The organism is Sulfurihydrogenibium sp. (genome assembly GCF_028276765.1).
In the GTDB taxonomy this organism is placed as follows: Bacteria; Aquificota; Aquificia; order Aquificales; family Hydrogenothermaceae; genus Sulfurihydrogenibium.
The window spans coordinates 1-49,887 of the sequence record NZ_JAPYVU010000006.1 but is presented as its reverse complement, the minus strand read 5'-3'; the positions used below and the strand labels follow the sequence as shown (position 1 = coordinate 49,887).

Below are 49,887 nucleotides of genomic sequence, written 5' to 3'. Positions count from 1 at the left end.
TGTAAAATAAAGATTAGAGTTTTGCATTTTTACCTCCTTGGTGGAATTTTTGCTATTACAATTTTAACTGCCACCAAGGAGTTTTTTTAGATGTTTTATTTATATTTGAATTTCTCACCCAAAGTATGATATAATTATAAGTTTTATTTTTAAATTTCACAAGGAGAAAAAATGTTATTAGAAGATAAAAAAGCACCAAAAGCAGTTAGGGAAGATATTAGGAATATTGCTATCATTGCCCACGTAGACCATGGAAAAACAACGCTTGTAGACGCACTGCTTAAACAAAGTGGTACTTTTAGAGAAAATGAAGAAGTAGCAGAAAGAGTTATGGATAATATTGACTTAGAAAGAGAGCGTGGCATCACAATTATGACAAAAAATACAGCTATAAGATATAAAAACTATAAAATCAACATCGTTGATACTCCAGGACACGCTGATTTTGGCGGAGAGGTAGAAAGAACATTAAAAATGGTTGATGGTGTAATACTTCTTGTTGATGCATCAGAAGGACCACTTCCACAGACAAGATTTGTTTTAAGAAAAGCGTTAGAATCTAATTTAACACCTATCGTTGTTATAAACAAAATAGATAGACCAGATGCAAGAATTCAAGAAGTGATAAATGAAGTTTATGATTTATTTATAGATTTAGACGCAACAGAAGAGCAGCTTGAATTTCCAATTCTTTACACAATAGCAAGAGACGGAATCGCAAAAGAAAACCTTGAAGATGGTTCAAAAGATTTAAAACCATTGTTTGATAAAATCATAGAGTATATACCGGCACCATCTTATGACCCGGACATGGGATTACAATTTTTGATTACATCCTTAGATTATGACAACTTTGTCGGAAGGTTGGCAATTGGAAGAATTTTTAACGGTTCTGTAAAAGTGAATCAACAAGTGTCAGTGGTAAAAAAAGATGGAACAATCATTAAAGGAACTGTAAGAGCATTATATACTTACGAAGGACTTAAAAGAGTAGAGACAAAAGAAGCAAAAGCAGGAGATATAGTAGCAATAGCAGGACTTGAAGATATAACCATCGGAGAAACTATAGCTGACGCTGAAAATCCTGTAGGACTTCCTCCAATAACAGTAGAAGAGCCTACAATATCAATGGTATTCTCAGTAAACGATTCTCCATTTGCAGGAAGAAGCGGAAAATTTTTAACATCAAGACATTTGAGAGATAGATTGTACAAAGAGACATTAACTAATGTTGCTATAAGAGTATCTGACACAGAAAATCCAGACTCATTCTTAGTAATGGGTAGAGGAGAATTACAGCTATCTATATTGGCTGAAATGATGAGAAGGGAAGGTTATGAGTTTCAAGTATCAAAACCGGAAGTTATAGTAAAAGAAGAAAATGGTAAAAAATTAGAGCCGGTAGAAAGGGTTTTAATAGATATTCCAGAAGAGTACGTAGGAACAGTTACGCAAAAGCTTGGTTCAAGAAAAGGCAAAATGATAAATATGATCAATCATGGATTTGGAAGGGTAAGGCTTGAATTTATCGTTCCATCAAGAGGACTGATTGGATACAGGTCAGAGTTTAAAACAGATACAAGAGGTGAAGGATTAATCAATACAATCTTTGAAGGCTGGGAAGAATGGCAGGGAGAGATTAAAACAAGACAAAACGGAGCATTAATAGCTGATAGAAAAGGTGTAGCAACACCATACGCAATCTTTGGATTACAAGATAGAGGAGTTTTCTTTATAGACCCAGGCACAGAAGTTTACGAAGGCATGATTGTAGGAGAACACAGTAGAGATAATGACCTTGATGTAAACGTAACAAGAGAAAAGAAATTAACTAACATGAGAGCTTCTGGCTCTGATGAAAACATTAAAATCATCCCTGCTAAAAAGATGGACTTTGAAAGAGCCATGGAATGGATTAATGAAGATGAGCTTATAGAAGTAACGCCGGATGCTATAAGAATAAGAAAGAAAATTTTAGAAGCAAACAAAAGAAAGTGAATCAAGAAATTCTAATAAAAGAAGATGAAGATATCTCACCTTTTATTAGAGGAAAGATAAGAATTATTCAAAAAAAGGAAGGCTATAGGTTTAATATTGATAGCCTTCTTCTTGTTGATTTTTTAAACATAAAATCATCCGGAAAAATCATAGACATAGGAACGGGAAGCGGTATCATACCAATTCTAATTAGTCTTAAATATAAAAATCTTAAACTTTATGCTTTAGAAGTTCAGGAAGATTTATTTGATATTGCCAAAAGAAATTTTCAAGCTAACAACGTTAATGTTCAAGTAGCACTTGGAAATGTTAAAGATGTAAAAAAGATTTATACTCATCAGTATTTTGATTATGTAGTAATTAATCCACCGTATTTTAAAGAGGGTAATTATAAAAATATTCAAGAAAAGATAGCAAGAAGCGAAGCTTTAGCTAAGCTGGAAGATTTTATCCATGGAAGCTGGTATCTTATTAAAAATAAAGGAAAGCTTTATCTAATAAACATTACAGAAAGATTTTCAGAAACCGTATCGCTTTTAAAAAAATATAATATTCAGCCAAAACGTTATAGATTTATTCATCCATCAATCAATGAAAAAGCTACTCATTTTTTAGTAGAAGCATCAAAGAACGCAAAAGAAGGCGGAGAAATTGTAGAAGCACCTTTAATTATCTATGAAAATCCTAAGGAAAAAAAATATACTGATTACGTTTGGAATTTATTAGAAAATGGATTTTAAAACAATAATAAATTGCAAAGATTAATGAAGAGTGTTCCAAAATTCTCGTAAGCTTACCTTTTCGTGTTGTCCTGAGGACTAAGTCCAAGTATCTCTTTTTTGATTTTTTGACTTGAAAAGAAAAATATGAGATTCTTCGCCGACTTCAGAATGTTCTATGTTAAATGTCAAGTACAAAAATTTTCATCAAATGGTTTTCTATTCTTTAATACACCATATGCCTGCCTTAGTAACTTATGTGCTACAGCCACTAATGCTAATTTTTTAGCTTTACCTTTACTTACTAATCTTTCGTATAATTCTCTACAGTATTTGTTAAACCTTATTGCTGATAATGCTGCCATGTATAGTATCTTTCTTGCATATGGATTTCCCATTTTCTTTATCTTGCCACTTTTCTTTACACATGCTGCACTTTCATATGGACTTGGATTAATTCCTATAAAACTCGATATATCTTTTACACTCTTAGGAAGTTAAAATAATGTTATGTCTAATAAAATTATAAGGAGGAATGATAATGGATAAGAAAGAATACTTTGAAAAAATATTAGACAGCTCTACCGAGAAATTAGTAAAAGAACTTTTCCCAAACGGTATAACAACCTTAACATAAATGTCCCAAGAGATGGAAAGGGTAGGTTTAGACCACAAATACTACCTGACCCCTACAAAAGAGTCAACAAAGATTACAGGAGTGTTCCAAAATTCTTGTAGGCTTACATTTCCGTCATCTGAGCGTTATGTTGTAACAGTCTCCTAAGGCTATACACTCTGTTATCTAATCATGATAAAATAAACTTTTTACAAATACCTCTTAAAACGGAGTAAAGTTGCAAAATTTAGAAGAAAATTTCTGGCAAAAGATACATCTTTATAAAAATATCTCAAAGGAGCAGTGGCAAGACTGGAAGTGGCAAATAGCCAATAGAATTACTTCATTAAATGAGTTAAAACAAATCATACCGATTAAAAATGAAGAAGATTTCTTGAAAATATCACAAATATTTCATTTTGGAACCACTCCTTATTATATATCGCTTATCAATCCAAAGGATGAGAACGACCCAATATTAAAGCAAATTCTACCGGACATAAAAGAAATAGATGAAAAATATCAAGAAGGAGCCTTTTTAGACCCATTTTTAGAAGATGTTAAATCTCCTGTACCCGGTTTAACCCATAGATACCCTGACAGAGTTTTATTTAGAGCTACAAACTTTTGTAGTGTTTACTGCAGACACTGTATGAGAAAAAGAATGTTCTTAGAAGATGAAAGAGCAAGGACAAAAGAAGAATATGATGCCATGTTTGAATACATAAGAAATAATAAATCTATAAAAGAAGTCTTGATATCTGGCGGTGACCCCCTAACCCTCCCAAATAAAAAGATAGAATATATTCTCAAAAATCTTTATGAGATATCACATATTGATATTATAAGAATAGGAAGCAGAGAGCTTGTTGTAAATCCTTATAGATTCTACGATGAAAAACTATTACAACTATTTGAAAAATACGATAAAGTTTGGCTTATTACACATTTTAACCATCCAAATGAAATAACATCAGAAACAAAGAAAGCTGTAAAAAACATTCTATCAACAGGAACACCTGTTTTAAATCAAACCGTTTTACTAAAAGGAATCAACGATAGTAAAGAAACAATAGAAAATCTTATGAGAGATTTACTTAAAGCAAAAATAAAACCATACTATCTTTTTCAATGCGACCCAACAAAAGGAGTGTATCATTTTAGAACTCCGTTAGAAGTTGGTTTAGAAATCATGGAATATTTAAGAGGAAGATTGTCAGGACTTGGAATACCAACCTTTGCCGTTGACCTTTTAGGTGGATTTGGTAAAGTTCCCGTCCTTCCAAATTACATAATTGAAAAAAATGAGGATTATATAGTTTTTAGAAACTATGAAAATAAAACTGTAAAAGTTAAAATTTGATTATACTAACCCGTACTTTTTTAATTTTCTCCATAAAGTAACCCTATCTATATTTAAAATTTTTGCAGCTTTACTTTTATTCCAGTTTACACTTTCTAATACTCTTAATATTTTTTGTTTTTCATCAATCTCTTCATCAAGATTATTTTGCGTTAAAATCTTCGTATTGTATACTACCTCATCCGGAAGTTCTGAAACTTCTATAAGCTTCCCTTTTGCTAAAATTACAGCCCGTTCTATGATATTTTCTAACTCTCTGATATTACCCGGATAGTCATAATCAAGAAGTAGCCTTACTGCTTCCGGAGATATACCTTTTATATGTTTATTGTACTGCTTTGAATATAAATCTATGAAGTAATTTATCAAAAACGGAATATCTTCCTTTCTTTCTCTTAGTGCTGGAACTTTTATTGAAATTACTTTCAGCCTGTAATACAGATCTTCTCTAAATTTACCTTCCTTCACAAGCTGGCTTAGGTCTTTGTTCGTTGCAGCAATGATTCTAACATCAACCTTTCTTGTTTTTGTGTCTCCAAGTCTTTCAAATTCTTTATCTTGAATTAGATGTAAAAGTTTTGATTGTAAATATATAGGCAACTCTCCTATTTCATCTAAAAATAAAGTCCCACCATCAGCAAGCTCTACTTTTCCAGGCTTGTCCTTTACTGCACCTGTAAAAGCACCTTTAACGTACCCAAAAAGTTCACTTTCTAATAGATTATCAGGTATTGCAGCACAGTTTATCTTTACAAAAGGCTTATCTCTTCTTGAAGACTGATTGTGAATATATTTCGCAAGAACATTTTTACCGGTTCCGGATTCTCCTTCCAATAGAACGTTTGCGGTTGTATCGGCAACAGTTTTAGCAATATCTAAAACATATGTCATTAAACTACTTTTAGTGATAAGTCTGGATTTATTACTTGCAGCTTCTTGCGACAGCATACAGTCTGGAACGACATAAAATGAGAATATGCTCCCCTCGCCACTTTTTAACCTTGTAAATATAGCTGAAACTTTTATCTTACCGTATGCAGGTGTTTCAATGACAATGTCTTCTCTTGAAGAAGGAAGCTCTTTTAAATCCTTTTTTATAAGCAAACTTAAATCCATTCCTTTAATATCTACTTCTCTGCATAGTAGATTTTTTGCGTTTTGATTGTAATTTATTATTTTCCCTTGATTATCAACAACGATAATAGCGTCAATTACAGAATCTAAGATTAAATGACTAAATTCTTTTTCTCTTTTTATGATTTCTATATACTGATTAACTTTTGTTGAATCTCTAATCTCTTCAATTATTCCAACAAACTCTCCATTTTCAAAAACAGGTTTAAAACTGTAACAAACTTTTTTAGAACAGCAGCTTAAAGTTATATTAAAATCTTCAAATTCTGGGAATGTTGAATGTTTATTATAATAATCTATTGGACATTTTTCACAGATATCAAACACTTTTAAGTTTTTACAAGACTGACCTTCTTTTATATTCAAAATATCTTTTGCAGTTTTGTTTACGTATTTTATTTCTTTATTTTTATCAACAAATATTACACCAGTTGATAAATTATCAAGCAGGTCTAAATCCATCATCACCACTCTGTAGGAACTCTACCCATCATTCTTAAGCTTTCTTCAAAAGGTCCCATGTATTTCATGGCTGTAATCATAGAGCCTTTAAATTTTAATTTTTTAGTAAGCATTGCAGCCTTTGGTCCCATTTCACCTTTGGCTAAAATTTTCCAGTTATCGTATGTTGCCCACATCTCAAAATCATATTTTTTATTATCAGCTTTTCCGGCAGATTTTGCAACTCCATTTTCAACTATAAGCTCAACAGCTTCATCTTCCTTTCCTTCTATAAAATACTTTATAGACGCAGTAAACCCTTTCAAATCATTAACAAGCTTATCATTTTTATTCCATTCATCTTTGTATAATTGTATCCATTCTTCAGATAAGAATTTTGCCATTTTTCTACTCCTTTGATTTTTTAGCCGGGAGAAACTCCCGGCATGGGTTAATTAATTACTTAGAAAGAAGGGCTTTAAAAACTTCCTTAAATGAAACTTCATCGTTTTTAACGAATACACCAACATTACCTGCAACACAAACTGAATATTTAGGACCTGTCAATGCCCAGCCATGTAATGGAGTCCATTCTTGGCCAGAAAATGCAGTGTATCCGTCTGTTTGCATTTTTGCCATTGCGTTGTTTGCTGCACACATTGCAGCTGCCATTGCTGCCTCTTCTTCAGTTATATCTCCTTCGTAAGCTACAAGTGTGCCATCTGGATTAAATTCGCCTGCTGCAAAAACACCTTTGATTGACATTAAATTTTTTAGGTCTGCCATTTTACCCACCTCCTAATTAAACGTACTTGCTTAAAACTTCAAAAGTTTTGTCAAAGTCAGCTTTTGAAAGCTCAACAAAAACTCCGACATTTCCCATGATGCATGCAGCATATTTTCCACCCGCTACTGCAAAACCTTGAACAGGATAAAATCCTTCTTTACCTGTATACGCGCTCCAACCTTTAGCTTGCATGTTTCCCATAGCTCTGTTAGCTGCAGCCATCAATGCAGCTATTTCTGCAGCCTTTTCTGAAATGTCCCCAGTGTAGGACAAAAGTCTTCCATCTTCAGAAAATTCTCCTGCTGCAACTGCTCCAGGCAACGACATTAACTCGTGCAACTTTGATAAAATTGCCATAACTAACACCTCCTAAAAAATATTCAAAATTATATATAGAAATTTTCATGCCAATCACATTAAGTATTTGATAAAATGATATTAATTATGAAATAAGCCTTGACTAAGATGTTGCAAAAACTGTTGCATGCTTTAAAAATGTTGCATAGTATGTTGCAATAGGTTGATAGGTGCAGATTATTTTGAATGATGCAAGCAGAATTAGAAATTCAATAAAAGTATGAGATTTTTACCGGCTTCAAATTGATAGATTTTTATTCTCATTGTCATCCAGCAAATAAAGTTAAGGAACTCCTTATTAAAATTCTATGAAAATTAACAGTTTCTCACTCAAGCTGTGTGTTTTGTGTTAATTAAAAATATTTAACGTTTTTATTTTAGGTAATTCATCAATTTATTCCACCTAAACATTTATACAAACTATCATCAATATTATCCCTAAGGTTATACCTAAATTCAAGCTCTTTTAGATAGTAAATAAAATTATCCTTACTTACACCATGAAATTTTAGTAGCCTCTTTCAGCAGATACATCCTTTACTATCTCAACTTTGACTTTTCCATTTCTTTCAAGAATTCTAAACACAGAAATTTTATTCTTTGCTCCTCTTCCTCTATAGCCTTTCCTTTTTCCTCCAAAATAGCTTTCATCCATTTCTACTTCTCCTGATAAAAGCTGCTCATCTTTTGAGACAAATTTGTATATACACTGTCTAAGTTTTATGTAGATTTTGTGCGTAGTATTGTAAGCTAAATCAAGCTCTTTATGTGCTTTATGAGCAGCAGCTTCAAGGATGAATAGTTTTACAGCCAATATAAATTTAGAGAATGGAGTTTTTAAATCTTTAAGAATACTGTCTTTTCTAACACTCCATTCTCTTAAAAATTCCTCTGCTTTTTCTTCTGATGATGCTACCTGTAGTAATTCTACTAAATTCATACGTCGGGTAAGAAATTCGTTAAAAACGTGAGATTCTTAGCCGGCTGTAGAATGACAAATAGGGTTGTCTCTGGTTCAATATACGATTATTAAGCTTTCTTCGATTAAGTTTTCTTCGTCATCTTGAGGACGAAATCCCAAGGATCTTTTTTTAAATTCTATAAAAACCGCTAATTTATCACCCGAGGTTTAAAGCTAAAATATAAAATATTTAAAAATGCATATTTTATCTTTACAGTTAGCAATTATTAACTTAAAATATTGTAGGAGGTTTTGAATATGAAAATTATCGGACTCTATCATAAAAATTGTACAGATGGAACTACGGCGGCGGCAGTGATACTAAAAAAATTTCCGGATGCAACCGTTATTCCAATAGAACATAACTTCAAAGATGAGGATTTTGAGCAAATACTTGGGCAGATAGATGAAGATACAATAGTCTATATTGTAGACTTTGCATTAAAACCAGAATATTTAAACAAAGTTTTAGAAAAAGCCACGAAAGTAATAAATTTAGACCATCATATTAGCATGAAAAACATATTAGAAGAGATAAAAGACCCAAAATTTGAATTTGTATTTGACAATGACAAATCAGGAGCATCTTTGACTTGGCATTATCTATTTAATACTGAGCCGCCAGAAATAATAAAATATGTAGAAGATAAAGATATATGGAAATGGCAGTATGGAGATACAACAAAATATGTTAATGATTATCTATTTCTATTTACCAACAAACCAGAAGAGGTAAAAGAGCTTTTAGATAAAGATATTACAGAAATTATAGAAAAAGGTAAAATAATAAATCAGTATACAACTTATTTAATCAACACCTTTGTAGAAAAAGCCAAAGACCTATTTATAAAAATAGGAAATTATAAAGTAAGAGCATACAACACTGGTTTATTTCAGTCTGAAATTGGAAATTTATTAGCTACTATGTATAATGAAGCTGTTTGTCTTTTTTCAATCAACGGCGATTATGTGAAATTAAGTTTTAGAAGTCTTGACAGTCATAATCCGTCGGCTTTAGACCTTGCAAAATTACTAAATGGTGGCGGTCATAGAAATGCTGCTGGTGCGTCTGTAAACATTAACGAATTTTGCAGCATGATTATGATGTAGGAGGAATTTTATGGTAGAAGAGTTATCTACAAGAGAAAAAATAATATTAGCAGGTGCTGAAATAATAATCCATGAAGGATTAAAACGCTTTACAGCAAAAAATATTGCCAATAAAATAGGTATTACCGATGCAGCCATCTATAAACATTTTCCTTCCTTAGACGCTATAGTAGTAGAAATTATCAACAGATATATATCTCGGTGTTCTCAAAGCGTTGACAGAGCAAAAGAATTAGGACTTTCTGTAGAAGAAACTTTAAAACAAGTAATGAGAGAACATATAAGAGTATTGGAAGAAACAAAAGGAGCTGTTCCTGTTTTATGCTTCGAATTTAGCAGGTCCGGAAATAAAAAGTTTTTTGATATACTTCATAAATTTGTTGAAGATTACAAAAAGAAGCTTTCTGAGGTTATTAAAAAAGGACAAGAAGAAGGATTTGTTAGAGAAGATATAGACCCATCTGAAACAGCAATGCTTTTTGTAGGACTAATACAGGCAAAAGTTTTTGCATATGTAATGGAAAGAAGAGAAGGACCAATAATCAAAGACCCAGATCAGTTAATCTCAGAATTATTCTATGGAATTATTAAAAAATGATTGCAGTAGTTCAAAGAGTTATAAAGTCAAGCGTTGAAGTAGACGGTAAGGTTGTAGGAGAGATAAGAAAAGGAGTTAATATACTTCTTGGGGTAGCCGAAGATGACACAGAAGAAGATGTAAATAAATTAGTTAATAAAATTGTTAATTTGAGAATGTTTGAAGATGAGAATAAAAAGATGAATTATTCCCTTCTTGATGTCAACGGAGAAGCTCTTATTATTTCTCAGTTTACGCTTCTTGCTAATTTAAGGAAAGGAAGAAGACCATCTTTTGAATATGCTGCCAAACCGGATAAAGCTAAGGCTTTATACGAAAAATTTGTAGAAGAGTTTTCTAAATATGTGAAAGTTCAAACAGGCGTTTTTGGTGCTGATATGAAAGTTTATATTTTAAACGATGGACCTGTAACATTTATTCTTGATTCAAAACAGTTATGAACCTATCTTCTAAACCAAGGTTTTTTCTCGCCTTTACTTTCTCTTGGTGGAAATACACTTCTATATAGATTCTTCCAAAAAACTTTTGCTCTCGTAGATTTATAACTCCAAATAGTTACAGCTACCGAAAGAATAATCCATAAAGGAATAAGAATTTTTATTAATACATTAGTGGCTTCTTTTTCCATTTGGCTAAATGCTGAAGGGTCAACCATCTTTATCTCCAATCTTTATTTAATGGTTCTTGCCAATAATAATAAGATAAATAGTAAGATTTTTCAAGTAGATACAGGGAGAGTATTCCAAAATTTTTACAAGTTTGCCCTTATCCGTCATCCTTATGACGTAAGTTTGAAGAATTTTATAATTTGATTTTTTGACTTGAAAAGAAAAATAGGAGATTCTTCGCTTCGCTCAGAATGACGATGTGGATTTTTGGAACAGCCTCAGTAGATATAGGAGACTGTTCCAAAATTATTTTCTCAGTTAAAATTAAATACACAAAATCAAAAAATGGAATGTTTACATGAGAAAAACAGGAATGTCTTTCAGGTAAATCTATAAGCTTACAAAAAGATTTTTTAAAATTTAGCTATATTTCTATATCAAACACTAAAACAATATTCTTATAGAGAAGTTCTTCAAGAACTTAAATATCTTGGCTTTAAAACTATTGCTGGAAAAAACAGGATAGTGCTACATAGCAAATGCTACAGGTTTTGTCTATGGAGATATTTGTAAACAAAGTAGATTTTATTAAAGAAATACTTTTTATAGCTGATGAAGGTTATGATTCAATAAGTGTAAAAAATCTTGGACATTGAACTTATCCCTACTATATAGATAAAGCAAACTCTTAGAATAAAAATAAAGCATTCAGTTTTGTTAAGTCTATAGCGATTTTCGCTCTTGTCTTTTATCTCTTAGCTTTTCATCTATCACTTTACTTGCCTATGTGACTCCATATTTCATTGTCAATATTATGCAGAACATACTCCGGAGCTTTTATTTTAACTACATATCTTCCGTCAACTACCAAGATATTACCATTTTTATCTTTTTCAAAAATAGCTTCTACAACTAAATGTTTTCCTTTGTAAATTTTGTACCCATTTTCTACTTCTTCGAATTTATCAAACCTAAGCATGTTTGACTGCTTTTTTAGAATATCTTTTATCATTTCTTTTGATGGAAATGATACTATTCTCTCTGATATTTGCTCGTTGTAATACTTATCGTTAAACCATACGAGAATAGAAAAAACAATAACTGTTATATCTATTAAACCAAACATAACAGCAAACTTTAGATTTCCATATAAATAAAAAAAGATAGTTAATGCTGTCAGAACTATAATTAAAGATATTGAGACTTTTTTAAGCATTGTAATCTCCTTAGTTGTTTAAAATCTTAACATTCTTTGGAAAGTTGAAATTTATATTTACCGGATTGGATAAATATTTAAATTTTTCAAACTCTATTTCAATAATGTTGTTGTCTGTATCCTGTGCTGAAAGTTTAGTTAATGATAGATTGGATTTATCTATTGTCAGTTCTAATTTTTTAACTTCTGTGTTGTTTTTTGGTTTTAAAGATATTTTGTATGTATCATTGGTTTCTTTGGTTTCTAACGCATTAAAGGTAGACTTGATAGGTTTGTTTTTGATAATCATTTCTAAAACTTCTGTTATTAAAACACTGTTATCTGTTGATGTTATAACAGCCTGATTTTCTTCTACAGAGTATAAAGCTACTTTGGTACCATTTAGATAAATAATCTGTTTATATGGCTTTATATACTCTATTTTGATTTTATCCGGTTTTACAGCTAATACTTTTCCATAAAAAATATCCGGGCTGGAAAACCCAGATTGATAAGTTTTTTGTGTAATGTCTGCCTGAAATCCTTTTATCTCACTAAATTTTTTCTGAAGTTCTTCTACTATGTCCTTTGCAAAAGAAAAATTAACAATAAAGAGTATCAAAAATAAAGCTATCTTTTTCATTAATATAGCCACATTGCAAGTTTTTTTCTGTACTCTTTTGTAAGTGGGTTAGATTCTCCAAGTAGTGTGAATATAGAAACCATAGCTTTTCTTGCACCATCGTTTTTATAATTTCTATCTTTCTTAACTATTTCTAAAAATAATTTTAATGCTTCTTCATAATTTTCTTCAACTGCATAGCATGATGCTTGGGCAAACATTTTATCAAGTTCTGTTTGTAAATTTGTATTTTCACATTCTTTTTTAAGTTCTATAAATTCCTTTAATGCTTGAGCTTGTGTAAAGTACTCTTTGTCATACTCTTTTATTTTGTTTAATAAATTTTCTGCATCTTCAAGCTTGTTTAGTTTAATAAAGAATTTTGCTGCTTCAAGGATTAACTTTTTGTTATCTGGATATTCAGAAATTGCTCTTTTGTATAAATCATACGCTCCTTCTCTGTTGCCTGCCAAAATAAGCATGTTTGCTTCTTCAATAACTTTATCTGCTGGTGATTTAACATATTTACTGATTATTTTTCTTACTTGACTCTCCGGCAATGCTCCAACGAATTTATCAACTACTTTTCCATCTTTTATTATTCTAACATCCGGTATTCCATGAACTCCAAACTCTTGTGCAATATCCGGATTTTCATCTGTATTAACTTTTGCTAAAATAAAGCCAAACTCTCCTGAAAGTTTTTCTAAGATTGGTTTTAAAGCTCTGCATGGACCACACCAAGGCGCCCAAAAGTCTATAACCACAACATTATCATAAGATTTTTCTAATATTTCTGAGAAATTTTCAGAGTTTACGTCTATTATCATCCTTCTAACCTCCTACATTTAGTTTAACTTACTAAAATTCATTTATATTATAAATTATAAATCTCTTTAACTTTTCTTTCAATACAATTTTGTTTTATCTTTTTACTACTATTTACAGAATATTGTATACTTCTGGGTGAGAAGTTCAGTAAAAGTATGAGATTCTTCGTTTCGCTCAGAATGACAAGCAAGCCTATCTTTTCTCTAATATTTATCAGCCAACCTTTATCTGTCATCGTCCTGAGGACGTAAGGTCGAAGGATCTCATTTTTAAATTTTATAAAAACCACTAATTTCTCACCCAAGGTATGAAGAATAATTTAAAGAAAAAACACTTTGGACAAAATTCATATTGTGAGACTGTTCCAAAAATTTATGCCGTCATTCTGAAGCCGGCAAACAGACTAAAATCCTCAAGATGACACGAAAAAGTAAGCTTTACAAGAATTTTGAAATACTCTAACATTCTCTTAAAACTTTCAATTTATGTATAATTTATTACTCAAAACAAAAATTTTAATAAGATAAAAAGAGGTGGAAAATAATGATAGCAAGCATTTTCAAAAAACTCTGTCCTAACTGTGGTGGAGATATTACATCAGAAAGATTATACAAAGGCTTACCTTGTGATAAATGTTTACCAGAAGAGCCAAAAGAAGATGTTTGTGATGTTTTAAAAAAAGGAAAATTCAAAATATTATGTGACATTGATGATGAAGTTAACAATTGGCAAAACTTTTTTAGCAAGCGTATAGGATCTCATCCATGGAGCTTACAGATAACTTGGGCTAAAAGATTTTTCTTAAATCGCTCTTTTGCACTTTTAGCACCTACCGGCATAGGTAAAACTTCTTTTGGTCTATCGGTTGCATCATATTTAGCACAAAAAAATAAAAAATCTTACATAATTCTTCCAACAAAGCTATTAGTCAATCAAACTGTAAAAAAACTTACCCAGATATTCAAGCTAAAAGAAGACCAAATCCTATTTTTTGGCGAGGAAAACAAAAAAGAAAAAGAAGCCAAATTAGAAAGACTTAAAGATGGAGATTTTTCTGTACTGATAACAACTTCTATGTTTCTATACAAAAATCATGACAAGATTCCAAAAGATTTTTCTCTTGTGTTTGTTGACGATGTAGACTCTTTCTTAAAAACCGCGAAAAACATAGACAAAGCACTTTATTTACTTGGCTTTGATGAAAATGATATAAACCTTGCGTTAGAAGTCATCAAACTAAAAGCAAAGCAGAATAAGACAGATGAAGATTGGAACAAAATAAACCAGCTTACAGAAAAGCTTAGAAAGATAGAAGCAAAGAGAAAAGGTGTGCTGATAGTTTCATCGGCAACTTCAAACCCGAAGTCAAACAGAATAAAGCTTTTTAGAGAACTTCTTGGCTTTGAAGTAGGAACTCCAACATTTTACTTGAGAAACATTGTAGATTCTTATGATGATATAGAAAATCACGAATTGTCAGAGCTTATAAAAAAACTTGGAAAAGGTGGGCTTGTATTTATACCTTCTGACAAAAAGAAAGAATATGCTGAAGAAGTTAAAGAATATCTAACAAAAAAAGGAGTTAAGGCTGCTACCTATGAAGAGATTGATGACGAAATCTTAAAGAAATACGAAAATGGAAAGATAGATGTTTTGATTGGTATCTCTTCCTACAGAAACCCATTGGCAAGAGGTATAGACCTTCCTCATTTAATCAGATATACAATTTTTTACGGCGTTCCAAAAATCGTACTATCATTAAAATTTGAAGCAAATCTAAGTCATCTACTTTGGGCGCTTAGTTCTATAAGAGCGTACATTTTGAAAAAATTTCCACAGTATGCAATCCAAATTGATAAATGGATAACTCAGTTAAAAAAATATCAGTATCTAACGGAAGAATTTTTACAAAACAATCCAAACCTAAAAGAAAAAGTAGACAATCTAAGATTGAAAGTAGGACAGTTTTTAAACTCAGAAGAGATAATAAATCTTTTAAAAGAATCTAACGAAGTTACCCTTAGAAAAGATGAAGATGGATATAAACTCGTCGTATCTGATGTGACAGGATACTTACAAGCAAGCGGAAGAACTTCCAGAATGTACAGCGGCGGTATCACGAAAGGATTATCTGTAATTTTAATAGACGATAAAAAAGCCTTTAATCATCTACAAAAGAGAGTCAAATGGTTTAGTGATGACATTGAATTTGTAGATTTTAAGTCAATCGAGTTAGACAAAATTCTTAAAGAGATAGACTCAGACAGAGAAAAGGTAAGAAAGATACTCAAAGGTGAGATTAAGTTTGAGAAAGTAGAAAGCATCTTAAAGCCAGTTTTAATAGTAGTAGAATCTCCAAACAAAGCAAGAACCATAGCAAACTTCTTTGGAAAATCTGTAAGAAGAAGAGTAAACGACCATGAAATCTTAGAGACATCAATAGATGATAGATACTTAATGATTACTGCATCCTTAGGTCATATTCTTGACCTTAATAAAGAGCTTGGATATTACGGAGTTTTTGTGAAAGACCATATTGAGCCAGTTTACGAAACGATTGAAGGAAAGGAAGAAATCATAGAAAGCATCAGGTCTGTAAGCTTTGAAAGTTTAGAAGTATACGTTGCAACAGACCCGGACACAGAAGGTGAAAAGATAGGGTGGGATGTTGAATTACTTTTAAAACCTTATGTTAAAAATATCCAAAGAATGGAATTTCATGAAGTAACAAAAAAAGCAATCATTAACGCAATTAAAAACCCAAGAGATTTTGATGAAAATTTAGTAAAAGCTCAAATAGTTAGAAGAGTGGCAGACAGATGGGTCGGGTTTGAATACTCTCAGCTACTTCAAAAAGCTTTTGGTAAAAATTGGCTTTCGGCAGGTAGAGTTCAAACACCTATACTTGGATGGATTATAGAAAGAGAAAAAGAGAGAAAGCAAAAAATTTACAGAATAACAATCACGCTTCAGCAAGACAGTAGAAAACTTGAATTGGACATAGACTATCAAAACAAGCAAGATGCAGAAAATATCTTTAATAATCTAAATAACATTGAAATTATTGTAAAGGAAGTAAAAGAAGAAGATAAAAACCCTCTTCCACCATACAGAACAGATACAATGCTAAAAGATGCAAGCGATAGATACAGATTTTCACTCCCAAAAACAATGGAATTAGCACAAGACCTATTTGAGCTTGGATATATTACATACCATAGAACAGATTCAACAAGAGTTTCTGATGTTGGCATAGCTTTAGCAAGAGAGTATATAGAAGAAGCATTTGGAAAGGATTATTTCCAGGCGAGAGTTTGGGGAGAAGGTGGAGCTCATGAATGTATAAGACCAACAAGAGCAATGGAAACAGAAGAGTTAAAATCTATGATTTTAAGCGGTCAGTACGAAGGCTTAACCTTTGACCATATAAAGCTTTATGACCTTATCTTTAAACGTTTCATAGCTTCTCAAATGAGAGCTGTTAAATTTAAAGCAAAAGATGTAATCATAAAAGGCTTTGGATTTGAATTAGAAAAAGTTTTACATACAGATATTATTCAAGATGGATGGAATAAAATATTACCGGCTGAACTTCATCCAGATTTAGAGGGAATAATTGATATAAGCAATAATAAACAATTTAAAACCATGCCAAAGGCATTTCCATTTACCCATGGGGAGCTTGTATTTAGAATGAAAGAAAGAGGCATCGGAAGACCATCTACATATGCAACAATCATTGCGAAACTTCTTGAAAGAAAATATGTAATAGAAAAGAAAGGTTTGCTATTTCCAACTTCTATGGGTATAAAAGTTTATCAGTATTTAAACAGCTTAAATCATGTAAGAGAGTTTTTATCAGAAGAGTTTACAAGAAAATTAGAAGAGCTTATGGATAAGGTAGAAATTGGCGAAAAAGATTACGAAGCTATACTTTTTGAATTGCTTGAAAAAATTAAAATAAGACACGATAACTGAGATGTTTATTCTTGGAATTCTTTACTCGACTACAGAACAAAGATAATGTTTTCCTGTTTGTCATACAGCAGCGAATTGAAGGGTCTTATACAAATAGTGTAAAATAGAGATTAGAGTTTTTGCATACCTTGGATGAGAAATTAGGGATTTTTATGGAATTTTAAAATAGGAGGTCCTTCGGACTTACGTCCTCAGGATGACAAGGAACAATCTAATTTCGTCATTCTGAGCGTAAGTGAAGAATCTTATACTTTTTTGAATTTCTCATCGAAATATGTTTGTAAGTCAAAGAAATATAACTATAATGGAGGCTAAAGTTGGCTGAAGAAAAAAGTAAATTAACGGGATTAGAAAAAGCAGCCATATTGTTATCTATTTTGCCAGAAGAAAAGAATGTAAAAATTTTTAAACATCTTAAACAAGCTGAACTTGAGAAGATTATCAAAGCATTACTCACATTAGAAGAGCCAACAAAAGAAAACATTAAAGCAGTTATTCAAGAAGCATATAAAAGCTTATCAGAGGCTGTACCTTTAAAACTTCTTCCTGATAATATTAAAAAAATATTAGAAAAAGCGCTACCTCCGGAAAAAGTTAAAGAATTGTTTGAAGGCTTGGTAATGGCTGAAGAAGGGAAAGCAGTTTTTCAGGAAATTGAAAAACTTCCTGCGAAGGTAGTGGCAAATATAATTAAAAATGAGCATCCTCAAGTTATTGCTTTAATATTAACACAGCTAAAACCACAAAAGGCAGCAGAAATAATCCAATATTTACCAAGAAGACAGGGTATTTCCAACATTCAAGAAGAAGTTATAAAAAGAATTGCATCCTTAGAAAAAGTTTCATCTAATATGATTAAAACTGTTGCTGATGCTTTAGAAGAAGAGCTCTATACGATAGGGGCCGGAAAAGAAGAGATGTTAAGTGGAATCGATGTTGCAGCTGAACTAGTAAATAATTTACCAAAAGATTTAGCTCAAGAAATACTTGATGAAATAAGAAAAGAAACACCTTCTCTTGCAGACAGTATAGAAGAGCGTATGTTTAAATTTGAGGATATTATTAAACTTGATAATAGAGCTATTATGGAAATCCTCAAAGCTGTTGATAAAAATGACCTGCTTATTGCTCTTAAAGGTGCCCCACAAGAAATTATTGATAAATTTACTGCTAACATGTCAAAAAGAGCTGCTCAGATGTTTTTGGAAGATATGGAAGTGCTTGGTCCTGTTAAAAAATCTGATGTTGAAAATGCAAGGAAAAAGATTATACAAACTATTAAAAACCTCATACAATCTGGCGTTATTGAATATGGAGCAGGTGGTGAAGAAATGTTATAATTAGAATTAAGTCAAAAGAGGTGATAAGGATGTCTGACTTTTTATCTCAAGATGAGATAGATGCATTAATAGGTGGGGGTAAATCTTCTGCAGCTGCAGAAGAAAAAATAAAAGAAAAGCCATTTGATTTTAATAGACTTGAGAAGATTCAAAAAGGTGGATTTCAAGGATTAGAAGTTTTATTTGAAAGATGGGTGAAAATCTTTAGAGAAGAAATTAGAGCTGAATTTCCTGTGGTAAACATGGTCTCCAAAGGTAAAATAGCAACAATGAGATTTGGAGACTTTATTGGAAAAATTCCGCTGCCAGCATCATATACAATTTTTAATATGAAGCCTTTGAAAGACCCATCACTTTTGATTATAGATTCTCGCGTTGTTTTTAACTTAGTAAGTGCTTTGTTTGGTGGAGGGGCAAGACCTTTTAAGATTGAAGGAAGAGAGTTTACAAAACTTGAAGTCAGGATAATTGAAAAATTAGTAGACATCGTTTTAGGAAGTTTTGAAAAGATATGGAAAGATGTATATCCTATAGAAATTGAAAGAAAGAGTATAGAGTTTAATCCAATTTTGGTAAGAATAGTATCTCATGCAGAAAAAGTTATTGTAGCAGAAATTATGATAGATATTGAGGGTTTAGAAGTTCCTTTAACATTTGCATTCCCGCAAATGCTGTTTTTGCCCATCAAAGATATTCTTTTTACTGATACATTTGGTTCTGAAGTACCGCCTGAATGGAGAAAAGAACTTATTAAAAAGTTATTAAAAGTAAACCTTAAACTAACATTAGAATTAGATAAATTTAGTGTTTTAGTGAAAGAATTTTTAAACTATGAAGTTGGAACAGAAATAATACTAAGCAAGAAACAATCTGATGAATTGGACTTAAAAGTTGAAGATAAGATTAAATTTAAAGCAAGCTTAGGTAAATTAGACAAAAAATTTGCTGTAATGATAACAAAAATAATTAAGGAGAACGGTGATGGAGGAAATGGATAGACAAAAAAATAAACCTGAAGACAATCAAGAAGATTTAGCAGCTGCTTGGTCTGAAATGTTAAATGAAAGTGAGAAAAAGGAAGGGTTACAGGAAGATTTGACAGCTCAGTGGTCTGAAACGTTGCACGAAGAAAAAAGTAAATCTGTTGATGCAAATACTAATCAAACACCGTTAAAAAAATCAGAAAAAAAAGAAAGCTTTACAAAAGAAGAATCTAGTCCAGAAATTTTAAATAAACTTGATATTCTTTTAGATATCCCTATTACAATTACAGTAGAAATAGGTTCAAAATCTATGCCTATAGAAGAGATTTTAAAACTTGCTCCAAGTTCTGTGATAGATTTAGACAGATATTTAAATGAACCTATAGATTTAAAAGTAAATGGTGTTCTTGTTGCAAAAGGAGAGCTTTATCAGGTAGATGATAATTTTGCAATAAAGATAACTGAAATTTTGACAAAAGAAGAAAGGGTAAGACTTATTTCAAGTCAAATAAGAGGTTAAAAAATGGCAATAAATTTTCAACCAATTTATATTCTTGCTTCAGGTGGAGAAAGAGCGACAGAGCAGCTTGATACGACTACAAACAATATAGCTAACAGCAGTACACCCGGCTTTAAAAAACTTCTCCTTAGAGAAATGAGTCAAAAAATACCAGAAAATAAAGGAAAAGTTGGAGATCTGCTTGTTTTCCCACGTTTTATGGATAGTCCGGTTTTAAACTTTCAAGGACCATTAATTAAAACAGAAAATAATTTAGACTTAGCGATTGTAGGAGATGGATTTTTTACAGTTGAAAGCGCTATAGGAAGATACTACACAAGAAATGGTCATTTTTCAATAAATCAGGAAGGCTATTTGGTAGATGTAAACGGTGCTTATGTTTTAGATGAGAATTTTAGAAGAATTCAAATTCAGGATAGTAAATTTAAAATAACGCCTAAAGGTGAGATTTATCAAAATGGACAGATTACAGGAAGAATAAGAGTAGTTAATTTACAAAATTTACAAGCTGTAGGAAACTCATACTATCAAGGACAAGAACAACAAACAACCAACTTTGAGATAAAACAAGGATTCCTTGAAGGAGCAAACCTAAACATTGTTAAAGAAATGGTTGAAATGATTAACAATCATAGAAGATTTGACATATACATGAATCTTGCGAAATCTCTTGATATATTGGAAGGTAAAGTTAACGAAATTGGAAAAGCATAAAAAGTTAAGGAGGTTATTAAAATGTTAAGAGCATTATGGACATCAGCGTCAGGGATGGAAGCACAACAGACAAATTTAGATGTAATTTCTCACAACATAGCTAACGTGAACACGGTTGGATTTAAAAGAAGTAGAGCTAATTTCGAAGATTTGATCTATCAAGATGTGAGAGACCCGGGTGTTTTAAGCTCGACTCAGAATAGAGTTCCGGCAGGGATTCAGATAGGTTTAGGTGTAAAAGTATCTGATGTTGCAAAAATGTTTTCTCAGGGAAGTTTGATGAAAACAGATAATCCTTTAGATGTTGCGATACAAGGTGAAGGATTTTTCAAAATAGAAATGCCTGACGGAAGCGAAGCTTTTACAAGAGCTGGAAATTTCCAAATAGATAACGAAGGATATATAGTAAATCCAGAAGGGTACAGATTAAGTCCAAACATACAAATTTCAGCTCCAGAAACAGTTTTAAGTATTTCTATAAGCCCAAATGGAAAAGTTGTTGTAGTTAGAAATAGTGGTGGACAACAAACAACAGAAGAAGTTGGAAATATAAAGCTTTATAGATTCATAAACCCGGCAGGACTTAAAGCAATAGGAGGAAATTTATTTAAGTATACAGAAGCTTCCGGACAGCCTATAGAAGGAGACCCAAATACTGATGCTTTTGGAAAACTTACACAAGGATTTTTAGAAATGTCTAACGTAAACATAGTAGAAGAGATGGTAAATCTAATAGTAGCACAAAGGGCTTACGAAGTTAACTCAAAAGGTATTATTACAGCAGATGAAATGCTTAAGACTGTAACTACATTGAAAAGTTAATAATTTTTAAATACCTTGGGGTGAGAAATTAGTGATTATTGTGGAATTATGATAAGGAGGTCCTTCGGCTTATAGTCTCAGGATGACAGGAAAAGGTTGATTGGTAACCTTAAATGAAAGACGGACTTTATTCGTCACGTATATTTAGATAATTATTTTGGGTAAGAAGTTTATAATTTTTATAAGATTAAGTTAAGGGTAAAAAATTGAGTGCAAAACTTTGGAACGTAGTTTTATTGCTTGTTTTACTTACAATTTTTTATTTAAAAGCTGGTGAGAGGCTTCAAAAAGCTAAAAATATGGCTTTAGAGTATGCAAAGGAAAATTTTAAAGACGTTGAGATAATAGATGTAGTTAAAATACCACAGAGTTATGAAGAGAAGTTAAGTAAAGATTTTAATAAAGTTGAATGTAAAAGCAAAGGAAAAAGCAGTATTTATCTATATTTAGATTGTACCTTTTCGAAAGATGAAGAAACAGTCGCAACTATCCCTATAACATTTAGAATATCAGCTACTACAAAATATACAATTGTAAAAAATCAAAAAGTTAGCATAGTTTATTTAAATAAAAACATAAAAATACAAATGCTTGGTGTAGCTCTTGAAAACGGTAAAGAAGGGGATTACATTAAAGTTAGAAATATATCTACAGGCAAAGAATTGGTAGGAAAAGTTATCTCTAATGATACTGTTTTGATAGAAGCAAACAGGGAGTAAAAATATGAAAAGATTAATACTGTTAGTTGGATTAATAGGTTTTATAACAGCAGGATGTGCTAAAAAAACGTCAGAGTATGGAAAGCCATTTAATCCAAATCCACCTGAGATAGAGCAAGAAAAAGTCGTAAGAACACCCGGCTCTTTATACACAGGTAGCTACAACAATTTATTTTCCGATTCTAAAGCTTTCACAGTCGGAGATGTTATAACAATAAGAGTCGTTGAGAATATAGCCGGACAGACTGCTTCTAATACAAATACACAAGAGCAACAGAAGATGGATTTAAACGTTCCGTCACCAAAGCTAATGGGTAAAAATTTAATAAATAAAACTCCAATCGCCGGTATAACAGAGCAAAACTCAGATACTTATAAAGGATCTGCATCTACAAACAGAAAATCAACTCTAATAGCAACAATTTCTGCAAGAGTTACAAAAGTTTATCCAAACGGAAATTTGTTTATAGTTGGAAAAAAGGTTGTTAAAGTTAACGATGACTATCAAACACTTGTAATTTCTGGTATTGTAAAGCCTACCGATATAATGCAAGATAACTCTGTAGATTCTTCAAGAATTTCGGATATGTATGTAGAGTACAACGGAGAAGGTTATATGGCAGATAGCTCAAGACCGGGTTGGTTAGCACAATTCTTAAAAAGAATCTGGCCGTTTTAAGCTAATACTTATAAGTAGCAGTAAGATTGAAAATAATTTAAAATAACTTTTATACCTTGGATGAGAAATTAGCGGTTTTTGTAAAATTTAAAAAGGAGATCCTTCAGCTTACAGCCTCAGGACGACGCGGAGAAAGGCTGAATGGCAAGCATCAGGAATAACCTTAGGTGTCATTCTGAGCGAAGCGAAGAATCTTATATTTTTATTGAATTTTTGCCTTACATATCTTTTCAAAAAAGATGATTATTAGGAGAATTAAAGGGATGTGGAAAAAAGTTTTAATTGCTATAGTTCTTATAACAAACGTTTCTTTTGCTGCTGAAGTCAAAATCCGAGACGAAGTATACATTGAAGGCTTTAGGCCAAACTATCTTACCGGCTATGGCATAGTCGTTGGTTTGAATGGAACCGGTGATGGGACTACAAGCAGATACACATTAATCAGTATAGCCAATATGTTAAGAAAGCTTGGAATTTACATAGACCCTGCTCAAGTAAGAACAAAAAACGCTGCTGCAGTTATGGTTACTGCTAATTTACCACCATTTGCTAAGCCCGGGATGGCAATAGATGTCCAAGTAGCATCGATTGGTGATGCAAAAGACATTGTCAATGGTTTATTAATAAGAACGCCTCTTTATGGACCGGATGGAAAGATTTACGCCTTTGCACAAGGACCTGTTTCAACCGGCGGTGGCTTTTTAGAATCAAATAAAGGTGGAAAGGTTCAAAAGGGATTTCCAACTGCAGGCATTATTCCAAACGGTGCAATCGTTGAAGAAGAGCTCCCATTTGACTTTAACTCTATGACGGAGGTGACCTTAAGTCTTAAAAATCCAAGCTTTTCAAAGGCTCAAGAAATCGCCAAGGTAATAAATCAAAAATATCCAGGCTTAGCAGTTGTTCAAGACCCTACTTCAATAAAAGTTAGACTGCCGCAAACAAAAAATAAAACAGAATTTTTAGCAGAGATTTTAGACCTAAAAATAAAAACCGATAAAGACAATATACCAACTATAGTATTTTATGAAAAAACAGGAACTGTAATCATGAGTGGAGATGTAGTTATAGACACTCCTGTTTACGTATCGCATGGAAGTATTTATGTTACAGTAGAAAAAACGCCTGTAATATCGCAACCACCACCTTTATCCGGTGGCCAAACAGTAGTGACCGAAGGAGTAACTACTAAAGTTCAAGAAGAAAAAGGTAGAATTATATCCATAGAATCAGCAAAACTTTCTGATTTAGTAAAAGCGTTGAACGATTTAGGAGTTTCTCCATACGATTTAATAGCAATACTGCAAGCTATAAAAGCTGCTGGTAAATTGCACGCAGAAATAAAAGTAATGTAAGGGGGATTGAAATGTTTAAAGACCTTCCACCGCTGGAAGATTTAATAAAAGAACTAAAAGATATAAAAGATGTAGGCATAAAACCTCAAAAACATAATAACAATAGCTTTGATAAATCTCTGCAGACATATCTAAACCAACCAAAACAAGATGTGATAAAACCTATAAAATCTTACTTTGATTTAAAGTCTATACAAGAGTCAAAAACACCGGAGGAGGTTGCAAATACATTCCAAACAATCTTCTTTGAAATAATGCTTAAAGAGATGAAAAACGGCCTTTTTGAATTTTCATCTTCAGATTTTGGAAATAAGATGTATATGGATATGTTTTTTATGCAGCTTGCTCAGGTAATTGCAGATTCTAACCAAATTGGACTTAAAGACTACATACTTAATGCTATTAATAACTACATTAAAAACTCAAAACCAGAGGGTTAAAATTGGATAGAGTTTTACCTATTTTTGACAAAATAAACCAAAATTCGGATGCGATAATTATTGTTTTTATACTTATAATTCTTGGTTCTTTAGTTTTACCAGTTCCACCGTTTTTGCTTGACATACTTCTTACAATGAGCATTAGTTTTTCTATGCTAATTTTAATGACTACGGTTTATATCGATAGTCCTTTAAAAATGTCTTCTTTTCCTTCTCTACTTTTACTTGCAACGCTATTTAGATTGTCTTTAAACGTTGCATCAACAAGAAGAATTTTACTACATGGTCACGAAGGACCGGATGCAGCAGGGCATGTTATACAGTCTTTCGGACAGTTTGTTGTTGGTGGTAGTTATGTAGTTGGTATTATAGTGTTTTTAGTGCTTGTAATCATTAACTTTATTGTTATCACAAAAGGTACAGAAAGAATTTCAGAAGTGGCTGCAAGGTTTACGCTTGATGCTATGCCGGGTAAACAGATGAGTATAGATGCAGATTTAAATAGCGGTCTTATAGATGAGAAAGAAGCTCAAAGAAGACGTCAAGAAATTCAAAGAGAAGCAGATTTTTATGGAGCGATGGATGGTGCAACTAAGTTTATTCGTGGTGATGCTATAGCTGCTATAATCATCACATTCATAAATATGATTGGTGGAATTATAATTGGAATGGTTCAAAAAGGAATGGATTTCCAATCGGCACTACAAAACTTTACAATTTTAACAATAGGTGATGGATTGGTGTCCCAGATACCAGCTCTTATCACGTCAACAGCTGCAGGTTTAATGGTTACCCGTGCTGCTTCAGAAACAAACCTTGGTAAAGAAATCTTTACACAGCTAACAAGTATTCCAAAGGCCTTATGGATGGCATCAGGTGCTGTGTTTACTATAGGAATCGTTCCGGGAATGCCAACTTTACCATTCTTAATACTTTCAGCGATTCTTGGATTTTCAGGATACATAATGTATCTAACAATAAAGGAGAGAGAAAAAACAGAGAAAGAAGAAAAAGCCAAAGAAGTTATCAAACGGTTAGAAGAAGAGCAGCCGGAGAGCTATATATCTCCACCGGAAGTTTTAACTTTTGAGATAGGATACAGATTAATCAAATTAGTCGATGAATCACAAGGAGGTGAGCTTATTAAAAGAATAAAAAATTTAAGAAAACAATTAAGCAAAGAGCTTGGACTGATAGTTCCACCTGTACATATAAAAGATAATTTAGAATTAAAGCCAAATGAATATAGAATTTTAATCAAAGGTGTAGAAGTAGCAAGGTACGAAGTAGAACCGGATAAATATCTTGCATTAGATACAGGTTCTATTAGAGAAAAAGTGGAAGGTGTTTCAACAAAAGACCCAGCCTTTGGATTAAATGCTTTATGGATAGATGAAGCTAACAAAGACAGGGCAAAGCTAAACGGATACACAGTAGTAGATGTGCCCACCGTAATAGTTACCCATTTATCAGAAATAATTAAAAGATACTCTTACGAAATACTTACAAGAATGCAGGTTAAAGAAATCATCGATAATATTGCAAAAAGTTATCCTATAATAAAGGATATTGTTCCATCACAAGTTCCTTTAAATATACTTCATAAAGTTCTTCAAAATCTTTTAAAAGAAGGAATTCCTATTACAGATATCATTACTATTGTAGAAGCATTAGCGGATAATATAAATAAAACACAAGACCAGGATATCTTAACTGAATACGTCCGCACAGCATTAAGCAGAATGATTACTTCGATGTTTGCTAAAAACGGACAACTTACAGCATTAATACTTGGAAATAAAACTCAAGAATATTTAATAAATTTACTTAAAGAGAATGATTGGCAAATGCCATCATTAAATCCTGTTTTTGTTCAAAAGTTGATAACAGAAATATCCAAACATTTAGAAAACTTTGTTATTCAAGGTGTAACCCCTATATTATTAACATCTCCAAACATAAGAAGATATATCAAGCAAATCATCGAAAACTATATACCTAACTTGCAAGTTTTGTCTTATTCAGAGATTGATAGTAAAATAAAATTAAATATTATTGGAGTTGTGGAAGTAGATGGAACCTAAAATAAAAATCTTTGAAGGTTATGATTTAAGCAAATTGATGCACCAAATAAAAGAAAGTTTCGGTGAGGAGTTTAAAATTCTATATCAAAATGAGATAAAAGAAAAAACAAAAATTCCATTTTTCAAGAAAACAAAATATATCCTCATAGTTGAACCAATAGAAAATAAAATTTCTTTTGAGGATATTTTATCTGAAAATCTAAAAGAGGAAAACGAAAAAGAAGTACAAACTTATAACCCATTTAAAGCAAAAATTGGACAGAAAGTTGTTGAAAAAGTTGAACCTGTTATAAAAACCACAGCTCATAATGATTTAAATCAAAAACTAAACATAAAAGAAGAGTATTACGATAATAATATAACATACAAAGAAATCACAGAAGAATTTACAGGAAAAGCTTTAGACTTAATTAATTTGCTGATTCAAAAGGATGTTGAGTTGGATGTTGCTAAAGAAATTGTAAGAAATGCTTGTGGATTAGAAATGGATTCGAACAAGTTAGATTTAAAACACTTTACATATAGAGAATCTCTTATAGAAGGTATTGAAAAAAGTTTTATATTTAAAGGAGATATCTTTAAAGATTCTAACAGAAGGAGAGTTGTGGCTTTTTTGGGACCAACCGGTGTTGGGAAGACAACAAATCTATTTAAAGTAGCCTCAAAGCTTATTTTAGAAGAGAACAAAAAAGTTGCTGTTATATCCACGGATACATTTAAAGCAGGAGCGGGAGATCAAGCAAGAAGCTATTGCAACATACTTGGAATACCTTTCCAGATCCTGTCCGACCCTAAAAAACTAAGGGAAATTGTGGATGATTTAGATTTTGTAGATGTTATTCTAATAGATACTGTAGGAAGAAGCCATTATGACCATTGGAAGCTTGGAGAAATAAAGGAGACTTTGCGTTTGATCGACGAAATAGAGTACATGATGGTAGTAAGCTGTAATTGGAAAAATAAAGAAAGTTATAGTTTAATTCAAAAATATAAAAAATTCTTCGACATCGATTATTTGTTTTTTACAAAAATAGATGAAACAGCTTATCCTGGCACTATATTAAATTTGGCATATAAAACTAAACTTCCGTTAACATACATTAGTACAGGCCAAAATGTTCCCGAAGACTTGAAGATAATTACCCCTGAAAGACTTGCTTCATACCTGCTTATGGAGAATGAATGATGGAGCAACAGTTAAAACAGTTAAAAGAGATTGTTAGTAAAGTAAACCCTGAGGCTATACAAACAAAAAGAAATCCAAAATTTTTATGTGTATCAAGCGGTAAAGGCGGAGTAGGAAAAACAAATTTCTCAATAAACTTAGCTTATATACTGGCTAACCATTTTAATAAAAAAGTTCTTTTGATAGATGCTGATATTGGGGTTGGCAACGTTCACGTCATATTAAACATTCCATTGATAAAATCTTTAAAAGAATTTTTTGAGGGTAAAGATATAAAAGAGAATATAATAAAAGTTAAAAATTTTGATTTAATACCAGGATTTTCCGGCATAGACAGCATAAGTGATATGGAAAACATAAATTTAAACTATTTGATAAAGAGACTAGACGAAATATCCGAAGAATATGACTACATCATAATAGATACAGCCGCAGGAATTGGTAAAGAAGTGATAAACTTTATCCTTCCTTCGGATAAGACATACATCATAACAACACCTGAACCTACAGCCCTTACAGATGCTTATAGTCTTATAAAATCTGTCTTTAAGATCTATAGCTATTCTAATTTTAAAATAGTAATTAACATGTGTAAAAGTGAAGAAGAAGGAATAGAAACTTTTGAAAGACTTTCAAGTTCTTGTAAAAGATTTCTAAATTTAGAATTAAATCTTGCAGGGATATTGCCGTTTTCTGAAAATCTTAAGAAGAGTGTTATATCAAGAACATTAATTTCTGAAAGTTATAAAACAGACTCTACAGACTCTTTTACAAAAAATTTAATTAAAATTGCAAAAAAAGAGACGGGAGAAGATATTAAAAGAGAAAATAAAGAAAGCTTCTTTAAAAAACTGTTTTCTTTTATTAAATAATTTAAGTGAATAAGCAGGAAAGGCTTTAGGTGAGAAATTAGCGGTTTTTACAGAATAATCCTTCGGATTTTTTACGTCTCCAGGATGACAGAGAAAGTAGAAGTAGGGACAATTCATGAATTGCTCTAACATATTATTAACGGTAACCTTAGGTGTCATTCTGCAGCCGGCGAAGAATATAATACTTTTATTAAATTTCTCGTCCGATGTATAATTAAGTGACCAGGTAATAAAGAGGCGGATGTGAACTTAAGTAAAGAACAAAAAAAGCAAATAGTTGAAGAACATATTGGCCTAGTCAAAAAAGTTGCTTCAAAAATATTTTATAGACTGCCGGATTGTGAGATAGAATTTGATGATTTGGTACAAACTGGTATTGTAGGGCTGTTAAAAGCTTTAGAAAATTATGATGAAGATAAAGGTAAATTTTCAACCTATGCATACATCAGAATTAGAGGAGAAATTCTTGATTTTCTAAGACAGCAAGATATTATGCCAAAAACGGAAAAAGATAAAATCACCATAGAGTATGCAGATAAACTTGGAGATGAACTTCCTATTTCTAAAAATGCAATAATGCTAAGTTTAGATAAAATTATTTCTGAAGATGGAGAAGATTTTTCCTTTATAGATCTATTTGCATCAAAATCTAAAACTCCTGAAGAAGAATATGCGCAAAAAGAATTATTAGAAAAAATCTCAGATGCTATTGATAAATACTTAGATGATAATGAAAAGAAGATAATTCAATATTTATACTTTGAAGAAAAAGATCCGAAAGAGATATCGGAGATTATGAATATAAGCCTTGGGAGAATTTCACAATTGAAATCAAGAGCAGTGGAAAAATTAAAAAAAATTGTGTATGATAATATAGAGGGATAAAAAAATGGAAAATTTAATGTCATCATATATAGAAGGCTTTGGAATAATAAGAGGCGGCAGCAACAATAATAAAAATAAGAAGCAAAAATTAGAAAAAAATATTTTTGATGATATTATTGCTAAATCTGTAGATAAAAAAGAAGCAGTTAAAAAGGATAGAGATGTAGAAAATAACAATAAGGATTTAGAAGTAGCATCAAATTTAAATGTAGCATTAAGTTATAATGCAGTTAATAATACAGAAAATTTAAAGAATGTTAAAAGTGAAAAAAATAAAATTAAAGACTTTAAATTGGCTCAGGAAAGCTTAGAAAAAGGTATTAAAAGGGAAAATTTAAATGTTATTGAAGAAGAAAACTTACAAAATTTAAAAATTGCTTTAAAAAAATTAAATAAAGTGAACAATCTTATAATAGATAAAAGTAGCGCACCTTTAGACGATAAAAATAAATCAAGCAACGTAAATGATAAATTACAAAAAGATACCATTTCTAACCTTCTAAAGAAAAAAGAAGAGTTTGACAAACTTGCATCAAAAATTGAAGATAAAAAATCTGAGGAGTTAAAAGAGTTTAATATTCTTAAATCAAATAAAGAGCTTGAAATTAAAATATCTGTTAATAATTTTAATGAAAGCTTGGCAATGAAAGATTTGCAAAATTCCAATGAAGTTAATATTTATACTAACAAAAATAATGATGGAAACAATACGGCCGCTACAAATTATAACGATAATCTACCTCAATCAGTAAATATCAACATTTCCAACCCTAACGATAATAATTCAAACTATCAAAATAATCAAAACGATAACAATTTTAATAAAAGTATAAATGGGCAAAATCAAAATAACAATTCTTTTGTATTCTCATACAATCAGACAAATATATCTGCTAATTTAGTATCAAATACTTTAAACCTTGTTATTAACACAAAAGACGTTATTTTAGATGATGCTACAATTCTTCAAATACAACAGATATTGAAAGATAATGGATTTAAACATCATAACCTAACAATCAAAGATAAAGAAAAAGTTTTAAAACTATACGAATATAAAGTGTCTAATAATTCTAATACTTCCGGGATAAACCTTGCAGTATGAAAGAAATTTTTATCAAGAAATATGCGTTTATTATTAATGTTGCATTTTTGATAAATCTGCTTTTTTGTTTCCAATCCTTCTCAAAGGAAAATCCTAGGGATTTTATAAATAAAGCCTTGAAAGAATATAATGTAGGTTCTTATTATAGTGCATTAGAAAATCTATCAAAAGCTTTATCTACAGTAGATAAAAAATCAAAAGACTACAGACAAGCATTGTTGCTATCTGCTAAGATTTATCTAAGCATTGGTCAAAAGACCGGAATGAAACAATATTTATGGAATTCAGCATATTTTTTGAATTGGTATATAGCATTTGGTGGAGAAGCTAATAAAGATTATTACTATACCAAAGGTTTAGTTTATGAAAGATTAGGCTTTTATGAAAGAGCTCTTACCAATTACAAAATAGCTTTATTTTTAAATGATAGTAGTAATTTAACTAACAAAATCATTCTCGGTATAATGAGAACTTCGATATTGCTTGGAAACATAGACAATATCACAAAATATATAATTTACTTAGCACCATTAGAATCTAAAGAAAGTAAGGAACTATCTTTTATAATGGGAATGAGAGCCTTTTACCTAAAAGATTACAAAACTGCTTTTGAATACTTTAAAGACACAATTGCAAACTTTGAAGATTATTTATTAGACAACCCCGAGTTTTATTACACTGTAGCCGAAACTGCTTACAGATTAAAGAATTACAATCTTGCGAAAAGTATTTTTAGAAAAATCATTTCGTATGTAAAGAATGATGATGTAATAAGAAAATCTTATTTGAGACTTGGTGATATTGCATCAATTGAAAATGATAAAATGGAAGCTTTTCAAAATTATCTTATAGTAATAAATAGATTTCCAGAAACTCAAGAGAATACAGTTGCCAGACTAAAAATGCTTGCACTAGGATTAAAGTATCCAGAGTTAGAGAATAAAATTAAATCTATAAAACAACTTGAAGACCCAATAAGATTTGTAGTTAGAACCTTAATATCAAACAGAACCAATTATATTGGCAAATATGCTCTTGGCAATTTTGGAGTTTTGGTTTTTCAAAATCCAACAGATTTTTTATTTAATAGGTTATCTTATGAACTATCGTTAATTTATCCTGCTAACTTTACTTACGAACAAGCTGAATATATTGCCAATCTATGGACAAAATATCTTTTAAAACTCTCTCCGGATAAATTAAGAATGTTATATCTGTCAAATCCAAAATTTTTTAAAGATATATTTGATAGAGATGTTTTAGATAAAATTTTGACTAGTCTCTCTGATGAAAAAGATTTAAAGCAAAAGATCGATTTACTAAAATTCATGGCCGATAAGTATCAGGAGGATAAATACTATATTGACCTTGCCAAAGCCTTTATCAGCGATAAAAAATATAATTATGCCTTAAATACCTTGGAGAAAGTAAAAAATAAAAATTGTGATTACTATATTTTCACAACTGTTGCAAAATCTAATATGAAAATAGACTATAAAGAGGAGCTAAATTCAATTCAAAATAAATGCGATATAGAAAATTTACCATTTTATATAGCTTTTGATTATTATTATTCTACAAATAATTATGAGAAGCTTACAGAGTTAATTGATAAAAATAAAACTCAATTTGTAGAGATGTATGAAAAAAACGAAATATTTAATAACAAAATTAACTCTCTAATAGAGAATCTATTTAAAATGAAAAGGTATAATGAAGTTGCAAGTATCTTAGATAAAATAGATTTTAAAAAATTAAAGAAAGAAAATATCTGCAAATTTGCAAGCATGTCTATCATCTCTAAAATAAAAACAAAGAAAACAGAAAACATAGAGTTGTATTATAATTATTTAGCAGGATGTAATGATGAACTATCAATTATTGCAAAAGAAATGTACGAAAGTTATAAAATATTACAAGAGGTGGGAAAATAATGTTTGATGAGTTGGATAAAATTAACATTATGTCATCTTTCTATTTCGAAAGGACTAAAGTCATCCAGGGAAACATAGCCAATGCAAATACTCCTTTTTATAAACCAGTAGATTTAACCTTTGAAGAAGTTTTGGATAATCAAATAGTTTTAAAAACAACAGATGAAAGACATATTCAGCCAGAAACTAAAAATTTTATAAAAATTAAGCCTTACCAAAACGGTATCATTACAGGATATGACCAAAATAAAGTCAATGTCGAAGAAGAAATGGCTAAGCTTGCAGAAAGCTCAATAATGTATAAATCTCTTGTTGAAGTTATGAAAAAAGAACTATCAAAGATGAAATTAGCTATATCAGGAAAATAGGAGGAGTAAAAAATGCTTTTTAAAGGACTTGAAATATCTGTATCCGGTATGCAAGCCGAGAGAGTTAGAATAGATTTAGCTGCAAGCAACCTTGCAAATGTAAATTCTACCCATACTGAAAATGGACAACCTTATAGAAGAAAGGTGCCGGTTTTTGAAGCAGTTTTAGATGCTCAATCTCAAATTCCTGTTTATAAAGTTAGAGTTAAAGATATTCAAGAAGACCCATCACCGTTTAAATTAAAATTTGACCCAAACAATCCTGATGCCGGACCAGATGGCTATGTTAGACTTCCAAACGTTGACCCAATTAGAGAAATGGTTGATATGATAACTGCGATGAGAACCTATGAAGCAAATTTAACGGCATTCAATACACATAAAGATTTATTAATAAAAAGCTTGGAAATAATTAGAGTATGAAAGTAATACCTTGGGTGAGAAATTAGCGGTTTTTATAGAATTTAAAAATGAGATTCTTCGGATTAAAGTCCTCAGAATGACATAGAAAGTGAAAGCATGTTAATGATCACTTTGTCATTCTGAGCAAAGCGAAGAATCTCATATTTTTATTTAAATTCTTACCCGACGTATAATTAGAGTATAAAAATAAAGTAACGGAGGACTGGTATGAGAATTGAAGGAATAGATGGATTACCACTAAAGTTAGATGTAGAAAAAAAAGAAGAAGAAAGTAAAACATCTTTTTCAGATTTGCTTAAAAACTTTATAAAAGATGTTAACAATGATTTGATTAATGCTAAAAATATAGAGCAAGACTTAGCACTTGGTAAAATCCAAAACATTCAAGATGCGATGTATCAGATAGAAAAAGCTGATATTTCATTTAGACTTTTAACAGAAATCAGAAATAAAGCTTTAGAAAGTTATCAAGAAATTATGAGAATGCAAGTCTAATGGAGTAAAGGCTCTTGGCTATAAATAATGAATTAATAATAAACAAGATAAAAGAAATATTTCAGGATAAAACTAAGCAAAAATACATTATTGGTGGTCTTGTAGGATTATTTTTAATTATTCTTATAGCAATACTGCTCACAAAGAGTTTACATAAAGAAGATTATGCTGTTTTATATTCAGGTTTAGCTCCGGATGATGCTGGTAATATTCTTACTGCTTTATCGCAAGAAAACATACCTTATAAATTAGAAGGCAATGGAACTATAATCATGGTTCCAAAAGATAAAGTTTATGATGCTCGTTTAAAGTTGGCTGCAAAGGGATTACCCTCCGGAAAAGTTGTAGGGTTTGAGATTTTTGAAGAGCCAAAGCTTGGAACAACACAATTTCAGGAAAACGTTAATTATATAAGAGCAGTAGAAGGAGAATTAACAAGAACGATCAAAAAGTTAGACGCTGTAATGGATGCAAAGGTAAACATAGCTCTTCCTAAGGATTCTATTTTTGTCAGACAAGAAGACGAAGCAAAAGCATCTGTAGTTATAAAACTCTGGCCCGACAAAGACTTAACAAAAGAGCAAATTAAAGCTATTGTATTTTTAGTTTCTCGTGCTGTACCAAACTTAAAACCAGAAAATGTAACAGTTGTAGATAATAGAGGCAGAGTTCTTTCTGATTTAATAGACGAAGAATCTGCCAATGAATCCGGAGACAAAACTGTTGATTTAAAAAGAAAATTGGAAAGACAGCTTGAAAAAGATATTCAGTCTATGCTTGCTAAGGTAGTAGGTCCAGAGAGAGTAGTGGTAAAAGCCAGCGTAGAGCTTGAAACGGGAAAAGTTCATCAAAAAGATGAAATCTATGACCCGGATAAAGTAGCAGTAGTTAGCGAGAGAAAAATTAAAGAATCGGAAACGGAAGAATCTCAAACAATAAACGCACCGCCGGGTACACCAACAAACGTTCCCCCTGTGATGAATACGCCTATAATGGGCGGTGGAGGAAAGAGAAAAGAGAAGAGTGATATAACAACAAATTACGATGTTTCTAAGTCAATGATAGAAACACAAAAGCCACTGTTTACTATTAAAAAAGTAAGCGTTGGTGTTATGATTGATGGAAAGTATAAAGAAATTAAAGATAAGGATGGCAATATAATAAAACAATTTGAGCCAAGAAGTCAGCAAGAATTGCAATCCTATGAAAATTTAATCAAAAGTGCTATAGGATTTGACCCAAACAGAGGAGATCAAGTTACCGTAATCAGCGTTCCGTTTGAGGCTGTCTCTATGCAAGAAGAAGCCTCTCCTAAACAACAAAGCTTGATAATGTATATAATTGCAGGAATACTGCTTTTGCTTATACTAGGCTTATTAGCATTCATTTTTATCAAGAAAAAACAGAAAAAAGAAGAGATTGTTACTACTACCACTGTTCCTTCAACACAATTAGCCGGGGTTGCTGCTGAAGCATTAGCAAAAAAATATGAAGAAGAAAAAGGTTTAGTGTCTGAAATAGAAAAATTACCTGAATATCTAAAAATATTGGAAATAGCTGAAGAAAATCCTCAAATGATAGCAAATATCATAACTAAATGGATTAAAGAAGATACTAAAAAATGAAGCTGAATTTAACAGATTTTACTCAGCTTAAAAATATTTCTGAAAATTTAGAAGAAAAAGAAAATGGCAATAATTTAGAGAAAGAAATTGAGGCTTTGAAAAATCAAATTAATCAATTATTGAAACAAATTGAAGTAGAGAAGAAGAATGCTTATAAAAAAGGCTTTGAAGATGCTATAAAGTCCTTAAAAGAAAAGTATAAAAATGCGTTGGAACAAAAAATAAAAGAAATAGAAGCAAGCTTTAACGACAAATATAACGCCGAAATTAAACAAGCTGAAGATACTATTGAGAAAATACAAAACGCCTTGAAACAGCATTATCAAATATATTTAGCAAAAATATCGGAAATAATCTCTGATAGTATAGCAGAAATCTTAGAGTTTCTGTACATTCACGAAAAAGACCCTAAGGAAGTTGCTGAAAAAATAAATGAGATATTAGAAGAGCTAAGGGAATTTAAAGTATTAAAAATTAAAATCAGTAAAGACCAAAATTTAGAATTGTTGCAAAAATTTCTATCTAGTGTATCTTTAGAAATAGACGAAAATTTAAAAGGAAATGATTTTATTATTGAGTTTGATAATGGAAAAATAGAAAATAAATTTAGGGAAAAGATAGAGATTGTAAAAGATGAAATTAAAAGAGAGATTAAAAAACTATCCGAAATATAAAGCCATTGGGAAAGTAAAAAAAGTTATAGGCAATACTATAGAAGCACTCATTCCAAAAGTTAGCATTGGAGACAAGTGCATAATAGATAAATCTATAGAATCAGAGGTAATTGGATTTAAAGACGGTACAGCATTGTTGATGAGTTATGAAAATTTGGACGGCATAAAAGTTAATAGTCCTATAGAGGTTTGCTACACAAAGCCGTCTGTATTTGTAGGCTTGGATTTGCTTGGAGCTATTGTAGACCCTTTTGGAAGACCTTTAAATAAAGAAAAAATTAACTATTCTAATAGCTATTATCTTAAACTTGAAGCTATAAATCCTTTGGAAAGAGAAAGAGTTACAGAAGTCTTAGATTTAGGAGTTAGAGCAGTAAACGCTTTGTTTACCGTTGGAAAAGGGCAAAGAATGGGAATTCTCGCCGGTGCAGGTGTTGGAAAAAGTACCCTCTTAGGAATGATCTCAAGGTTCACAAAAAGTGATGTAAACATAATAGCTTTGATAGGCGAAAGAGGCAGAGAAGTCAGAGAGTTTATTGAAGATAGCCTAAAAGAAGAGGGATTAAAAAAATCTGTGGTTGTTGTAGCTACTTCCGACATGCCGCCTTTAGCAAAAATAAGAGCAGTTATGACTTCTCTTGCTATAGCGAGATACTTTTCAGACATTGGCAAGAATGTGCTCTATCTTTTAGACTCTTTAACAAGAGTAGCTATGGCACAAAGAGAGATAGGACTATCTGCAGGAGAACCGCCAACGACCAAAGGATACACTCCATCAGTGTTTACACTTCTACCAAGAATTATAGAGCAAGCCGGAAATTTTAAAAATAAAGGAAGTATTACAGGAATATACACAGTTTTGGTTGAAGGTGATGAAATTCAAAACGACCCTATAGCAGATGCTGCTATTTCATTTTTAGATGGTCATATTGTATTATCAAGGCAAATTGCAAATAAAAGAATTTATCCCGCTATTGATATTCTAAAAAGTATAAGCAGATTAATGCCCCAGCTTGTTGATGATGAAATAATGTTATATCAATCAAAAATTATAAGCTTAGAGGCAAAGTATAGAGAAATGGAAGATATGATAAATTTAGGACTTTATAAAGAAGGGTCTTCTAAGGAAGTAGATTTAGCAATTAAAATGCATCCGATTATAGAAGATTTTATTAAACAAGATATAAACGAAAAGATTGATTTTAAAAAAAGTATTGATGATTTAAAAAATGTGTTAAACTATTTTACAAATATAGGGGGTGAATTAAGATGATAGACACCTCATTAACAACGTTTCCAGATTTAGCTACGTCCAATAAACCAAAGATTGTTGATGCTAATTATGATAACTCTAAGATGAGTCAAAATGATTTTCTTAAAGTACTCCTTGCAGACTTAAAGTGGCAAGATCCATTGAACGCCAAGGATATCTCGGATTTCATAGACAACAGTGTTAAACTTAGGCAGATGGAATCTTTAGACAGTATACAAAAATTAGTAGATACGCTTTCAACATTTACAAACAGCATAGTAAACGCATCTTCAATGATAGGAAAAAAAGTTAAGTATGAAGGAAATCAGACTTATGTATCACAAGGTCAATCAAGCATCGAGTTTAAATTAAATGCTCCAGCACAAAACGTTAAAGTTTCATTGGTAGATTCTAACGGCAATATAGTTGAACAAAAAGAGTTTACAAATTTAAATGGTAATACTATATATCCTTTATCAATAGAAAATCAAAATTTAACGGATGGTTATTATAAAGTATTGGTATCAGCAAAAGATTCTGCCGGAAATGATGTCCAGGTGACTATTTACTCAACAGGAATTGTAAATAGTATATTAAAAGATAACGGTAGTTTAAGTGCGAAAATTAATAATGTCAATGTGTCCTTAGATAAAATATTAGAAATAAGCATGTAAAGGAGGGACAGCCATGCTACAGTCATTTTATACAGCAATAACCGGATTAAACGGAAATCAGCAATGGTTAAATGTGATATCTGACAATATTGCCAATGTTAATACGATTGGTTTTAAATCAGAAAGAGTTACTTTTGAAGATTTAATCGCCCATAGTTTAACAACTTTTGCTAACAGTACGCCTAAAAACACAGAAATTGGCGGCGGATCTTTTATTACCCTTACTACAAAAGACTTTTCACAAGGGTCTTTTATGAATACAAACTCTCCAACTGACCTTGCATTAGATGGAGAAGGATTTTTTATGGTTAAAGACAACCAAGGAACTATTTATTATACAAGGGCGGGGCAGTTTAGATTGGATGCAAACGGAGATTTAGTGAACGTTGATGGAATGAAATTACAAGGATGGATGCTTGATGATAATGGTAATATCGCAAGAGCTTTAGATAAAATAAACGTTCCTTATGCTATTAATCCAACGATAACAACAAAAATATATCTTGTTGAACCAACAAATTTAGACTCAAGGTCAAATGTTATATCTGCAACTTTTAATCCAACAGATTCAACTACATTCAATTATGTAAATTCAATGACTGTTTATGATTCTCTTGGAAATCCGCATACTTTATCTTTCTATTTTCAAAAAACAGGTGCAAACACTTGGAAAGTTTATGCGTATAAGGATAACGATTTAACAACACAAGTAGGAGATTCAACTTTACAATTTGATACAGATGGAAATTTAACATCAGGTTCTCCATTTACATTATCTTTAACTTTAACAAATGGAGCAGCCTCTCCACAGTCAATTACTGTTGATGTTTCTAAAATAAAACAAGTAGCTTCAGATTTTATATTCTATGCAAAGCAAGATGGTTTTGCTAAAGGAGATTTGCTTGGAGTTGCCGTTGCTGAAGATGGCACTATAAAAGGTATGTATTCAAACGGAAATGTTAAAAATATTGCAAGGCTTGCAGTAGCGACATTTAGAGATAAAGAAGTGCTTGTTAGAAAAGGTAATAATTTATATTTACCAAATACTCAAACATTTACTCCGGCTATCACACTTGGAGGAATTTTGAGTAAAGTAAGAAGCGGATTCTTAGAACTTTCGAACGTTGACATTTCAAGAGAGTTTATCAGCCTTATTACAGCACAAAGAGCGTACCAGGCTAACGCAAGAGTTATTACTACAGATGATCAAATACTTCAAGAAGCAATGAATATCAAGAGATAAAATCATGAAACTTTATATATCACAAGAGAGGTAGGTGATGGCTGAGGAAAAAGAAAATCAAGAGCAACAGGAAGAAAAAGGTGGCGGGAAGAAAAAGTTAATCATAATATTAATCCCTATTTTATTATTAGTATTGGGTGGTGGAGGTTTTTTTGCATATAACACTTTCTTTGCTAAAGAAGAGAAAGAAAAGCCACCGGAGAAAATTGCAAATGAAATAAAAAAAGCTGAAGAGCAAGGAGTAGAGTTAGAAGTTGGAACTTTTGTAGCGAACTTGGCTGATAAAGATGCGGATAGATATATAAAAGTTACTATAATTATGGAAGTTCAGAACGAGAAAGTAAAGGAAGAGGCTACAAAAAGGATGCCCCAGATAAAAGATGCAATTAATACGCTATTATTCACAAAAACAAGCGAAGAACTAAAATCACCGGAAGGAATCGAAAAACTTAAAGAAGAGATAATTAAAAGAACAAATGCTATTTTACCCCTTGGTGGAGTTAAAAATGTCTACTTTACAGAATTTATAATACAAACAAGCTAAGTTGGAGGATATATTATGCGTGAGGATATGGAGGTAGAGGAGATAATATATAAAAAAATTAGCTTAATAAAATATATAAAAATACCTATCGTAATAGAATTAGCAAGATTAAAAAAGGATTTTGAATTTTTGCTTAACTTAAAAGAAGGTGATATTATAGACTTTGAAAAGAACATCGAAGATTTTGTAAATATATATTTCTTAAATGAAAAAGCAGGGTTTGGCGAACTTGTTAATGTAAACGGAAAGTACGGGGTAAGATTAGTAGATTTAATGAAATGATAGATTTTTCAATAATTTTTAAGTTAATTCTATCTTTATTAATAGTAATTGGAACACTATATGGGCTTTTATTTTTTCTTAAAAAATATTCAATACCATTTAGCAAATCCGGTCAAGAAGATATAAAAATCAGAGATGTTAAATTTATTTCCAAGGACATAGGCTTAGTTACAATCGAGTTTAATAATAAAATATTTCTACTTGCATTTCAAAATGGTAAAATAGAAAAAATTAGCGAAAAAGAAATTGCTCAAAATCTTGAGCATAAAGAATAGATTAAAAAATAAAAATCTTGTGATATATCAGGTGAAAAATTGGGAATTTTTATAGAACCAAAACAGAAATCCTTAGGGCATCGTCCTCTATATGACATGACAGACAGGAAAGTTAAAGGCGAAAGATGTGCGTTTCTAAAGCCGGGCAAAATTCTCCTTCCTCGGCATTACAACATCATTCTGAACATAACAAAGAATCTACTCTTTTTTTATTCAAAAAAAACATTAAAATATGTGATCTTTCAACTTAATAATCTCGATATAACAAACAAAATAATACCTCCTTCTGAAGCCAGAAAAAAATCTCATGATATTTTAAATTTCTCACACAATTTATATCTCATAATATCTATAATCATTGTTTTAACGCTTTTAAACTTTTCTTTTTCTTATGCTGATACATTTTCAGAGACCTTAGCCGGATTTAACCGTTTAGATACAACCCTAAAAATTTTATTACTAATTACAATCATAAGCATAGCACCGGCGCTATTGATAAGCATGACTGCTTTTGTAAGAATTGTTATAGTATTATCATTACTAAGACATGCTCTTGGTATTCCAACGGCACCACCAAACCAGGTAATAGTAGGTCTTGCACTTTTTTTAACCATTTTTGTAATGAAGCCAACTTTTGAAAAAATAAATGAAGTTAGCATTTCTCCATATTTAAAGAGGCAGATATCTGATATACAAGCAATAGAAAACGCAAAAGAGCCTTTAAAAGAGTTTATGCTAAAAAACACAAGAAAAGAAGATTTAAAACTATTTTTAGATTTAGCCAATGAAAAACCATTATCTCCAAAGGATATTAGCATTTCAACCTTAATTCCGGCTTTCATGATAAGTGAAATTAAAACTGCCTTTGAAATTGTTTTTATAATATACTTACCATTTCTTGTTATAGATTTTATAGTTGCAAGCATCTTGATGTCCATGGGTATGATGATGATACCGCCGATGTTTATATCATTACCTTTTAAGCTTATGCTGTTTGTCCTTGCAGATGGCTTTGAACTTTTAGTCAAAGCTCTTGTTAGCAGTTATAAGTAGTGAGAGGTGCAATCATGACGATAGATATGGCAGTTAATTTAACATCTGACATGTTTAAAATTACTGTTTTAGTTGCCGGTCCGGTAATTCTAATAACCTTTATTGTTGGACTTTTGATTAGTATATTTCAAGCTGCAACACAGATAAACGAAATGACTATAACATTCGTCCCAAAAATCATCGCTGCGGTGATAGGTTTAATCATTTTTGGCTCATGGATGACAACAAAATTAGTTGATTATACAAAAGAAGTATTGATGATGATCTTAAAGATTGTGCAATGAGTGAAAAATGGTACTAATAACACCCGACCAAGCTATAACAGTTGCATTAATATTTTCAAGAATAATTGCGTTTTTTATGGCTTTTCCGCTTATTTCATCTCCAATAATTCCTCACAACGTTAAAGTTTTATTAGTCGTTTCTTTTGCTTACTTTACAATGCTAAATTTCAATATAAAGTTAGAAATAAAAGAATACGATTTGTTAATATTCCTTACACTAATTCTAAAAGAAGTTTTTATTGGTTTTTCCTTAGGAATAATAGTTAATATATTTATTGGAGCTTTTTCTTACGCTGCAGAAATAATTAGTTATCTCATGGGGCTAACAGTTTTAAATATGTTTAACCCGGCTTTTGGTCAAACTTCTGTGTTATCCGGATATTTTCTTTTTTTATTTTATCTCTTGTTTTTTATATCCGGTGCTTATCAAATTTTTATAGGAGCTTTGTTTAAAAGCTTTGAAGTGATTCCTCTTTCTTCTTTTAATATAAATAACGGAGTGTTTGAATTTATCATCAAAAAAAGTTCAGATATTTTTTTACTGTCTTTTCAGATGGCATTCCCGTTTATTTTAGTCTTACTTGTATTTAATATGGTTTTGGCATTGATAAATAGATTGATCCCTCAAATGAACGTTTTTATGGTTGGACTTCCAGCACAGATTTTTATTGGATTTGTCATACTTATATTTGCAAGTTCATTAATAATAAGCGTAGGTCTTAACTTTATTGATAAAATGACAAATTATTATTTAACTTTGATGAAAATTTTTGGCAGGTAAAACATGGCTAAAGACCCACGTAAAACGGAAAAAGCAACCCCGAAAAGGAAGCAGAAAGCCAGAGAAGAAGGACAAGTTCTCAAAAGTATGGATGTATCTATTTCTGCATCATTATTTGTCATTTTTATTGTCTTCATATTTTATTTACCTTTTGCATACAAATATCTTCTTGGATACTTTAAATATACGTTTTCAAATCCATTATATCTAATTCCAGAAAACGGGAGTATGTTTATTTGGTTTACACTTAAAATATTAGCAATCTTGATACTGCCTGTAATTCTTATTCTTTTTATAGTCGGGATTGCATCAAATGTTATGCAGTTTGGATTTTTATTTACGCTAAAACCTCTTACTCCAAAGCTTGATAAATTAAATGTTATTTCTGGGATAAAAAGACTATTCTCTTTGACTGTTTTATTTGAGCTAATTAAAAATCTTGCCAAACTAACTGCAGCATTGTTTTTATCTTATTTCCTTGTAAAGTATCTATTAAATGACTTTTTAGTTTACATGACAGGCTCTATTAACAACCAAATTTATGTTTTGAGTAAAACGATTATTATCCTTGTAATGTCGTTTGCTTTTTTATCTGTACCAATAGCCATCGCCGATTTTCTTTATAGGAGATATGAATACGAAGAAAACCTTAAAATGACAAAAGATGAAGTTAAAGAAGAAAGAAAATCCTACGAAGGGAACCCGTTAGTCAAGAGAGAGATTAGAAAAAGAATGAGGCAGCTTGCATTAAGAAGGATGATTGCAGAAGTTCCAAAAGCAGACGTTGTGATCACAAACCCAGAACACTATGCTGTTGCATTAAAGTACGAAAGAGGAAAAATGCATGCACCAAAAGTGATAGCAAAAGGACAAGATTTAATAGCACAAAAGATTAAAGAAGTAGCAAAAGAACATGGCGTTAAAATAGTGGAAGATCCGCCATTAGCAAGAACATTATACAGTAGTTGTGAAATTGGAGATTATATTCCAGAAAATCTCTATGAGGCAGTGGCAAAAATATTTGCGGAGATTTATAAAACTAAAAAGTGGTATAATAATGATAGATAAATGTTTTTTGATGTGGAGGAATTATGAATCTTAAATCAATAAGAACCTTCTTTTTATTTATTTTATTTTTAATTAATTTCTCCTTTGCGCAAGTAAGTATTAAACCTGGCGAAATATCATACATAGAAGTTCAGTATAACAATATATTAGTGGCCGGCGAAGCCTACAATATAAACCTAAAATTTACAGATGCTTTCGGAAACCCGTCTAACAATTTTGGTCTTGCATCAAAGATAAAAGTAGTATCAAACGGTCTTGAAATTAGTAAATCTGAGATTTATCCAGGGGACATAAAAAACGGAGAAATTGTTATTACAGTTAAAGGAAAAAAAACTGGTTTTTATAGCTTAGCATTTTTTTTGGATGAAAAACCGCTAATTCTTAAAGTTTTACCACTTGAAGCCTTAACATCATCTATGAATTTTAGAGTAATAAACAATAAAGCAGAAATAGCGGTAATAGAATCTAAGGATAGTTATTTACCTGGTTATCCTTATGAAATAAAAATAAGCTTTTTTGATAGAGAAGGAAATCCGGTATTGGAAAAATCGCATATTAACCAAACATTCCTTATTAACGCTAATGGAGGCACTAAGGAAGTAAATATAAATGATTTTAATGGAAATGTGTACAAATTTGATATATTACCTTTTGTAGTTGAAGATTTTAATATTGTTGTTCAGGATAAATCTAATAAAAACATTTTAGCGTCAAAAACTATAAAGCCTGAGATACAAACTATAGGAAAAATTAAGGTAATTACTCCATCAGAAACTGAAGCTGGAAAACCATTTACTCTAGAAATAAAAGTTTATGATGCTCAAGATAGATTAATAAAAGTATACGATAAAATCGGTGCGGATATAAAACTAAAGGTTAATGGTTCTGGAAGAATAATTCCTGATATAATTCCAAAAGAAGCGTTTGTTGAAGGCGTAGCCCAAATTCAAGCTATTTATACTAAAAGTGAAACAATCAATATAGAGCCTGTAATTCTTGGATTGAATACAAGTATTGATGTAGAAAAAAAAGCTCAAAAGGAAGAGAAAAAAATAGTAGAGCAACCTAAAAAGGAACAAGAATTACGATCTGAAAAGAAGTCTGAGCAAATACCAGAGGAAAAAGAAAAGAAAGCCACGACTGTAAAATTAAAATTTTTATTAGAGCTTGGAATAATTAACAAAATAAGCTTAATTTCTGCAAAAGAAGGTAATTATACATACAAAGTTTACTTTTCAAAGAGAAATTTAGATTATGAAGTAAGGAATTATGAAAGAGATATTCTGATAGAAAAAGAAAATGTAGGAAAGCTAAACTTCGTTGAAGATAAAGACCACAACATAATTTTAAATATATCCTTGAAAGATGGTTACACAGCAGAAGCTTCTTTGCTGAAGGATTCAAAAAATACTGTTGAAGTTAAGGTTATGGAAAAATGATAGAAAAGATAATCTTAATTCCTATTGTTCTTAATCTTATCAATCAACCAAAAGAGACAATCAAAAATGAAAATGTTATAGAAATTCCTATATATAAGCAGGAAATTTCCATTCCAATTTCTAAAAAGAAAAAGAATTCTTACGTGTCAAGAAAAAGAAAAAATTTAAATTATAAAGTAAATGTGTATAAAGATTCTAATTATCTTCATATAAAAATTTCTATACCAAAAAAAATATCTAAAATCTAATCAAACAATAAAACTGCCACCGAAAAAAGTTGATGTAGAAATAGAAGAATAAAATATAAAGGAGTTAAGATGCATCAAGGAATAGTGATTTTAGACTTTGGCTCTCAATACACCCAGTTAATAGCAAGAAGGGTAAGAGAATTAAACGTTTACAGCGAGATTTTGCCGTTTAACGCATCAGTAGAAGAGATTCTAAAACATAATCCAAAAGGAATAATATTTTCTGGTGGTCCTGCTTCTGTTTATGAGCCTGATGCACCTAAGCCGGATGAAAAAGTTTATGATTTAGGTTTACCTATTCTTGGAATTTGTTATGGACTTCAGCTTATAACACATCATTTCGGTGGAGAGGTAATAAAGGCTGATAAGCATGAGTATGGTAAAGCTGAGTTAGAAGTTTTAGACCATGAAGACCTTTTTTGCAATATTCCACACTATACACAAGTTTGGATGAGTCATGCAGATAAAGTAGTAAAACTACCCGAAGGTTTTGAAGTAATCGGCAGAACGTTTAACGCACCTTATGCGGCCGTAAGAGACAAAGAAAAGAAAATTTGGGGCGTTCAGTTTCATCCGGAAGTAAGCCATACACTTCTTGGTAAAGAAATGCTGAAAAACTTTGCAGTCAGAATTTGTAAATGTAAACAAGATTGGACTATGGGCAATTTCTTAATGGAAAAGCAGGCTGAAATAAGAAAAATGGTAGGTGGCAAAAAAGCAATCTGTGCTTTGTCTGGTGGCGTTGATTCGTCCGTTGCTGCGGTTTTGGTTCATAATGCGATTGGAGATAATTTAACTTGCATCTTTGTTGACAATGGACTTTTGAGAAAAGGTGAAAGAGAACAGGTAGAAAAAACATTTAGAGACAATTTCCATATTCCATTAATAGTAGTAGATGCAAAAGATAGATTTTTAAAGGCATTAAAAGGAATTACAGACCCGGAGCAAAAAAGAAAGATAATCGGCAATCTTTTTATAGAAGTCTTTGAAGAAGAAGCGAAAAAATTAAAAGATGTAGAATACTTAGTTCAGGGCACATTGTACCCAGACGTTATAGAAAGCGTATCAGTCAAAGGACCGTCGGCAGTTATTAAAACTCACCATAACGTTGGCGGGCTACCGGAGAGAATGAACCTAAAGCTTATAGAACCGCTAAGAGAGTTATTCAAAGATGAAGTAAGAGAGCTTGGTAAAGAGCTTGGATTGCCAGAAGAGATTATTTACAGGCAACCATTCCCAGGACCAGGCTTGGCTATAAGGGTAATTGGTGAAGTAAATGAAAATGATTTAAATATTTTAAGAGAAGCAGATGCAATAGTTTTAGAAGAAATTAAAAAAGCAGGACTTTATAAAGATTTATGGCAATCTTTTGCAGTTTTACTGCCAATTCATACAGTCGGAGTAATGGGAGATTATAGAACTTACGAGAAAGTTATAGCAATCAGAGCAGTAGAAAGTACGGACGGAATGACAGCTGACTGGGCAAGGCTTCCGTATGATCTACTTGACACGATGATGAGACGAATAATTAACGAAGTAAAAGGTGTTAATAGAGTAGTTTATGACATCTCTTCAAAGCCACCTGCAACCATAGAATGGGAATAATTTGAAAATAGGAATAGCATTATCCGGCGGTGCAGTAAGAGGACTTGCACATATTGGAGTTTTAAAAGCCTTAGAAGAGCTGGGCATTAAGCCAGATATAGTCTCTGGGGTTAGTGCTGGCTCTATCATTGGTTCTTTTTACTGTGCCGGATATTCTCCCAAAGAGATGGAAGAGATTGCTTTAAAAACCAATTTAAACAGCTTCATACTTCCTTCTATTTCTAAAAAAGCTCTCTTTAGCTTAGACAAATTAGAAAGCTTTTTGGAAAAGTACATTGGGAAGATAAATATTGAAGATTTAAAAATTCCTCTAATAATCGCAGCAACAAATTTAAATAAAGCAAGCGTAGAATATTTTCAAAATGGAAGTTTAATAAAAACAGTCAAGGCTTCTTGCAGTATTCCGGTCATGTTTAAACCTGTTAAGATTGATAAATATCTCTATGTTGACGGGGGTGTTATGAATAACCTTCCGGTAGAATCTTTAAGAGAAAAGGTAGATTTTGCAATAGGCGTGGAAGTAAACCCATTCTTAGAAGAAGAGAAAGATTTTAATAATATAATTTCAATAGGTATAAGAAGTTTTTATCTTGCCATAAGGTCTAACACTGAAACAAGCAAAAAGCTTTGTGATTTAGTTATCCAGCCAACAGAACTTGTTAATATTCCATTGTTTGCTACTTGGAAAGCAAAAGAGGCTATAGAAATAGGTTATACTTTTACAAAAGAGTTAATTAAAGAGCAAATAAAAAATGATAAGCATCAAAGGAGAGATAACCTTCTTGGTTAGAGATTGCTCCAATAATCAATATCGCTATTCTGAGTGAAGTAAAGAATCTCTCTCTTTTTGTTTAATTTGTGTTAGAATATTACTATACTTGAACCACCTTTGATATTTTAGGAGGGAAACGATAATGTTAATTAATCGTATTAAAATATTATTATTGTTAATATTTGTCTTTTATTCAACGTATGCATTAGCACAAATAAAAGTTGAATCGGGTAATATATCTTATTTTCAAGTAAACTATAAGAAAACTCTTAGAGCCGGAGAAGAAACCACCATTACTATTACTGCTAAAGACCCGTTTGATAATGATGTTACAGATTTTTCAGGAAAAGTTAAAGTAAAAATTAACAATAAAGATGAAGTTGTTAATTTTTCGGGTGGTACTGGAAGCTTAAAATTCTATTCTGAAACAGCAGGAAAATATGATTTTAAAATTTACTTAGAAAATGAGTTATTTAAGATAAAAGACTCTTATACATCTGGCTTTCTAAATGAATTTAGTATTTATGTTTTAAACAATAAAATTTCTAAAGTCGAAATTATAACTTCTCCTGAATTTATACCTGAGTATGAAAAAGAATTTTCTGTCGTTGCATATGATAAATTCGGAAATTTAGTTAATGATACTTCTTATGGCGAACAATCTTTAATAATTCAAACTAATGGAAGCTTTAAAACCATTATAAGAAATAAAGAGCTCGAAAACGGAAGAAAAACAATAAAATTCATTCCTTCTGAATTGCATGATATAAAAATAGAAGTCTTTGATGAAAATAAGTCTTTACTTGGGTCAAAAACTTTAGTTTTTGTTAGACAGGTTCCAAAAGATGTGAAAATTGCAATGCCAGAAAAAACAAGAGCCGGTGAAGAGTTTGAAGTAAAACTGAGTGTTTACGACCAAAACGGTTTGTTGATAAAAGTCTATGACAAAATAGGAAAACCTATAAAATTGACTTATAATGGTTCAGGAAAGTTGATACCAGATATTATATATCCTCAGCAATTTTCTAAAGGTATAGCTATAGTAAAATTGATCTATACGAAAAATGAACAAATTAAAATTACACCTGTAATTGAAGGATACGAAAAAATATCTTATAGTGAAGAACCCGAAGAACAAGTAAAGGAAACTCCAAAAGAAGAAAAAAAACCAGAGATAACAAAAAAATCAGAAACAAAAGAGAAAGCTATTCCAGACAAAACAGTTAGAACTAAAGAACCAATCAAAATCTTAAATCTCTTTATACCTAAAAACATTGGAAAGCTTGAGAGCATTGAAATACTGAAAGAAGAAAGTGGAATTAAAATCTTGAAGTTAGTTATCTCCAATAGAAATAGAGATATAGAAGTTATAAAAATAAATAGGAATATAGAAGCACATGGAAGAAAAATTGGAAGTTTATCTTTATATGAAAATCAAGAAGGAGAAATTGAGATAGAAGTAAAAACCATACCAAATTATAATGTAAACTCTGTATTAGATAAAAGTCAAAATTTAATTAAGTTGGAGATATATAAAGATTAAAAGCTAGATAATGCCAAGAAGTAAGGGTGTTACAAAATTTTTGCAAGGTTGCCTTTTCCTGTCATCCTGAGGCTGTAAGACCAAAGGATCTCATTTTTAGATTTTATAAAAAACCGTTAATTTCTCACCCCAAGGTATAATCTTTAAATATATTTCGATATTGTCCAAAAACTTTTACAATTTAATTGTAATATCATATAAAATTATACCTAAAAACTTAAAAATTGGCGAGGTTTTTATGAAAAGAGACTGGAAAGAATATAATAAACAACTTGTAAAACGC

At 31.2% G+C, this 49,887-nt stretch carries 51 protein-coding genes and 3 pseudogenes; 44 read left to right on the top strand and 10 right to left on the bottom strand.

What is annotated here, in order from left to right:
• The first annotated feature begins 171 nt into the window (after positions 1–171).
• Both typA and Q0929_RS01995 read left to right on the top strand, forming a co-directional pair.
• Entirely contained in the window at positions 172–1,998 is a 1,827-nt protein-coding gene (typA, locus tag Q0929_RS02000) for a translational GTPase TypA (RefSeq protein ID WP_299237921.1), read from the top strand.
• Entirely contained in the window at positions 1,995–2,738 is a 744-nt protein-coding gene (locus Q0929_RS01995; RefSeq protein ID WP_299237920.1) for a methyltransferase, read from the top strand. The genes typA and Q0929_RS01995 overlap by 4 nt, the downstream gene beginning before the upstream one ends.
• A gap of 167 nt (positions 2,739–2,905) precedes the next feature.
• On the opposite strand, the pseudogene Q0929_RS01990 reads toward Q0929_RS01995, so the two are convergent.
• Positions 2,906–3,208 (bottom strand): annotated as a pseudogene (locus Q0929_RS01990) (transposase); the annotation flags it as partial.
• Positions 3,209–3,350: 142 nt separating this feature from the next.
• On the opposite strand from Q0929_RS01990, the gene Q0929_RS01985 reads away from it, so the two are divergent.
• Both Q0929_RS01985 and Q0929_RS01980 read left to right on the top strand, forming a co-directional pair.
• A complete protein-coding gene (locus tag Q0929_RS01985; protein ID WP_299237922.1) occupies positions 3,351–3,455 on the top strand; it encodes a hypothetical protein in 105 nt (34 codons plus the stop codon).
• A gap of 116 nt (positions 3,456–3,571) precedes the next feature.
• Entirely contained in the window at positions 3,572–4,696 is a 1,125-nt protein-coding gene (locus Q0929_RS01980) for a KamA family radical SAM protein (RefSeq protein WP_299237919.1), read from the top strand.
• Here the strand turns inward: Q0929_RS01980 and Q0929_RS01975 are convergent, their stop codons facing one another.
• The 5 genes and pseudogenes from Q0929_RS01975 to Q0929_RS01955 all read right to left on the bottom strand — a co-directional run.
• The gene (locus tag Q0929_RS01975) at positions 4,697–6,295 is read right to left on the bottom strand and encodes a sigma 54-interacting transcriptional regulator (RefSeq protein WP_299237918.1); all 1,599 of its coding nucleotides are present in this window, start codon (positions 6,293–6,295) and stop codon (positions 4,697–4,699) included.
• Positions 6,295–6,675 carry an SCP2 sterol-binding domain-containing protein gene (locus tag Q0929_RS01970; protein WP_007545658.1) on the bottom strand — a complete coding sequence of 127 codons (381 nt, stop codon included), beginning with the start codon at positions 6,673–6,675 and terminating at the stop codon, positions 6,295–6,297. Before Q0929_RS01970 ends, Q0929_RS01975 begins: the two co-directional genes overlap by 1 nt.
• Positions 6,676–6,730: 55 nt before the next feature.
• A complete protein-coding gene (locus Q0929_RS01965; RefSeq protein ID WP_299237917.1) occupies positions 6,731–7,057 on the bottom strand; it encodes a DUF2173 family protein in 327 nt (108 codons plus the stop codon).
• A gap of 16 nt (positions 7,058–7,073) precedes the next feature.
• Positions 7,074–7,415, bottom strand: a complete 342-nt coding sequence (locus tag Q0929_RS01960) for a DUF2173 family protein (RefSeq protein ID WP_299237916.1) — start codon at positions 7,413–7,415, stop codon at positions 7,074–7,076.
• A gap of 389 nt (positions 7,416–7,804) precedes the next feature.
• Positions 7,805–8,082 (bottom strand): annotated as a pseudogene (locus tag Q0929_RS01955) (transposase); the annotation flags it as partial.
• A gap of 552 nt (positions 8,083–8,634) precedes the next feature.
• On the opposite strand from Q0929_RS01955, the gene Q0929_RS01950 reads away from it, so the two are divergent.
• The 3 genes from Q0929_RS01950 to dtd are packed head-to-tail and all read left to right on the top strand — an operon-like array spanning position 8,635 to position 10,524.
• On the top strand, positions 8,635–9,486 hold the full coding sequence (locus Q0929_RS01950; RefSeq protein ID WP_299237915.1) for a DHHA1 domain-containing protein: 852 nt from the start codon (positions 8,635–8,637) through the stop codon (positions 9,484–9,486).
• 10 nt (positions 9,487–9,496) lie between these two features.
• Positions 9,497–10,084 carry a TetR/AcrR family transcriptional regulator gene (locus Q0929_RS01945; protein ID WP_299237914.1) on the top strand — a complete coding sequence of 196 codons (588 nt, stop codon included), beginning with the start codon at positions 9,497–9,499 and terminating at the stop codon, positions 10,082–10,084.
• Complete coding sequence (gene dtd / locus Q0929_RS01940; RefSeq protein ID WP_299237913.1) at positions 10,081–10,524, top strand: D-aminoacyl-tRNA deacylase; 444 nt, start codon at positions 10,081–10,083, stop codon at positions 10,522–10,524. Before Q0929_RS01945 ends, dtd begins: the two co-directional genes overlap by 4 nt.
• 2 nt (positions 10,525–10,526) lie before the next feature.
• On the opposite strand, the gene Q0929_RS01935 is transcribed toward dtd, so the two are convergent.
• Positions 10,527–10,739 carry a hypothetical protein gene (locus tag Q0929_RS01935; RefSeq protein WP_299237912.1) on the bottom strand — a complete coding sequence of 71 codons (213 nt, stop codon included), beginning with the start codon at positions 10,737–10,739 and terminating at the stop codon, positions 10,527–10,529.
• 341 nt (positions 10,740–11,080) lie between these two features.
• Here Q0929_RS01935 and Q0929_RS01930 point away from each other — a divergent pair.
• Positions 11,081–11,364 (top strand): annotated as a pseudogene (locus Q0929_RS01930) (hypothetical protein); the annotation flags it as partial.
• A 103-nt stretch (positions 11,365–11,467) separates the two neighbouring features.
• Here the strand turns inward: Q0929_RS01930 and Q0929_RS01925 are convergent.
• The 3 genes from Q0929_RS01925 to trxA are packed head-to-tail and all read right to left on the bottom strand — an operon-like array spanning position 11,468 to position 13,339.
• The gene (locus Q0929_RS01925) at positions 11,468–11,908 is read right to left on the bottom strand and encodes a hypothetical protein (protein WP_299237911.1); all 441 of its coding nucleotides are present in this window, start codon (positions 11,906–11,908) and stop codon (positions 11,468–11,470) included.
• Positions 11,909–11,918: 10 nt separating this feature from the next.
• The gene (locus tag Q0929_RS01920; protein WP_299237910.1) at positions 11,919–12,530 is read right to left on the bottom strand and encodes an outer membrane lipoprotein carrier protein LolA; all 612 of its coding nucleotides are present in this window, start codon (positions 12,528–12,530) and stop codon (positions 11,919–11,921) included.
• Positions 12,530–13,339 (bottom strand): thioredoxin, encoded by an 810-nt coding sequence (trxA, locus tag Q0929_RS01915; protein ID WP_299237909.1) that lies wholly within the window; start codon positions 13,337–13,339, stop codon positions 12,530–12,532. Before trxA ends, Q0929_RS01920 begins: the two co-directional genes overlap by 1 nt.
• Before the next feature lie 544 nt (positions 13,340–13,883).
• On the opposite strand from trxA, the gene rgy reads away from it, so the two are divergent.
• The 36 genes from rgy to Q0929_RS01735 all read left to right on the top strand — a co-directional run bounded on the left by rgy (position 13,884) and on the right by Q0929_RS01735 (position 49,604).
• Positions 13,884–17,318, top strand: coding sequence for a reverse gyrase (rgy, locus tag Q0929_RS01910; RefSeq protein WP_299237908.1), 3,435 nt, complete (start codon positions 13,884–13,886; stop codon positions 17,316–17,318).
• Positions 17,319–17,635: 317 nt separating this feature from the next.
• Positions 17,636–18,658: a flagellar motor switch protein FliG gene (gene fliG, locus Q0929_RS01905; protein ID WP_299237907.1), complete on the top strand. Its 1,023-nt coding sequence runs from the start codon at positions 17,636–17,638 to the stop codon at positions 18,656–18,658.
• 29 nt (positions 18,659–18,687) lie between these two features.
• Positions 18,688–19,656 (top strand): FliM/FliN family flagellar motor switch protein, encoded by a 969-nt coding sequence (locus Q0929_RS01900; protein WP_299237906.1) that lies wholly within the window; start codon positions 18,688–18,690, stop codon positions 19,654–19,656.
• Positions 19,649–20,161, top strand: a complete 513-nt coding sequence (gene fliN, locus Q0929_RS01895; RefSeq protein WP_299237905.1) for a flagellar motor switch protein FliN — start codon at positions 19,649–19,651, stop codon at positions 20,159–20,161. Before Q0929_RS01900 ends, fliN begins: the two co-directional genes overlap by 8 nt.
• Positions 20,162–20,164: 3 nt before the next feature.
• Positions 20,165–20,875, top strand: a complete 711-nt coding sequence (locus Q0929_RS01890; RefSeq protein WP_299237904.1) for a flagellar hook basal-body protein — start codon at positions 20,165–20,167, stop codon at positions 20,873–20,875.
• Between the two features lie 21 nt (positions 20,876–20,896).
• The gene (gene flgG, locus Q0929_RS01885) at positions 20,897–21,697 is read left to right on the top strand and encodes a flagellar basal-body rod protein FlgG (protein ID WP_299237903.1); all 801 of its coding nucleotides are present in this window, start codon (positions 20,897–20,899) and stop codon (positions 21,695–21,697) included.
• Between the two features lie 206 nt (positions 21,698–21,903).
• Complete coding sequence (flgA, locus tag Q0929_RS01880; protein WP_299237902.1) at positions 21,904–22,416, top strand: flagellar basal body P-ring formation chaperone FlgA; 513 nt, start codon at positions 21,904–21,906, stop codon at positions 22,414–22,416.
• 4 nt (positions 22,417–22,420) lie between these two features.
• Complete coding sequence (locus tag Q0929_RS01875) at positions 22,421–23,095, top strand: flagellar basal body L-ring protein FlgH (protein ID WP_299237901.1); 675 nt, start codon at positions 22,421–22,423, stop codon at positions 23,093–23,095.
• Positions 23,096–23,358: 263 nt separating this feature from the next.
• Entirely contained in the window at positions 23,359–24,450 is a 1,092-nt protein-coding gene (locus tag Q0929_RS01870; protein WP_299237900.1) for a flagellar basal body P-ring protein FlgI, read from the top strand.
• A gap of 11 nt (positions 24,451–24,461) precedes the next feature.
• Positions 24,462–24,890 carry a rod-binding protein gene (locus Q0929_RS01865; RefSeq protein ID WP_299237899.1) on the top strand — a complete coding sequence of 143 codons (429 nt, stop codon included), beginning with the start codon at positions 24,462–24,464 and terminating at the stop codon, positions 24,888–24,890.
• 2 nt (positions 24,891–24,892) lie between these two features.
• Entirely contained in the window at positions 24,893–26,974 is a 2,082-nt protein-coding gene (gene flhA, locus Q0929_RS01860; RefSeq protein ID WP_299237898.1) for a flagellar biosynthesis protein FlhA, read from the top strand.
• On the top strand, positions 26,964–28,160 hold the full coding sequence (gene flhF, locus Q0929_RS01855) for a flagellar biosynthesis protein FlhF (protein WP_299237897.1): 1,197 nt from the start codon (positions 26,964–26,966) through the stop codon (positions 28,158–28,160). Before flhA ends, flhF begins: the two co-directional genes overlap by 11 nt.
• Positions 28,157–29,032: a MinD/ParA family protein gene (locus Q0929_RS01850; RefSeq protein WP_299237896.1), complete on the top strand. Its 876-nt coding sequence runs from the start codon at positions 28,157–28,159 to the stop codon at positions 29,030–29,032. Before flhF ends, Q0929_RS01850 begins: the two co-directional genes overlap by 4 nt.
• A 243-nt stretch (positions 29,033–29,275) precedes the next feature.
• On the top strand, positions 29,276–29,917 hold the full coding sequence (locus Q0929_RS01845) for a sigma-70 family RNA polymerase sigma factor (RefSeq protein WP_299237895.1): 642 nt from the start codon (positions 29,276–29,278) through the stop codon (positions 29,915–29,917).
• 4 nt (positions 29,918–29,921) lie between these two features.
• A complete protein-coding gene (locus tag Q0929_RS01840) occupies positions 29,922–31,022 on the top strand; it encodes a hypothetical protein (RefSeq protein WP_299237894.1) in 1,101 nt (366 codons plus the stop codon).
• A gap of 116 nt (positions 31,023–31,138) precedes the next feature.
• A complete protein-coding gene (locus tag Q0929_RS01835) occupies positions 31,139–32,956 on the top strand; it encodes a hypothetical protein (RefSeq protein WP_299237893.1) in 1,818 nt (605 codons plus the stop codon).
• The gene (gene flgB, locus Q0929_RS01830) at positions 32,956–33,324 is read left to right on the top strand and encodes a flagellar basal body rod protein FlgB (protein WP_299237892.1); all 369 of its coding nucleotides are present in this window, start codon (positions 32,956–32,958) and stop codon (positions 33,322–33,324) included. Before Q0929_RS01835 ends, flgB begins: the two co-directional genes overlap by 1 nt.
• 12 nt (positions 33,325–33,336) lie before the next feature.
• Entirely contained in the window at positions 33,337–33,747 is a 411-nt protein-coding gene (gene flgC, locus Q0929_RS01825; protein ID WP_299237891.1) for a flagellar basal body rod protein FlgC, read from the top strand.
• 207 nt (positions 33,748–33,954) lie between these two features.
• Entirely contained in the window at positions 33,955–34,242 is a 288-nt protein-coding gene (gene fliE / locus Q0929_RS01820) for a flagellar hook-basal body complex protein FliE (RefSeq protein WP_299237890.1), read from the top strand.
• A gap of 14 nt (positions 34,243–34,256) precedes the next feature.
• On the top strand, positions 34,257–35,867 hold the full coding sequence (fliF, locus tag Q0929_RS01815; protein ID WP_299237889.1) for a flagellar basal-body MS-ring/collar protein FliF: 1,611 nt from the start codon (positions 34,257–34,259) through the stop codon (positions 35,865–35,867).
• On the top strand, positions 35,864–36,541 hold the full coding sequence (locus tag Q0929_RS01810; protein WP_299237888.1) for a FliH/SctL family protein: 678 nt from the start codon (positions 35,864–35,866) through the stop codon (positions 36,539–36,541). The genes fliF and Q0929_RS01810 overlap by 4 nt, the downstream gene beginning before the upstream one ends.
• Positions 36,501–37,814 carry a FliI/YscN family ATPase gene (locus tag Q0929_RS01805; RefSeq protein WP_299237887.1) on the top strand — a complete coding sequence of 438 codons (1,314 nt, stop codon included), beginning with the start codon at positions 36,501–36,503 and terminating at the stop codon, positions 37,812–37,814. Before Q0929_RS01810 ends, Q0929_RS01805 begins: the two co-directional genes overlap by 41 nt.
• Positions 37,811–38,467, top strand: coding sequence for a flagellar hook capping FlgD N-terminal domain-containing protein (locus Q0929_RS01800; RefSeq protein WP_299237885.1), 657 nt, complete (start codon positions 37,811–37,813; stop codon positions 38,465–38,467). The genes Q0929_RS01805 and Q0929_RS01800 overlap by 4 nt, the downstream gene beginning before the upstream one ends.
• 13 nt (positions 38,468–38,480) lie before the next feature.
• Positions 38,481–39,710, top strand: coding sequence for a flagellar hook protein FlgE (locus Q0929_RS01795; RefSeq protein WP_299237884.1), 1,230 nt, complete (start codon positions 38,481–38,483; stop codon positions 39,708–39,710).
• Positions 39,711–39,747: 37 nt separating this feature from the next.
• Positions 39,748–40,254, top strand: a complete 507-nt coding sequence (locus tag Q0929_RS01790) for a flagellar basal body-associated FliL family protein (protein ID WP_299237882.1) — start codon at positions 39,748–39,750, stop codon at positions 40,252–40,254.
• 15 nt (positions 40,255–40,269) lie between these two features.
• Positions 40,270–40,536 carry a FliM/FliN family flagellar motor switch protein gene (locus Q0929_RS01785; RefSeq protein ID WP_299237881.1) on the top strand — a complete coding sequence of 89 codons (267 nt, stop codon included), beginning with the start codon at positions 40,270–40,272 and terminating at the stop codon, positions 40,534–40,536.
• Positions 40,533–40,811 (top strand): hypothetical protein, encoded by a 279-nt coding sequence (locus Q0929_RS01780; RefSeq protein ID WP_299237880.1) that lies wholly within the window; start codon positions 40,533–40,535, stop codon positions 40,809–40,811. Before Q0929_RS01785 ends, Q0929_RS01780 begins: the two co-directional genes overlap by 4 nt.
• Positions 40,812–41,045: 234 nt before the next feature.
• The gene (fliP, locus tag Q0929_RS01775; RefSeq protein ID WP_299237879.1) at positions 41,046–41,864 is read left to right on the top strand and encodes a flagellar type III secretion system pore protein FliP; all 819 of its coding nucleotides are present in this window, start codon (positions 41,046–41,048) and stop codon (positions 41,862–41,864) included.
• 14 nt (positions 41,865–41,878) lie between these two features.
• On the top strand, positions 41,879–42,148 hold the full coding sequence (fliQ, locus tag Q0929_RS01770; RefSeq protein WP_299237878.1) for a flagellar biosynthesis protein FliQ: 270 nt from the start codon (positions 41,879–41,881) through the stop codon (positions 42,146–42,148).
• 7 nt (positions 42,149–42,155) lie between these two features.
• Positions 42,156–42,929 (top strand): flagellar biosynthetic protein FliR, encoded by a 774-nt coding sequence (gene fliR / locus Q0929_RS01765; protein WP_299237877.1) that lies wholly within the window; start codon positions 42,156–42,158, stop codon positions 42,927–42,929.
• 3 nt (positions 42,930–42,932) lie between these two features.
• Positions 42,933–43,997, top strand: a complete 1,065-nt coding sequence (gene flhB / locus Q0929_RS01760; protein ID WP_299237876.1) for a flagellar biosynthesis protein FlhB — start codon at positions 42,933–42,935, stop codon at positions 43,995–43,997.
• Between the two features lie 23 nt (positions 43,998–44,020).
• Complete coding sequence (locus tag Q0929_RS01755) at positions 44,021–45,436, top strand: sugar-binding protein (protein WP_299237875.1); 1,416 nt, start codon at positions 44,021–44,023, stop codon at positions 45,434–45,436.
• Positions 45,433–45,684: a hypothetical protein gene (locus Q0929_RS01750; protein ID WP_299237874.1), complete on the top strand. Its 252-nt coding sequence runs from the start codon at positions 45,433–45,435 to the stop codon at positions 45,682–45,684. Before Q0929_RS01755 ends, Q0929_RS01750 begins: the two co-directional genes overlap by 4 nt.
• Positions 45,685–45,753: 69 nt before the next feature.
• The gene (guaA, locus tag Q0929_RS01745; protein WP_299237873.1) at positions 45,754–47,289 is read left to right on the top strand and encodes a glutamine-hydrolyzing GMP synthase; all 1,536 of its coding nucleotides are present in this window, start codon (positions 45,754–45,756) and stop codon (positions 47,287–47,289) included.
• 1 nt (position 47,290) lies between these two features.
• Positions 47,291–48,079, top strand: coding sequence for a patatin-like phospholipase family protein (locus Q0929_RS01740; protein WP_299237872.1), 789 nt, complete (start codon positions 47,291–47,293; stop codon positions 48,077–48,079).
• A 124-nt stretch (positions 48,080–48,203) separates the two neighbouring features.
• A complete protein-coding gene (locus Q0929_RS01735) occupies positions 48,204–49,604 on the top strand; it encodes a hypothetical protein (RefSeq protein WP_299237871.1) in 1,401 nt (466 codons plus the stop codon).
• Positions 49,605–49,887: the final 283 nt, after the last annotated feature.

Bases quoted from the DNA above. Each gene is read 5' to 3' on its own strand.
- Q0929_RS01925 (WP_299237911.1), bottom strand. From the start codon at position 11,908: ATGCTTAAAAAAGTCTCAATATCTTTAATTATAGTTCTGACAGCATTA.
- Q0929_RS01850 (WP_299237896.1), top strand. From the start codon at position 28,157: ATGATGGAGCAACAGTTAAAACAGTTAAAAGAGATTGTTAGTAAAGTA.
- Q0929_RS01785 (WP_299237881.1), top strand. From the start codon at position 40,270: ATGCGTGAGGATATGGAGGTAGAGGAGATAATATATAAAAAAATTAGC.
- Q0929_RS01920 (WP_299237910.1), bottom strand. From the start codon at position 12,530: ATGAAAAAGATAGCTTTATTTTTGATACTCTTTATTGTTAATTTTTCT.
- Q0929_RS01750 (WP_299237874.1), top strand. From the start codon at position 45,433: ATGATAGAAAAGATAATCTTAATTCCTATTGTTCTTAATCTTATCAAT.
- flgC (WP_299237891.1), top strand. From the start codon at position 33,337: ATGCTTTTTAAAGGACTTGAAATATCTGTATCCGGTATGCAAGCCGAG.
- guaA (WP_299237873.1), top strand. From the start codon at position 45,754: ATGCATCAAGGAATAGTGATTTTAGACTTTGGCTCTCAATACACCCAG.
- Q0929_RS01790 (WP_299237882.1), top strand. From the start codon at position 39,748: ATGGCTGAGGAAAAAGAAAATCAAGAGCAACAGGAAGAAAAAGGTGGC.
- Q0929_RS01965 (WP_299237917.1), bottom strand. From the start codon at position 7,057: ATGGCAGACCTAAAAAATTTAATGTCAATCAAAGGTGTTTTTGCAGCA.
- Q0929_RS01755 (WP_299237875.1), top strand. From the start codon at position 44,021: ATGAATCTTAAATCAATAAGAACCTTCTTTTTATTTATTTTATTTTTA.
- Q0929_RS01810 (WP_299237888.1), top strand. From the start codon at position 35,864: ATGAAGCTGAATTTAACAGATTTTACTCAGCTTAAAAATATTTCTGAA.
- Q0929_RS01875 (WP_299237901.1), top strand. From the start codon at position 22,421: ATGAAAAGATTAATACTGTTAGTTGGATTAATAGGTTTTATAACAGCA.
- Q0929_RS01900 (WP_299237906.1), top strand. From the start codon at position 18,688: ATGTCTGACTTTTTATCTCAAGATGAGATAGATGCATTAATAGGTGGG.
- Q0929_RS01795 (WP_299237884.1), top strand. From the start codon at position 38,481: ATGCTACAGTCATTTTATACAGCAATAACCGGATTAAACGGAAATCAG.
- Q0929_RS01970 (WP_007545658.1), bottom strand. From the start codon at position 6,675: ATGGCAAAATTCTTATCTGAAGAATGGATACAATTATACAAAGATGAA.
- Q0929_RS01865 (WP_299237899.1), top strand. From the start codon at position 24,462: ATGTTTAAAGACCTTCCACCGCTGGAAGATTTAATAAAAGAACTAAAA.
- fliN (WP_299237905.1), top strand. From the start codon at position 19,649: ATGGATAGACAAAAAAATAAACCTGAAGACAATCAAGAAGATTTAGCA.
- Q0929_RS01840 (WP_299237894.1), top strand. From the start codon at position 29,922: ATGGAAAATTTAATGTCATCATATATAGAAGGCTTTGGAATAATAAGA.
- fliR (WP_299237877.1), top strand. From the start codon at position 42,156: ATGGTACTAATAACACCCGACCAAGCTATAACAGTTGCATTAATATTT.
- Q0929_RS01805 (WP_299237887.1), top strand. From the start codon at position 36,501: ATGAAATTAAAAGAGAGATTAAAAAACTATCCGAAATATAAAGCCATT.
- flhF (WP_299237897.1), top strand. From the start codon at position 26,964: ATGGAACCTAAAATAAAAATCTTTGAAGGTTATGATTTAAGCAAATTG.
- Q0929_RS01890 (WP_299237904.1), top strand. From the start codon at position 20,165: ATGGCAATAAATTTTCAACCAATTTATATTCTTGCTTCAGGTGGAGAA.
- trxA (WP_299237909.1), bottom strand. From the start codon at position 13,339: ATGATAATAGACGTAAACTCTGAAAATTTCTCAGAAATATTAGAAAAA.
- Q0929_RS01945 (WP_299237914.1), top strand. From the start codon at position 9,497: ATGGTAGAAGAGTTATCTACAAGAGAAAAAATAATATTAGCAGGTGCT.
- Q0929_RS01735 (WP_299237871.1), top strand. From the start codon at position 48,204: ATGTTAATTAATCGTATTAAAATATTATTATTGTTAATATTTGTCTTT.
- fliE (WP_299237890.1), top strand. From the start codon at position 33,955: ATGAGAATTGAAGGAATAGATGGATTACCACTAAAGTTAGATGTAGAA.
- dtd (WP_299237913.1), top strand. From the start codon at position 10,081: ATGATTGCAGTAGTTCAAAGAGTTATAAAGTCAAGCGTTGAAGTAGAC.
- Q0929_RS01780 (WP_299237880.1), top strand. From the start codon at position 40,533: ATGATAGATTTTTCAATAATTTTTAAGTTAATTCTATCTTTATTAATA.
- Q0929_RS01800 (WP_299237885.1), top strand. From the start codon at position 37,811: ATGATAGACACCTCATTAACAACGTTTCCAGATTTAGCTACGTCCAAT.
- Q0929_RS01950 (WP_299237915.1), top strand. From the start codon at position 8,635: ATGAAAATTATCGGACTCTATCATAAAAATTGTACAGATGGAACTACG.
- fliQ (WP_299237878.1), top strand. From the start codon at position 41,879: ATGACGATAGATATGGCAGTTAATTTAACATCTGACATGTTTAAAATT.
- Q0929_RS01870 (WP_299237900.1), top strand. From the start codon at position 23,359: ATGTGGAAAAAAGTTTTAATTGCTATAGTTCTTATAACAAACGTTTCT.
- Q0929_RS01975 (WP_299237918.1), bottom strand. From the start codon at position 6,295: ATGATGGATTTAGACCTGCTTGATAATTTATCAACTGGTGTAATATTT.
- flgB (WP_299237892.1), top strand. From the start codon at position 32,956: ATGTTTGATGAGTTGGATAAAATTAACATTATGTCATCTTTCTATTTC.
- rgy (WP_299237908.1), top strand. From the start codon at position 13,884: ATGATAGCAAGCATTTTCAAAAAACTCTGTCCTAACTGTGGTGGAGAT.
- flhB (WP_299237876.1), top strand. From the start codon at position 42,933: ATGGCTAAAGACCCACGTAAAACGGAAAAAGCAACCCCGAAAAGGAAG.
- Q0929_RS01935 (WP_299237912.1), bottom strand. From the start codon at position 10,739: ATGGTTGACCCTTCAGCATTTAGCCAAATGGAAAAAGAAGCCACTAAT.
- Q0929_RS01960 (WP_299237916.1), bottom strand. From the start codon at position 7,415: ATGGCAATTTTATCAAAGTTGCACGAGTTAATGTCGTTGCCTGGAGCA.
- flgG (WP_299237903.1), top strand. From the start codon at position 20,897: ATGTTAAGAGCATTATGGACATCAGCGTCAGGGATGGAAGCACAACAG.
- typA (WP_299237921.1), top strand. From the start codon at position 172: ATGTTATTAGAAGATAAAAAAGCACCAAAAGCAGTTAGGGAAGATATT.